The 52,521-nt window shown below is 71.0% G+C and carries 61 protein-coding genes and 3 pseudogenes (1 of these 64 only partly in view); 43 read left to right on the forward strand and 21 right to left on the reverse strand.

Translation table 11 applies throughout. The features are described 5' to 3' along the window. Position 1 precedes the first annotated feature (1 nt). Genes cobN through RBXJA2T_RS15645 form a run of 3 tightly spaced genes read left to right on the forward strand, consistent with a single transcriptional unit; the run spans position 2 to position 4,738 of the window. Positions 2–3,922: a cobaltochelatase subunit CobN gene (gene cobN / locus RBXJA2T_RS15635; RefSeq protein WP_009858380.1), complete on the forward strand. Its 3,921-nt coding sequence runs from the start codon at positions 2–4 to the stop codon at positions 3,920–3,922. A gap of 16 nt (positions 3,923–3,938) precedes the next feature. Then, on the forward strand, positions 3,939–4,424 hold the full coding sequence (locus RBXJA2T_RS15640) for a MotA/TolQ/ExbB proton channel family protein (protein ID WP_009858381.1): 486 nt from the start codon (positions 3,939–3,941) through the stop codon (positions 4,422–4,424). After that, positions 4,421–4,738, forward strand: a complete 318-nt coding sequence (locus RBXJA2T_RS15645) for a DUF2149 domain-containing protein (RefSeq protein WP_009858382.1) — start codon at positions 4,421–4,423, stop codon at positions 4,736–4,738. The genes RBXJA2T_RS15640 and RBXJA2T_RS15645 overlap by 4 nt, the downstream gene beginning before the upstream one ends. On the opposite strand, the gene RBXJA2T_RS15650 is transcribed toward RBXJA2T_RS15645, so the two are convergent. Then, on the reverse strand, positions 4,714–5,226 hold the full coding sequence (locus RBXJA2T_RS15650; RefSeq protein WP_009858383.1) for a hypothetical protein: 513 nt from the start codon (positions 5,224–5,226) through the stop codon (positions 4,714–4,716). The genes RBXJA2T_RS15645 and RBXJA2T_RS15650 overlap by 25 nt on opposite strands. A gap of 155 nt (positions 5,227–5,381) precedes the next feature. On the opposite strand from RBXJA2T_RS15650, the gene bfr reads away from it, so the two are divergent. Further along, positions 5,382–5,849 (forward strand): bacterioferritin, encoded by a 468-nt coding sequence (bfr, locus tag RBXJA2T_RS15655; protein WP_009858384.1) that lies wholly within the window; start codon positions 5,382–5,384, stop codon positions 5,847–5,849. A gap of 55 nt (positions 5,850–5,904) precedes the next feature. Continuing rightward, positions 5,905–6,390 carry a host attachment protein gene (locus RBXJA2T_RS15660; RefSeq protein WP_009858385.1) on the forward strand — a complete coding sequence of 162 codons (486 nt, stop codon included), beginning with the start codon at positions 5,905–5,907 and terminating at the stop codon, positions 6,388–6,390. Positions 6,391–6,400: 10 nt separating this feature from the next. On the opposite strand, the gene RBXJA2T_RS15665 is transcribed toward RBXJA2T_RS15660, so the two are convergent. Both RBXJA2T_RS15665 and RBXJA2T_RS15670 read right to left on the reverse strand, forming a co-directional pair. Then, positions 6,401–6,991, reverse strand: coding sequence for a DUF4276 family protein (locus tag RBXJA2T_RS15665; RefSeq protein ID WP_009858386.1), 591 nt, complete (start codon positions 6,989–6,991; stop codon positions 6,401–6,403). Then, positions 6,988–8,199 carry an AAA family ATPase gene (locus RBXJA2T_RS15670; RefSeq protein WP_009858387.1) on the reverse strand — a complete coding sequence of 404 codons (1,212 nt, stop codon included), beginning with the start codon at positions 8,197–8,199 and terminating at the stop codon, positions 6,988–6,990. Before RBXJA2T_RS15670 ends, RBXJA2T_RS15665 begins: the two co-directional genes overlap by 4 nt. A gap of 239 nt (positions 8,200–8,438) precedes the next feature. Between RBXJA2T_RS15670 and RBXJA2T_RS15675 the strand changes: the two genes are divergently transcribed. The 3 genes from RBXJA2T_RS15675 to RBXJA2T_RS15685 all read left to right on the forward strand — a co-directional run bounded on the left by RBXJA2T_RS15675 (position 8,439) and on the right by RBXJA2T_RS15685 (position 10,773). Further along, a complete protein-coding gene (locus RBXJA2T_RS15675; RefSeq protein ID WP_138938899.1) occupies positions 8,439–9,104 on the forward strand; it encodes a hypothetical protein in 666 nt (221 codons plus the stop codon). 83 nt (positions 9,105–9,187) lie between these two features. Next, positions 9,188–10,210, forward strand: a complete 1,023-nt coding sequence (locus RBXJA2T_RS15680) for a hypothetical protein (protein ID WP_009858389.1) — start codon at positions 9,188–9,190, stop codon at positions 10,208–10,210. Continuing rightward, complete coding sequence (locus RBXJA2T_RS15685; RefSeq protein WP_009858390.1) at positions 10,207–10,773, forward strand: LemA family protein; 567 nt, start codon at positions 10,207–10,209, stop codon at positions 10,771–10,773. The genes RBXJA2T_RS15680 and RBXJA2T_RS15685 overlap by 4 nt, the downstream gene beginning before the upstream one ends. A gap of 7 nt (positions 10,774–10,780) precedes the next feature. Here RBXJA2T_RS15685 and RBXJA2T_RS15690 read toward each other — a convergent pair whose 3' ends face one another. Beyond that, entirely contained in the window at positions 10,781–11,209 is a 429-nt protein-coding gene (locus RBXJA2T_RS15690; RefSeq protein WP_009858391.1) for a hypothetical protein, read from the reverse strand. Between the two features lie 92 nt (positions 11,210–11,301). On the opposite strand from RBXJA2T_RS15690, the gene RBXJA2T_RS15695 reads away from it, so the two are divergent. Next, positions 11,302–11,940 carry a class I SAM-dependent methyltransferase gene (locus tag RBXJA2T_RS15695; protein WP_009858392.1) on the forward strand — a complete coding sequence of 213 codons (639 nt, stop codon included), beginning with the start codon at positions 11,302–11,304 and terminating at the stop codon, positions 11,938–11,940. Here the strand turns inward: RBXJA2T_RS15695 and RBXJA2T_RS15700 are convergent, their stop codons facing one another. After that, the gene (locus RBXJA2T_RS15700) at positions 11,941–14,280 is read right to left on the reverse strand and encodes a heavy metal translocating P-type ATPase (protein ID WP_009858393.1); all 2,340 of its coding nucleotides are present in this window, start codon (positions 14,278–14,280) and stop codon (positions 11,941–11,943) included. It lies immediately after the preceding gene. 60 nt (positions 14,281–14,340) lie between these two features. Between RBXJA2T_RS15700 and cadR the strand changes: the two genes are divergently transcribed. Continuing rightward, entirely contained in the window at positions 14,341–14,805 is a 465-nt protein-coding gene (gene cadR / locus RBXJA2T_RS15705) for a Cd(II)/Pb(II)-responsive transcriptional regulator (protein ID WP_009858394.1), read from the forward strand. Positions 14,806–14,817: 12 nt separating this feature from the next. On the opposite strand, the gene RBXJA2T_RS15710 is transcribed toward cadR, so the two are convergent. From RBXJA2T_RS15710 to RBXJA2T_RS15735, 6 genes are read right to left on the reverse strand one after another with little or no spacing between them, the layout of a single operon-like run. Then, complete coding sequence (locus RBXJA2T_RS15710) at positions 14,818–15,207, reverse strand: hypothetical protein (RefSeq protein WP_009858395.1); 390 nt, start codon at positions 15,205–15,207, stop codon at positions 14,818–14,820. Positions 15,208–15,225: 18 nt separating this feature from the next. Continuing rightward, positions 15,226–16,083 (reverse strand): ModD protein, encoded by an 858-nt coding sequence (gene modD, locus RBXJA2T_RS15715; RefSeq protein ID WP_009858396.1) that lies wholly within the window; start codon positions 16,081–16,083, stop codon positions 15,226–15,228. 11 nt (positions 16,084–16,094) lie between these two features. Continuing rightward, positions 16,095–17,222 carry a molybdenum ABC transporter ATP-binding protein gene (gene modC, locus RBXJA2T_RS15720; RefSeq protein WP_009858397.1) on the reverse strand — a complete coding sequence of 376 codons (1,128 nt, stop codon included), beginning with the start codon at positions 17,220–17,222 and terminating at the stop codon, positions 16,095–16,097. Continuing rightward, complete coding sequence (modB, locus tag RBXJA2T_RS15725; protein WP_009858398.1) at positions 17,219–17,896, reverse strand: molybdate ABC transporter permease subunit; 678 nt, start codon at positions 17,894–17,896, stop codon at positions 17,219–17,221. The genes modC and modB overlap by 4 nt, the downstream gene beginning before the upstream one ends. 21 nt (positions 17,897–17,917) lie before the next feature. After that, a complete protein-coding gene (gene modA / locus RBXJA2T_RS15730; RefSeq protein ID WP_009858399.1) occupies positions 17,918–18,667 on the reverse strand; it encodes a molybdate ABC transporter substrate-binding protein in 750 nt (249 codons plus the stop codon). 44 nt (positions 18,668–18,711) lie between these two features. After that, complete coding sequence (locus RBXJA2T_RS15735; RefSeq protein WP_009858400.1) at positions 18,712–19,533, reverse strand: TOBE domain-containing protein; 822 nt, start codon at positions 19,531–19,533, stop codon at positions 18,712–18,714. Between the two features lie 227 nt (positions 19,534–19,760). Between RBXJA2T_RS15735 and RBXJA2T_RS15740 the strand changes: the two genes are divergently transcribed. From RBXJA2T_RS15740 to RBXJA2T_RS21040, 5 genes and pseudogenes are all read left to right on the forward strand, one after another. After that, the gene (locus tag RBXJA2T_RS15740) at positions 19,761–20,192 is read left to right on the forward strand and encodes a TOBE domain-containing protein (protein WP_009858401.1); all 432 of its coding nucleotides are present in this window, start codon (positions 19,761–19,763) and stop codon (positions 20,190–20,192) included. Positions 20,193–20,507: 315 nt separating this feature from the next. Beyond that, positions 20,508–21,602 (forward strand): 4-hydroxyphenylpyruvate dioxygenase, encoded by a 1,095-nt coding sequence (gene hppD / locus RBXJA2T_RS15745; RefSeq protein WP_009858403.1) that lies wholly within the window; start codon positions 20,508–20,510, stop codon positions 21,600–21,602. Positions 21,603–22,094: 492 nt separating this feature from the next. Then, positions 22,095–22,607: a hypothetical protein gene (locus tag RBXJA2T_RS20215; protein WP_138938901.1), complete on the forward strand. Its 513-nt coding sequence runs from the start codon at positions 22,095–22,097 to the stop codon at positions 22,605–22,607. A 279-nt stretch (positions 22,608–22,886) separates the two neighbouring features. Further along, positions 22,887–23,333: a hypothetical protein gene (locus RBXJA2T_RS20220; protein WP_138938902.1), complete on the forward strand. Its 447-nt coding sequence runs from the start codon at positions 22,887–22,889 to the stop codon at positions 23,331–23,333. Positions 23,334–23,508: 175 nt separating this feature from the next. Beyond that, a pseudogene (locus RBXJA2T_RS21040) lies at positions 23,509–23,802 on the forward strand (flavin reductase family protein); the annotation flags it as partial. Here RBXJA2T_RS21040 and RBXJA2T_RS20230 read toward each other — a convergent pair. Further along, positions 23,770–24,114, reverse strand: a pseudogene (locus tag RBXJA2T_RS20230) (IS110 family transposase); the annotation flags it as partial. The pseudogenes RBXJA2T_RS21040 and RBXJA2T_RS20230 sit on opposite strands and share 33 nt — an antisense overlap. A gap of 611 nt (positions 24,115–24,725) precedes the next feature. On the opposite strand from RBXJA2T_RS20230, the gene RBXJA2T_RS15760 reads away from it, so the two are divergent. The 6 genes from RBXJA2T_RS15760 (at position 24,726) to RBXJA2T_RS15780 (ending at position 28,674) form a co-directional block, all read left to right on the forward strand. Beyond that, positions 24,726–25,076 (forward strand): hypothetical protein, encoded by a 351-nt coding sequence (locus tag RBXJA2T_RS15760; RefSeq protein ID WP_009858408.1) that lies wholly within the window; start codon positions 24,726–24,728, stop codon positions 25,074–25,076. Positions 25,077–25,219: 143 nt separating this feature from the next. Next, the gene (locus RBXJA2T_RS20235) at positions 25,220–25,735 is read left to right on the forward strand and encodes a hypothetical protein (protein WP_138938904.1); all 516 of its coding nucleotides are present in this window, start codon (positions 25,220–25,222) and stop codon (positions 25,733–25,735) included. A gap of 50 nt (positions 25,736–25,785) precedes the next feature. Then, positions 25,786–26,496: a tetratricopeptide repeat protein gene (locus RBXJA2T_RS20240; RefSeq protein WP_138938905.1), complete on the forward strand. Its 711-nt coding sequence runs from the start codon at positions 25,786–25,788 to the stop codon at positions 26,494–26,496. A gap of 160 nt (positions 26,497–26,656) precedes the next feature. Next, a complete protein-coding gene (locus RBXJA2T_RS15770; RefSeq protein ID WP_157998583.1) occupies positions 26,657–27,517 on the forward strand; it encodes a DUF4261 domain-containing protein in 861 nt (286 codons plus the stop codon). A 41-nt stretch (positions 27,518–27,558) separates the two neighbouring features. Continuing rightward, complete coding sequence (locus RBXJA2T_RS15775; protein WP_009858411.1) at positions 27,559–28,164, forward strand: hypothetical protein; 606 nt, start codon at positions 27,559–27,561, stop codon at positions 28,162–28,164. Between the two features lie 3 nt (positions 28,165–28,167). Beyond that, positions 28,168–28,674 carry a hypothetical protein gene (locus RBXJA2T_RS15780; RefSeq protein WP_009858412.1) on the forward strand — a complete coding sequence of 169 codons (507 nt, stop codon included), beginning with the start codon at positions 28,168–28,170 and terminating at the stop codon, positions 28,672–28,674. 53 nt (positions 28,675–28,727) lie between these two features. On the opposite strand, the gene RBXJA2T_RS15785 is transcribed toward RBXJA2T_RS15780, so the two are convergent. Continuing rightward, a complete protein-coding gene (locus RBXJA2T_RS15785) occupies positions 28,728–29,492 on the reverse strand; it encodes an SDR family oxidoreductase (RefSeq protein ID WP_009858413.1) in 765 nt (254 codons plus the stop codon). 381 nt (positions 29,493–29,873) lie between these two features. Between RBXJA2T_RS15785 and RBXJA2T_RS15790 the strand changes: the two genes are divergently transcribed. From RBXJA2T_RS15790 to RBXJA2T_RS21050, 8 genes and pseudogenes are all read left to right on the forward strand, one after another. Next, on the forward strand, positions 29,874–30,494 hold the full coding sequence (locus RBXJA2T_RS15790) for a hypothetical protein (RefSeq protein ID WP_138938907.1): 621 nt from the start codon (positions 29,874–29,876) through the stop codon (positions 30,492–30,494). 115 nt (positions 30,495–30,609) lie between these two features. Next, positions 30,610–30,993: a hypothetical protein gene (locus RBXJA2T_RS15795; protein WP_029719058.1), complete on the forward strand. Its 384-nt coding sequence runs from the start codon at positions 30,610–30,612 to the stop codon at positions 30,991–30,993. After that, the gene (locus RBXJA2T_RS15800; protein ID WP_009858416.1) at positions 30,990–31,766 is read left to right on the forward strand and encodes a hypothetical protein; all 777 of its coding nucleotides are present in this window, start codon (positions 30,990–30,992) and stop codon (positions 31,764–31,766) included. Before RBXJA2T_RS15795 ends, RBXJA2T_RS15800 begins: the two co-directional genes overlap by 4 nt. An 88-nt stretch (positions 31,767–31,854) precedes the next feature. Further along, entirely contained in the window at positions 31,855–32,460 is a 606-nt protein-coding gene (locus tag RBXJA2T_RS15805; RefSeq protein ID WP_009858417.1) for a DJ-1/PfpI family protein, read from the forward strand. A 141-nt stretch (positions 32,461–32,601) separates the two neighbouring features. Beyond that, positions 32,602–32,922, forward strand: a complete 321-nt coding sequence (locus RBXJA2T_RS15810) for a heavy metal-binding domain-containing protein (RefSeq protein WP_009858418.1) — start codon at positions 32,602–32,604, stop codon at positions 32,920–32,922. 119 nt (positions 32,923–33,041) lie between these two features. Continuing rightward, positions 33,042–33,446 carry a hypothetical protein gene (locus RBXJA2T_RS15815; protein ID WP_009858419.1) on the forward strand — a complete coding sequence of 135 codons (405 nt, stop codon included), beginning with the start codon at positions 33,042–33,044 and terminating at the stop codon, positions 33,444–33,446. 37 nt (positions 33,447–33,483) lie between these two features. Further along, a pseudogene (gene aac(6'), locus RBXJA2T_RS21045) lies at positions 33,484–33,924 on the forward strand (aminoglycoside 6'-N-acetyltransferase); the annotation flags it as partial. Positions 33,925–34,050: 126 nt separating this feature from the next. Next, positions 34,051–34,476: an HAD family hydrolase gene (locus tag RBXJA2T_RS21050; RefSeq protein WP_375136175.1), complete on the forward strand. Its 426-nt coding sequence runs from the start codon at positions 34,051–34,053 to the stop codon at positions 34,474–34,476. Between the two features lie 11 nt (positions 34,477–34,487). On the opposite strand, the gene RBXJA2T_RS15825 is transcribed toward RBXJA2T_RS21050, so the two are convergent. Continuing rightward, positions 34,488–34,892, reverse strand: a complete 405-nt coding sequence (locus RBXJA2T_RS15825; protein WP_009858421.1) for a type II toxin-antitoxin system VapC family toxin — start codon at positions 34,890–34,892, stop codon at positions 34,488–34,490. Positions 34,893–34,897: 5 nt separating this feature from the next. Further along, positions 34,898–35,155: a type II toxin-antitoxin system Phd/YefM family antitoxin gene (locus tag RBXJA2T_RS15830; protein ID WP_009858422.1), complete on the reverse strand. Its 258-nt coding sequence runs from the start codon at positions 35,153–35,155 to the stop codon at positions 34,898–34,900. A gap of 124 nt (positions 35,156–35,279) precedes the next feature. On the opposite strand from RBXJA2T_RS15830, the gene RBXJA2T_RS15835 reads away from it, so the two are divergent. Then, positions 35,280–36,242: a GNAT family N-acetyltransferase gene (locus RBXJA2T_RS15835; RefSeq protein ID WP_009858423.1), complete on the forward strand. Its 963-nt coding sequence runs from the start codon at positions 35,280–35,282 to the stop codon at positions 36,240–36,242. A 79-nt stretch (positions 36,243–36,321) separates the two neighbouring features. Further along, positions 36,322–36,882 carry a GNAT family N-acetyltransferase gene (locus RBXJA2T_RS15840; protein WP_029719056.1) on the forward strand — a complete coding sequence of 187 codons (561 nt, stop codon included), beginning with the start codon at positions 36,322–36,324 and terminating at the stop codon, positions 36,880–36,882. Between the two features lie 7 nt (positions 36,883–36,889). Here RBXJA2T_RS15840 and RBXJA2T_RS15845 read toward each other — a convergent pair whose 3' ends face one another. Continuing rightward, on the reverse strand, positions 36,890–37,672 hold the full coding sequence (locus RBXJA2T_RS15845) for an enoyl-CoA hydratase/isomerase family protein (RefSeq protein ID WP_009858425.1): 783 nt from the start codon (positions 37,670–37,672) through the stop codon (positions 36,890–36,892). A gap of 133 nt (positions 37,673–37,805) precedes the next feature. Then, positions 37,806–38,444: an MBL fold metallo-hydrolase gene (locus RBXJA2T_RS15850; RefSeq protein WP_009858426.1), complete on the reverse strand. Its 639-nt coding sequence runs from the start codon at positions 38,442–38,444 to the stop codon at positions 37,806–37,808. A gap of 236 nt (positions 38,445–38,680) precedes the next feature. Between RBXJA2T_RS15850 and RBXJA2T_RS15855 the strand changes: the two genes are divergently transcribed. After that, a complete protein-coding gene (locus RBXJA2T_RS15855) occupies positions 38,681–39,061 on the forward strand; it encodes a rhodanese-like domain-containing protein (RefSeq protein WP_009858427.1) in 381 nt (126 codons plus the stop codon). Here RBXJA2T_RS15855 and RBXJA2T_RS15860 read toward each other — a convergent pair whose 3' ends face one another. Then, positions 39,062–40,093, reverse strand: a complete 1,032-nt coding sequence (locus tag RBXJA2T_RS15860; RefSeq protein ID WP_029719055.1) for a YeiH family protein — start codon at positions 40,091–40,093, stop codon at positions 39,062–39,064. Positions 40,094–40,167: 74 nt separating this feature from the next. Here RBXJA2T_RS15860 and RBXJA2T_RS15865 point away from each other — a divergent pair, with 74 nt between their 5' ends. Further along, positions 40,168–41,049, forward strand: coding sequence for a LysR substrate-binding domain-containing protein (locus RBXJA2T_RS15865; protein ID WP_009858429.1), 882 nt, complete (start codon positions 40,168–40,170; stop codon positions 41,047–41,049). On the opposite strand, the gene RBXJA2T_RS15870 is transcribed toward RBXJA2T_RS15865, so the two are convergent. From RBXJA2T_RS15870 to cobA, 3 genes are read right to left on the reverse strand one after another with little or no spacing between them, the layout of a single operon-like run. Beyond that, a complete protein-coding gene (locus RBXJA2T_RS15870) occupies positions 41,050–42,228 on the reverse strand; it encodes a DUF8744 domain-containing protein (RefSeq protein ID WP_009858430.1) in 1,179 nt (392 codons plus the stop codon). It abuts the gene before it with no gap. Between the two features lie 7 nt (positions 42,229–42,235). After that, on the reverse strand, positions 42,236–42,586 hold the full coding sequence (locus RBXJA2T_RS15875) for a metal-sulfur cluster assembly factor (RefSeq protein ID WP_009858431.1): 351 nt from the start codon (positions 42,584–42,586) through the stop codon (positions 42,236–42,238). Then, positions 42,583–43,401 carry a uroporphyrinogen-III C-methyltransferase gene (cobA, locus tag RBXJA2T_RS15880; RefSeq protein WP_009858432.1) on the reverse strand — a complete coding sequence of 273 codons (819 nt, stop codon included), beginning with the start codon at positions 43,399–43,401 and terminating at the stop codon, positions 42,583–42,585. The genes RBXJA2T_RS15875 and cobA overlap by 4 nt, the downstream gene beginning before the upstream one ends. A gap of 194 nt (positions 43,402–43,595) precedes the next feature. Between cobA and RBXJA2T_RS15885 the strand changes: the two genes are divergently transcribed. The 10 genes from RBXJA2T_RS15885 to RBXJA2T_RS15930 all read left to right on the forward strand — a co-directional run. Next, complete coding sequence (locus tag RBXJA2T_RS15885; protein WP_009858433.1) at positions 43,596–45,341, forward strand: nitrite reductase; 1,746 nt, start codon at positions 43,596–43,598, stop codon at positions 45,339–45,341. A gap of 60 nt (positions 45,342–45,401) precedes the next feature. Next, positions 45,402–45,713, forward strand: a complete 312-nt coding sequence (locus RBXJA2T_RS15890; protein WP_009858434.1) for a c-type cytochrome — start codon at positions 45,402–45,404, stop codon at positions 45,711–45,713. Between the two features lie 50 nt (positions 45,714–45,763). Then, positions 45,764–46,045, forward strand: coding sequence for a c-type cytochrome (locus RBXJA2T_RS15895; RefSeq protein WP_050801786.1), 282 nt, complete (start codon positions 45,764–45,766; stop codon positions 46,043–46,045). Continuing rightward, positions 46,045–47,232: a cytochrome D1 domain-containing protein gene (locus RBXJA2T_RS15900; RefSeq protein WP_029719054.1), complete on the forward strand. Its 1,188-nt coding sequence runs from the start codon at positions 46,045–46,047 to the stop codon at positions 47,230–47,232. The genes RBXJA2T_RS15895 and RBXJA2T_RS15900 overlap by 1 nt, the downstream gene beginning before the upstream one ends. Before the next feature lie 2 nt (positions 47,233–47,234). Further along, entirely contained in the window at positions 47,235–48,221 is a 987-nt protein-coding gene (gene ahbB, locus RBXJA2T_RS15905) for a siroheme decarboxylase subunit beta (protein WP_009858437.1), read from the forward strand. Further along, the gene (locus RBXJA2T_RS15910) at positions 48,208–48,702 is read left to right on the forward strand and encodes an Lrp/AsnC family transcriptional regulator (protein WP_009858438.1); all 495 of its coding nucleotides are present in this window, start codon (positions 48,208–48,210) and stop codon (positions 48,700–48,702) included. The genes ahbB (RBXJA2T_RS15905) and RBXJA2T_RS15910 overlap by 14 nt, the downstream gene beginning before the upstream one ends. Beyond that, positions 48,692–49,165: a siroheme decarboxylase subunit beta gene (gene ahbB / locus RBXJA2T_RS15915; RefSeq protein WP_009858439.1), complete on the forward strand. Its 474-nt coding sequence runs from the start codon at positions 48,692–48,694 to the stop codon at positions 49,163–49,165. The genes RBXJA2T_RS15910 and ahbB (RBXJA2T_RS15915) overlap by 11 nt, the downstream gene beginning before the upstream one ends. A gap of 143 nt (positions 49,166–49,308) precedes the next feature. Beyond that, positions 49,309–50,529 (forward strand): heme d1 biosynthesis radical SAM protein NirJ, encoded by a 1,221-nt coding sequence (gene nirJ, locus RBXJA2T_RS15920; RefSeq protein ID WP_009858440.1) that lies wholly within the window; start codon positions 49,309–49,311, stop codon positions 50,527–50,529. Further along, entirely contained in the window at positions 50,522–52,108 is a 1,587-nt protein-coding gene (locus tag RBXJA2T_RS15925) for a cytochrome D1 domain-containing protein (RefSeq protein ID WP_029719046.1), read from the forward strand. The genes nirJ and RBXJA2T_RS15925 overlap by 8 nt, the downstream gene beginning before the upstream one ends. Before the next feature lie 128 nt (positions 52,109–52,236). After that, positions 52,237–52,521 carry the 5' portion of a c-type cytochrome gene (locus RBXJA2T_RS15930; protein WP_009858442.1) on the forward strand. 24 nt of this gene lie beyond the right edge of the window, so 285 of the gene's 309 nt are visible here — the first part of the coding sequence; its start codon is at positions 52,237–52,239; its stop codon lies off the right edge, out of view.

Genomic DNA, 52,521 nt, shown 5'->3' on the forward strand with positions numbered 1-52,521 from the left:
CGTGCTCGCCGCCTTGCTGCTGCTGCTCGCGCTGCCGGCGCAGGCGGCGCGCGTGCTCGTCGTCACCACCTCGCCGGTGCCACCGGCCAAGCTCGCCGCGCTGGCACGCGCCGGCGGCCCGCTGGGGCTGGAGGTGCAGGCCCGCTACGTCGAGAAGCTGACGACGATCGACGCCACGCTCTGGGACGGCGCCGACCTCGTGCTGCTGGACGCACCACGCGCCCACATCGAGGCCTGGATGCGCGAAAAACTCGCGCCCGCGCTGCCGGCGCTGGAGCGCCGCCGCCACGTCTGGCTGTCCACCGCCGAGGCGCGCCCGCAGGGCGTGCCGGCCGATCTGGCCAAGCGCCTGCACGCCTATTACGTCAACGGCGCCGGGCCCAACCTGCGCCACTTCGTCCAGACGCTGGACGACTGGCTGGACGGCCGGCCCTGGGGCGCTCACCCGGATCCGGTCGTCTTCCCGGCGAGCGGGATCTACCACCCGAAGTTTCCGGGCCTCGTCACCGCGTCGACGCGCGACTACCTGGCCTGGAAGGGCGTGGCCGCCGACGGCCAGCGAGCGCCGGTCGTCGGCATCGTCTTCCACCCGCAGAGCGTGGCGGCCGAGGAGACCGAGCTGCTGGACGCGCTGATCTCGCGCCTGGAAGCGCAGGGCGCCGTGCCGCTGGCCTTCTACACGCCGGTGCTCGACGCCGACGCGGTGCGCCGTGTCGCGCTCGTCGACGGCCGGCCGGCGGTCGACGTGCTGATCAACACCCAGATCACGCTGAGCGCCGAGGCGCGCCGCACCGAGTTCGAGGCCCTGGGCGTGCCGGTGATCCAGGCGATGAACTACCGCCGCGGCGACACCGCCGCCTGGCGCGCCGACCCGCAGGGCGTGCGCATCGACGACGTGCCGTTCTACCTGTCGCAGGCCGAGACCGCCGGCATCACCGACATCCTGATCGCCTCGGCCAACGGCGGCGCCGACGAGCGCCTGGAGCCGATCGCGCCGCAGGTCGACGCCGTCGTCGCCAAGGCGATGAAGCTCGTCGCGCTGCAGCGCAAGGCGCCGGCCGACAAACACGTCGCGCTCTTCTTCTGGAACTACCCGCCGGGCGAGAAGAACCTGTCGGCCTCGTTCATGAACCTGCCGCGCAGCCTGGTGGCGACGCTGGCGGCGCTGCGCCAGGCCGGCTACACGACCGAGACCCAGGACGAGGCGGTGCTGACGGCCTCGCTGCAGCGATTGCTGGAGCCGGCCTACCGCCCGGCCGCCGACCGCGAGGTGCTCGAGCGGCTGCTGCGCGACGGCCTGGCCGACTGGCTGCCGGTCGCGCGCTACCGCGCCTGGCTGGCGGGCCTGCCGCCCGAGGTCGGCGCACGCATCGACGAACGCTGGGGCGCGCCCGAAACGTCGACCTGGATCGTGCGCCGCGGCGGCCAGGACGGTTTTGTCGTGCCGCGGCTGCACCTGGGCGGCATCAGCCTGCTGCCGCAGCCGCCACGCGGCGAACGCGGCGAAGACCGCGACAAGTCGATCTACCACTCGACCAGCGCCGTGCCCTCGCACCACTACTACGCCGTCTACCTCTGGGCGCGCGAGGCCTTCGCCGCCGACGCGCTGGTGCACTTCGGCACCCACGGCACGCAGGAATGGCTGCCGGGCAAGGAGCGCGGGCTTTCGGTGTTCGACGACGCGCTGCTCGCCGTCGGCGACGTGCCGGTGGTCTACCCGTACATCGTCGACAACATCGGCGAGGCGTTGCAGACCAAGCGCCGCGGGCGCGCCGTCGTCGTCTCGCACCAGACGCCGGCGCTGGCGCCGGCCGGGCTGCACGACGCGCTGACCGCGCTGCACGACGCGCTGCACCAATGGCTGGCGCAGGGCGAAGGCCAGGTGCGCGACGCGCTGCGGCGCCAGATCGCCGACGGCGTCAAACGCGAACGCATCGCCGCCGACATGGGCTGGAGCGAGGCGCGCATCGAGGCCGACTTCCCCGCTTTCATCACCGCGCTGCACGACCACCTGCACGAACTCGCGCTGACCGTGCAGCCGGTCGGCCTGCACAGCTTCGGCCGGCCGCCCGAGGAACGCTGGCGCCTGGCGACGGTGATGGAGATGCTGGGCCGCGAGACCATCGTCGCGCTGGCCGCGCCGGGCGAACAGGCCGACGAGGTGCTCGTCGGCGACTGGAAACAGCTCACCGAGACCGCCACTTATCGCCGCCTGCACGAGTTCATCGTCGAAGGCGCCGACACCGCGGCGCTGCCGCCCTCGCTGCGCGAAGCGATCGAACGCGGCCGGCGCTGGTATGCCGACCTGGGCGCCGAAGGCGAGTTCGCCGGGCTGCTGGACGCGCTGGCCGGGCGTTACCGGCCGACCAGCTACGGCGGCGACCCGATCAAGAACCCCGACTCGCTGCCGACCGGGCGCAACCTCTACGGCTTCGACCCGTCGCGGGTGCCGACCAAGGCCGCCTGGGAAGCCGGCAAGCAGGCGCTGGAGCAGCTGGCCGCCGCGCACCGCGCCAAGACCGGGCGCACGCCGGCCAAGCTGGCGTTCACGCTGTGGTCGGTGGAGACGATGCGCCACCAGGGCCTGCTCGAAGCGCAGGCGCTGTGGGCGCTGGGTGTCGAGCCGGTCTGGGACGCCGGCGGGCGGGTCGCCGACGTCAAGCTCGTGCCGCGCGCCGCGCTGGGCCGGCCGCGCATCGACGTCGTGCTCTCGGCCACCGGGCTGTACCGTGACCACTTCCCGAACGTGATGCGCCAGCTCGCCAAGGCGGCCCGGCTCGCGTCCCAGGCCGACGAAGCCGACAACCCGGTGGCGGCCAACGCACGCCGCATCGCCGCCGGGCTGCGTGCACGGGGACTGGACGCAGCGGCCGCCGAACGCGCCGGGCAGACGCGCATCTTCTCGTCCGAGTCGGGCCGTTACGGCAGCGGCCTGGACGATGCGGCACTGGCCACCGACACCTGGAAGACCCAGGCCGAAGGCGACCGCAAGCTGGCGACGCTGTACCTGTCGCGCATGCAGTACGCCTACGGCCCCGACGAAGGCGAGTGGGGCCAGGCCGGCGCCAAGGCGAATCTTTACGCCGAGCACCTGAAGGGCACCGAAGGCGCGGTGCTGGCGCGCAGCTCCAACCTCTACGGCATGCTGACCACCGACGACCCCTTCCAGTACCTGGGCGGGCTGTCGCTGGCCGTGCGCCACCTCGACGGCAAGGCGCCCGAGCTCTACATCAGCAACCTGCGCGGCCCGGGCGCAGGGCGCGTCGAAGGCGCCGCCGAGTTCCTCGCCAAGGAGCTGGCGACACGCAACTTCCACCCCGGCCACATCAGCGGCCTGATGGCCGAGGGCTACGCCGGCACGCTGCAGGTGCTGGACGGCATCAACAACTTCGCCGGCTGGCAGAGCGTGGCGCGCGAGATCGTTCGCGACGACCAGTGGCAGGAGTTCATGGACGTCTACGTCCGCGACAAGCACCAGCTCGGCATCCGCCGCTGGTTCGAGAGCCGCAACCCGCACGCGATGGCGCAGGTCATCGAACGAATGCTCGAAGCCGCGCGCCTGGGCCAGTGGAAGGCCGCGCCGGAGAGCGTCGCCGAGCTGAAACAGCGCTGGCGCGAGCTGGCGCAGCGCCACGACGTGCGCCCCGACAGCGCCGCGTTCGCGGCCTTCGTCGGCTACGGCCTCGCGCCGCAGCCGGCCGCGCTGGCGCCCACGCCGGCAAAGCCCGCCGAAGCGGCCCCCGTTCCCCCCGAGCCCGCCGCGGCAAGGCCCCCGGTCGAGGGCCTGCTGCTCGAACGTGTCGCCCCGCCGCCGGCCGAGGCCTCGCGTGCCGCAGTGGCGCTGGCCGCCATCGCGCTGGCGCTGGCCGGCGGCGCGCTGCGTGGCCGGCGCTCCCGTTCCTCTCTTTCGTTCGCCACCTGAAGGCAGCCCACACGCCATGAACCACGCACTCGAATCGACCATGTACGACGTCGCGCAGCTGTTCCTGCTGCCGACGCTGGCGCTGATCGCGCTGCTCTTCCTCTACGCCTTCTGGGCGCTGGGCGAGTTCCTGACGCTCGCCTGGCAGCGCCGGCGCGGCGGCGGCCGGCCGCTGCTGGCCGCCGACCGTGCCGCCGGCGGCCTGAGCGACGACGCGCTGGACCTGCACGCCCACCGGATGCTGGAGACGCAGCGCATCGCCAGCCGCGTGACGCCGATGCTGGGGCTCGTCGCGACGATGATCCCGATGGGCCCGGCGCTGAAGTCGCTGTCCGACGGCAACCTGGCGCAGGTGTCGCAGAACCTCACCGTCGCGTTCTCGGCGGTGATCCTGGCGCTGATCGCGGCGTCGATCACCTTCTGGGTCGTCAACGTGCGCCGACGCTGGCTGGCCGAGGAACTGGTCGAGATCGCCGCCGCCCGCGGCAAGGCGGTGGCATGAAGCTGCTGCACGAACCGCAGGACGACGACCCCATCCTCTCGGTCGTCAACCTGATCGACATCTTCCTCGTCGTCATCGCCGCGCTGCTGATCACGGTGGCGCAGAACCCGCTGATGAACCCGTTCTCCAAGCGCGACGTCACCGTCATCACCGACCCGGGCAAACCGAGCATGGAGATGGTCGTCAAGAAGGGCGAGAAGATCGAGCGTTACAAGGCCAGCGGCGCGATCGGCAGCGGCGACGGCGAGAAGGCCGGCGTCGCCTACCGGATGAAGGACGGTTCCATCGTCTACGTGCCCGAAGGCGGCTCCTGAGCGGCGCGGCGCCAGACGGCGGCCGCACCCGAACACAGCAGCAGCGCCAGCAGCAGCGCGAACACCAGCACCGCGCCGCCGCGCCCGGCCGGCGCGACGCAGCCGACCAGCTGCACCAGCCAGAAGACGAAGGCCGCCACGTAGGGCAGGAACAGCGTCCAGCGCGCCGCCGTCAGCGCGCCGGGTGCGCGGTGCGCGCGCACCAGGCGCCAGTGCGGCGCGGTGGCGAAATGCTGGTCCAGCGCACGCCACCAGGCGATCAGGTTGCGCGACAGCACGACCTCGATCGTGCCGGCGACGATGCTGAGCCCCAGCCCGGTGGCCGCCAGCAGCGTCGGCGACGGCGGCGGCTCGGCGTCGTAATAGACCTTGGCCAGCGCCGCGATCGCGCCCAGGAAGAAGGGCAGCGCGATGAAGCGGATCGAGCTGTGTGCGCGGATGAAGGCCAGCGTCTCGCGCACGGCGTCGTCGGCCGGATCGTGCGGCATCGGGACCTCGCGAAGGCGGCGGACGGCGGTCCGGGAGCCCAGTGTCGCGCGCCGGCGCGGCCTCCGCGTCGCGGCGAACCCGCAAACCTGTCACGAGCAAAGACCGCGTCGCCAGCGTACGATTTGCGCGTTTCGCCCCCCGCCAGGAGAAGCCGATGCAAGGCCACCCCGCCATCCTCGACGCGCTGAACGCGCTGCTGGTCGACGAGCTTGCCGCCCGCGACCAGTACTTCATCCATTCGCGCATGCTGTCGGAATGGGGCCTCACCAAGCTGGCCGACCGCATCGGCCACGAGATGGAAGACGAGACGGCGCACGCCGACGCGCTGATCCGCCGCATCCTGATGCTGGGCGGCACGCCGCGCATGACGCCCAGCGCACTGGACGTCGGCCACGACGTGCCGTCGATCCTGCAGAACGACCTGGCCGTCGAGCTGCGGGTCGTGCAGCACCTGCGCGAGGTGATGGCGCTGTGCGAGACCGAACGCGACTACGTCACGCGCGACATCCTGCTGCCGATGCTCGACGACACCGAGCAGGACCACGCCCACTGGCTGGAACAGCAGCTGCGCCTGATCGGCCTGGTGACGCTGCCGAACTACCTGCAGAGCCAGATGTCCTGAACGCCGCGGAACGCGGCTTGCCGGCCTTCGCGGCATCTGGACCGCAGGAGCCGGCATGGACGACAAGACGATCTGGGTGCTGGTGGCCGACGAGGCCATCGCACGTTTGCTGCGCCGCCCCGACGGCGGCGGCGCGCTCGAACCCGTCGAGGAATTGACCGACCCGGCCGCGCACGCCCGCGGCCGCGACCTGCGCGACGACGCGGTCGGCCGCCGCACCGGCGGCGTGCCCGCCGGTGCGCCCGAAAGCACGCGCGGCGGCACGGCCACCGCGTCGGCCGGCGAGGACGAACGCCACCACGAAGCCGAGAGCTTCGCGCGCCGCGTCGCCGCGCGGCTGCACGAGGCGGCGCTGGCGCACCGCTTCGACGAACTGCACCTGGCCGCCGCGCCGCGTTTCCTCGGCCTGCTGCGCAAGGCGTTCTCGCCGCAGGTGCAGCAGCGTCTGGGGCGGCAGTTCGACAAGGACCTGGTGCAGGTCGACAACGCCGAACTGGCCGAACGCTTCTTCCCGCGGCCGCGGCGGACCGGCCCTGGTTGAAGCCCAGGGCTCAGTTCGCTGAAGCAGCCGCTCGGTCCCACTCGGAACAGAGCTTGCGGAAAGAGCGGCTGTTCGTGAACGCCTGTTGGAGGTCCATCCTGGCCGAGAAGGCGGGCTGATCGGTCGTCTCGCCGTAGCTCGCACCACCCATCCTGAGCCGCATCCATCCTTTGGCGTCACGCGGCGACTCCGCCGCGACGGTTTCCTTCGGGTCGAAACGAAAGCCCCGATGCCCGTGCAGCGAGGCCGCGGCGGCAATGAACCATGCCTCGTACTCCCGGTTGGCAAGTACCACCGAGACGCGGCGGTGCGGAACGATTCGCACGGCGTCCGCCAGCACGGCGGCCGCCCTTTGTGCCGGGCAGTCATCGTCGGCGTCGAAGAGCACGAGGATCCAGTCGCCTTCGCCACACTTGGCGGCCGCGAGCTGCAGATGGCGCTCGAACTCCTGCGGGCGGTTCAGAAAGCGGTCCCGCTTGACGCGGATCGGCAGCGCGATCTCGGCGTGGAGCTCCGGCGAGCGCCATTGCGCGATCCGCCGCAGCAGCACGGGCAATGCTTTGACCTCGCCGTCGCCTTCGACGACCGCCACGACTTTCATCGTGCCAGGTTGCCGAAGAGTTCTGTCTGGCGCGCCTGCTGTTCCGCCAGCACCTGGCGGTCGGGTGCCAACTGGTTCAGCCTCAGCAGTTCACCCGGGGAGAACAGGTGCCGGCGCAGCACGTCTCTTGACGCTTCGTCCAGCGGTGCGATCCGCGTCTCGCCGCCTTCGGACGCGACGACGAGGAACGAGTCGGCGGGAATGTTCGGATCGTCCAGCAGGTCGGGGCTGTGGCTGGTGACGATGATCTGCGTGTTCTCAGAAGCCCGGGACAGCGCTTCGCGCAGCGCCGAACTGGCAGCCGGGTGCAGCGCGGTTTCGGGTTCTTCGATGCCGACGAGGCTGGGCGCGTAGTCGCGATTGGCCTGGAACAGCGCGACCAGCACGCCGAGCGCACGCAGAGTGCCGTCCGACATGTTCTGCGCGAGGAAGCGCCATGGGTGGTTCGCGCCCGCCATTTCCTGGCGGAACTCCAGCGTTTCCATCGGGCCGAACTGAACTCGTTGGACGCCCTGCACCGTCGGCACGACGGTTTGGAGGTAGTCCTGGATGATGGCCGTCTGCTCCGAGCCGACACGCTCCAGGTGGCCAAGGACGCTGGCGATGTTCTCCCCGGCGGGCTTGAGCAGCCGGCCCTCCTGAGGCTTCTGCAGCTCGCGCATCAGCTTCGGGTCCAGGTTGTAGAAACCCATCGACGACAAGGCGTCGAACACCGGGCGGAAGACCGCCAGGCCCGAAGCGGCGACCAGCGCCAGGCGATCCGAGGTGATGGCGGGGAAGCTGCTTTCGCTGCAGTCGTGCAGCTTGCCGCGTTCGATGCGGTAGAACGGCCCGCGGCCGATGCCGCCGACGATGCATTCTTCGGCAAAGACCTCGTAGCCGCGGTCCTTCAGCGCACCGATGTTGAACGCGTAGTGGCCGCATTGACCGCCCGCGAGTTCGAACTCGAGCCGGACGCCGAAATGGGTCGGATGCCCGCTCGAACGCCGCCGGACTTCGTTGAGGCCACCGCGTTCGTTGATCGCGTTGTCCAGCGATCCGTTCAGCGCGTCGCGCACCAGATGCAGGGCATCCACGAAATTGCTCTTGCCCGAGGCATTGGCGCCGACGAGATAGGTCTGCGCGCGCAAGGGCACATCGCAATGGCCGATGCTCTTGTAGTTGCGCAGGATGACGCGCTTCAGGAAGGTCCTGGGGGTCGGTGTCATGGTCGTCGTCGATGTGCCCGATGGACGGGAGAGCCGGTGGGCGAGCCGATCGTGCAGCGAGGGCCCTGGGGCCGGCCGTCCGGTGGGTGCATCTTAGGCGCAGCAAGCGCTGCGCCTGCCAACGATCTGCGGGTTCCGCCGGCGACTTCGACACGGCCCCGATGTAACGGTCTGCCGCAGCGCTCAACCGCCCCGCCTCCCGGCCGAAGAGCCGGGATCGGCGACGGCGGGAGACGCAGGTGCGGCAGACGATCGTTTTGGGCTTCATGCTCGCCGCGGCGCTGCCCGCGGCCGCCGGCGGGCTGACCGCCACCGAGACACGCTGGCTGCGTGGTGCCGCGCCGGTGCTGGCCGACGCCGAGGCGCGTGGCCTGCCGCTGGACATCGTCGTGCAGCCCCAGCCCACCACCGGCCTGGCGCTGCTGGCGCTGGGTTTCGTCGACGGGCGCTGCAAGTTCGTGCTGTCGATGCGCGCCAACCCCGAGGCCGAAGCGACGCTGGAGCGCCTGCCGCCTGGCCGCGAAGACGCGGCGCTGGAGCTGATGGCCGCGCACGAGGTCGCGCACTGTGAGCGCCACGTTCAAGGCGCCTGGCATGGCCGCCCGCCGGGTGCCGGCGCGGGCCCCGACCCCGAGCGTGGCGAAGAAGCCTGGGCCGACCTCGCCGGCCTGGCCTGGATCCAGGCCCGCCGCCCGGCCGACTACGCCGCGCTGCACGCCTGCTGGTGGCCGAACGCCAGCGCGACCGCCTGCCCGGCGGCGCGCACGACACGCTGGACTGGGTGGATGCCGCCGCCGGCGGGCTGGATGCGGCGGCACCGGCGGCCGCTGCGGCGGCGATCTGGGCGCGCGTCTCGGCCTCGGCGCGCTGAGGGCATTCAACGTCGGCGCCCGAGGCGCCGATAACGGGGCATGAACCCCCGCGACGGCCTGCGCGTGGCATGCTGCGGCGCGCCGATGCCGCCTCGAACCCGCCCCCGCCCCGGCCGATGATCCGCCACCTGATGCGCATGCGCCGCGCCGCGCGTATTGCCACCGCGCTGCCGTCCAAGGAGCTGCTGCTGGCCGAGATCGGCCGCCACGCCGGCCCTGACGGACGCATCGTGCGCGCCGACCCGCTGCCGGCGATCGTCGTCGCGGTGCTGGCGGTGCTCGTCGCGGCCTGGCGCCACCAGGCCGGCGAAGACGGCCAGGCGCTGGCCGCGCTGCTCGTCGCGCTGCTGGCCGGCGGCCTGCCGGTGGCCGCCTTCGCGGCGCGGCGGCGCTTCATCGACACCGTGCTCGGCCAGGCGGCGATGCTCGACCGCGGCCTGAGCGCGGTGCAGCGTGACGGCCGCGCGCTGTGGCGCGACTGGCGCGAGCGTTTCCCCGACTTCGAGCGCGGCGACGAAAGCCAGAGCATCGACCGCCTCGTCGAAGGCGAGTGGAGCGACGAAGCCGGCCGGCCGCACACGATGGCCTGCTACCGCTTCAGCTGGGTCGAGGTGCGGCACAGCACCCGCACCGACGCCGACGGCAAGCAGCACGACGAGACGCAGCGCACGACGCACTACCGCCACGGCGTCGTCGTCTCGCTGGCGCCGCCGCTGACGCTGGCGGTGTCCGAAGTGCGCAAGCCGAAGATGCCGGTGGCCTGGAGCACCGCGTCGATCGAGTTCGGCGAACGCTGGCGTGTCGGCGCGGCCAGCGAGATGCAGGCCGCGCGCCTGCTGACGCCGTCCGTCGTGCAGACCTTCGTCGAGACCGGGCGCCACTTCAAGGCGATGGATTTCCATTTCGCCGGCGAGCAGGGCTGCATCTCGTTCTCCGACGACGACCTGCTGGCGCGTGCCGACGCCGTGCGGCGCACCGACCGCGTCGACGAGCTGCGCTGGCGCGTGCGCTCGACTGCCACGATGCCCAAGCTCGAGGCGCTGACCGTGCTGCTGCGTGTGCTGGCCGACGCCGCCGCCGAGCTGCAGCCGCGGCCCGCCGCCGAGCCCCCGATCCCGTCCCGAAAGGCCTTCCCGTGAACACCACCCTGATCGTCGTGCTGGCCGCCATCGCCGTCGCTTGCGGCGTCGTCGTCATCCACAACGGCATCGTCTCGCGCCGCAACGCGGTGCGCCGCGCCTGGGCCGACGTGCTGGCCTACGAGCGCCAGAAGCAGCAGACGCTGCCGAAGCTGGAGGAGCTGGTCGGCTCCTACCAGGAGTACGAGCGTGGCCTGCTGACCAGCGTGACGCAGCTGCGCGAGAGCCTGGGCCGCCTGGGCAACCAGCCCGACGGCATCGCGCTGGCCCAGGCCGAACGCGCCAGCGCCGAGCTGCTGAAGGGGCTGCGCATCGCCGTCGAGGCCTACCCCGAGCTGCAGGCCGCCGGTGCGCTGCGCGAGCTGATGGCGCAGCTCGTGGACCTGCAGAAGGAAGTGACGGCGGCGCTGACGATCTTCAGCCGCAACGTCGAGCTCTACAACACCGGGCTGGAAGTGTTCCCGGCCTCGCTGGTCAACGCCGCCGTCACACGCGCGCAGCCGGTCGAGCCCTTCACCGACCCGCGCGCGGCCTCGGCTTTCGACTACCGCCCGCGGCTCTGAGTCGAACTCAGCGCGTGCGCCAGGCGTGGTGGCAGACGACGCAGGTCGTCGTCAGCTCGCCCAGGCGGCGCAGCGCCAGCGCCTGGTCGCCGGCTCTGGCGGCCTCGGCGAAGCGGTTCGCCGCCTGGTGGCCTTCGATGCCCATGCGGTGCATCGCCTGCGGCATCTGCGGCCCGGGGCGCGCGTCCATCGGCAGCGCGCGGTTGCGGCCCATCGCGCCGAAGCCGAGCTCGGTGTCGGCCACCACCGCGGCCTCGGCCAGCTTGCCGTCGGCCACCAGCGTGATCAGATCGTTGAGCGCACGCAGGTTGCCCAGCATCTCGTCGCGCAGCGTGGCCTGCGCGGCCGGCGTCAGCGGGGCGAAGGTGCGCCCGTCTTCGGCCGCGAAGACGGCGGGGGCGCAGACGAGGCAGGCGAGGGCGACGGCACGGCGCATGGGCAGGCTCCAGGCAGGCTGACGCCGCGATGCTACCCCCGGGGGTTCCGGGGCCGGCTGCGGGGCCTCCCGGGACGTGGCCCAATCGGCGCATGAGCCGAGACAACACCCCCGTCTTCGACGACCCCGCCGGCGGCTGGAACCAGCGTTACCGCGCCGAGGGTTACCTGTTCGGCACGGCGCCCAACGCCTACCTGGAGAGCCTGGCGGCGCGGCTGCCGGCCGGCGGGCGCGCGCTGTGTGTCGCCGACGGCGAAGGCCGCAACAGCGTCTGGCTGGCGCGGCGTGGTTTCGAGGTCGACGCGTTCGACATCGCCGAGGTCGCCGTCGCCAAGGCCCGGCGCCTGGCGGCCGAGGCCGGCGTCGCGGTGCACTACGAGGTCGCCGGCTGCGACGACTGGGCCTGGCCCGAAGCGGCCTACGACCTGGTCGCTGCGGTCTTCGTGCAGTTCGCCGACCCGCCGACGCGCGCTCGCCTGTTCGAGCGCATGGCGCGTGCGCTGCGCCCGGGCGGCTGCCTGGTGCTGCAGGGTTACACGCCGGCGCAGCTGGCCTACCGCAGCGGAGGGCCGGGGCGCCTGGACCACCTCTACACGCCCGAACTGCTGCGCGAGGCCTTCGCCGGGCTGGAGATCCTGGACCTCGCCGAGTACGAAGCCGAACTCGCCGAGGGCACGCAGCACGTCGGCCGGGCGGCGCTGATCGGCCTGCTGGCGCGCCGCCCCGGCTGATCAGCCTTTTGCGCGGCGCAGCAGCCGCAGGCCGTTGAAGACGACGATCAGGCTGGCGCCCATGTCGGCGAAGACGGCCATCCACATCGTCGCGTCGTCGAACACCGCCAGCGCCAGGAACACCGCCTTGATGCCCAGCGCGAGCACGATGTTCTGCACCAGCACCGCATGCGTCGCACGCGACAGGCGCACCGTCTCGGCGACGCGGCGCGGGTCGTCGTTCATCACGACGACGTCGGCGGCCTCGATCGCGACGTCGGTGCCGGCGGCGCCCATCGCGATGCCCAGGTCGCTGCGCGCCAGCGCCGGGGCGTCGTTCAGGCCGTCGCCGGCCATCGCCGTCGCGCCGTGGCGGCGCTGCAGCGCCTCGATCGCGGCCAGCTTGTCTTCGGGCAGCAGGTCGGCACGCACTTCGGCGATGCCGGCTTCGGCGGCCACCGCCTGCGCCGCGGCGCCGTGGTCGCCGCTCAGCATCACCGGCACGACGCCCAGCGCCTTCAGCGCCGAGACCGCGTCGCGTGCGCCGGGCTTCAGCGTGTCGGCGACGGCGAACAGCGCCAGCGCCTGCGCGCCGCGGCCCAGCAGCGTCAGGCCGCGGCCCTGGCGTTCGTGTTCGGCCAGCGCCGCTTCCAGTTCGGGCGTCAGCGCGCCGCGTTCGGCGGCCAGGCGGCGGCTGCCCAGCCAGACGGCGGCGCCGTCGGCTTCGGCGACGACACCACGCCCGTGCAGCGCCTGCACCGCGCTGACGGCCGCTGCTGGGGCCGGCGCCAGGCCGGCGGCGATGGCGCGCGACACCGGGTGGTCGGTCTGCGCCGCCAGCGCGGCGCCCAGCGCACGCGCCGCGGCCTCGTCGCCGGCCAGCGTCTGCCAGTGCACGAGACGCGGCCGGCCTTCGGTCAGCGTGCCGGTCTTGTCGAACGCGACGGCGCGGATGCGGCGTGCGGCTTCGAGGTGCGCGCCGCCCTTGAGCAGCACGCCGCGCCGCGCCGCCGCGGCCAGGCCGCTGGACAGCGCCACCGGCGTCGAGATCACCAGCGCGCAGGGGCAGGCGATGACCAGCAGCACCAGCGCCTTGTACAGCGCCGCGGTCCAGGCCCAGCCGGCGACGAACGGCCCGCCCAGCGCCACCGCCAGCGCGACGGCGAACACGGCCGGCGTGTAGACGGCGGCGAAGCGGTCGACGAAACGCTGCGTCGGTGCGCGCGAGGCCTGCGCGTGTTCGACCGCTTCGACGATGCGCGCCAGCGTCGAGCGCGAGGCCGGCGCGGTGATGCGCGCCTCGACCGCGCCCGACAGGTTCAGCGTGCCGGCGAACAGCGCGTCGCCGGGCTGCTTGTCCACCGGCAGGCTCTCGCCGGTGACGGCGGCCTGGTCGACGCTGGTCGTGCCGTCCGTCAGCACGGCGTCGACCGGGAAACGTTCGCCCGGGCGCACCCGCAGCGTCTCACCGACGGCGGCCTCGGCCACCGGCACCGTGACCCAGGCGCCGGCGCGGCGCAGCGTCGCGACCTCGGGCGCCATCGCCATCAGCGCGGCGATCGCGCCGCGTGCGCGGTCCACCGCGCGCGCCTCGATCAGCTCGGCGACGGTGTACAGCGCCATCACCATCGCCGCCTCGGGCCACTGGCCGATCGCGAAGGCGCCGACGACGGCCACCGACATCAGCGCGTTGATGTCCAGCCGGCGGCGCGCGAGCGCGGCGAAACCCTTCTTCAGCACGCCCAGGCCGGCGAGTGCGATGGCCGCGGCGGCGAGCGCCATGCCGGCCCATTCGGCGGTCTGGGAGGCCGGCAGCAGGGCGTGCAGCAACTCGGCCGCGGCGGCCAGCGCCAGCGCCGCGCCGAGGCGCGGCAGGCCGGCGGCGCGCCACCAGGGCAGCGGCGCGGCGTCGTCGGCCAGCGGCTCGGCGGCGAAGCCGGCGCGGCGGATCGCGGCCAGCGCGGCGTCGCGCGCCGCCGGTTCGGCGTCCAGGCGCAGCGTGCGTTCGGCGAGCGCGAAATGCAGCCTGCGGATGCCGGCGATGCCTTCGAGCGCGTGGCGGATCTGCGCCTCCTCGACGGCGCAGTCCATCGCCGGGATGCGCAGCTTCAGGCGGGGGCCGCCGGGGTCGGGCGTCGCGTCGACGGGTGTCGCGCAGGCGCCGCCGCAGCAGTCGTGTTCGTGCGCGTGTTCGTGGTCGTGCGCATGGTCGTGCCCATGCTCATGCCCGTGGTCGTGCGAATGTTCTTGGGCGGGTTCCGCCACCTTCCGCTGCCGCGTCGGCATCGGCAGAACCACGGCCACCGGCGTGCAGCCGCAGCCTTCGCCGCAGCCGTCGGAATCGGTTTTCTTCGTGTCCATGGCGCCATTGCAGACCCTGTAGCGGGTTTAGAGTCAAGCGTCGGACACGAAAGGATGGTGATGCGCATCGGCGAACTCGCGGCGGCCTGCGGCACGCCAGTCGAAACGATCCGCTACTACGAACGTGAAGGCCTGCTGCCGGCGGCTCCGCGTTCGGGCGGCAACTACCGCGTCTACGGCGAAGCCGAGCTGGAGCGCCTGGCCTTCATCCGCCAGTGCCGCGCGCTGGACATGTCGCTGGACGAGGTGCGCGCGCTGCTCGCCTTCCGCGACGCGCCGCCGGCCGACTGCAGCGGCGTCAATACGCTGCTGGACGAACACATCGGCCACGTCGTGCACCGCATCGAGGAACTGCGTGCGCTGGAGACCTCGCTGCGCACGCTGCGTGCGCGCTGCGGCACGCCGGGCGACGGCGCCGCCTGCGGCATCCTCGCCGGCCTGGGCCAGGGCGCGCTGCCCGAAGCCGCGCTGCACACCGGCGGCGTGCACGAACACGCGGCGACGCACGCGCCGCGGCGGCGCTGAAGGCGCGCGGGCTCAGCGCGGCATCGTCTCCGACAGGTAGAAGCGGGCGCTCTCCTCGGGCGGGCAGCGGCCGTAGTGCAGCACCGACTCGTGCACCAGCCAGCGCCCGTCGCGCAGCCGCCAGGCGGTGGTGCATTCGGTGACCGAGGTCGTTTCGACGAACTCCTCGTCGTCGTCGGACGCCGGTGCGGCCAGGCGGTGGCGGCTGGCGCAGAAGCTGGGCGAACCGTCGGCGGCGTAGCCCAGCGTGCGTTCGGCCGGCAGCTCGTCGTCGGCGTGGTGCTCGCAGCGTTGCGGCGGCACGACCAGCGGGCGCAGCGTGTCGGGCAGCAGCAGGCTCCAGTCCTGCGGCGGCTGCGGGGCGCAGCAGGGCGGCGGCGGGGCGGCGAGCGGGCGGGCCATCGGCATGCTCCTTCGGAGTCAGGCGACGTCGGCGTCGCCGGGATGGAACTCGACACGCACGTCGCAAGGCGGCGCGCTGTAGGGGGCGGAGCTGACCAGCAGGTCGGCCCCGGCGGCGGCGTAGGCCGCGGCGTTGCCGGCGTTGACGCCGCCGGCCGCCGCCAGCCGCGGGCGCCGTGGCAGCGACTGCAGGCGTGCGTGACTCTCGGCGACCTGCGCCGGGCTGAACTTCTCCAGCTGCAGCACGTCGGCGCCGGCTTCGGCCCAGGCCAGCGCCTCGTCGACGCTGCGCACCTCGACGACCACCGTCTTCTCGGGCTCGGCGGCGCGCAGCCGCGCCACCGTGGCCGCCGGCGCCTCGCGCAGGTAGAGCCGGTGTTCGGGGAAGACGAGCAGCGTCTCCGACAGCCCCAGCCGGTGCATCGTCGCGCCGCCGGCGCGCACCGCCTTGGCCGACAGCCACTTGGTGCCGGGCACGTTCTTGCGTGTGCAGGCCACCGGCACCTGGCGGCCGCCTTCGTGCGCCGCGGACACCAGCGCGGCGCTGGCGCTGGCGATGCCTGAGGCCCATTCGACCAGCGTCTGCGCCGTCTTCCAGGCGGCGTGAAGCGCCGGCACCGGGCCTTGCGCGGCGAGCAGGCGTTCACCCGCCGCAACCGCACGGCCGCTGGGCACCAGGCGGCGCGCCGTGGCGCCGGCGAGCTGGAACAGGCGCTCGGCCTCCTCGGTGGCGCAGACCGTCATCGCGCCGCGTGCGCGGAACTCCAGCCGCGCCGGTGCCGCCGCGGCCAGGCCCAGCGCCGCGGTCGTCAGGTCGCCGCAGGGAACGTCGTCGTGCAGCAGGGCCAGCAGTTCGGGGTCGGGCAGGGTGTTCATCGCGGCGGTCCTCAGGCGAGCAGCGCGACGGCCTTGATCTGCGCCCACACCGGGCGCCCCGGCACCAGCCCGAGCTGGTCGCGCGACAGCCGGGTGATGCGCGCCACCAGCGGCGTGCCGCCGGCGTCCAGGCGCAGCAGCAGGTGCGCCGGTGTGTCGGCCGGCGCCTCGGCGACGACGGTGGCGGCGACGCGGTTGAGGATCGAGCTGTCGCCCGAGGCCGACAGCGCGACGCTGACGTCGCGTGCGTGCACCTGCAGCCGCAGCCGCCGGCCGACGGGCTCGGGCCCGTGCGCGACCTGCACACGCCCGCCGGGGAAGGCGATCGTCACCAGGCCGTAGTGCAGGTCGTGCTCGACGACGCGGCCGTCGATGACGACGCCGGCGTCCTCGCCCTGCGCGGTGGGCAGGTCCAGCCGCGCCATCAGCTCGGCCAGCGGGCCGTGCGCGACGACGCGGCCGGTGTCCAGCAGCACCAGGTGGTCGGCCAGCCGCGCCACCTCGTCGGGCGCGTGGCTGACGTAGAGGATGGGCAGGTCGAGCTCGGCGTGCAGCTTCTCGAGGAAGGGCAGGATCTCGCGTTTGCGCGCCTGGTCCAGCGCGGCCAGCGGCTCGTCCATCAACAGCAGGCGCGGGCTGGTCAGCAAGGCGCGCGCGACGGCGACACGCTGGCGCTCGCCGCCGGACAGATGCGCCGGCTTGCGCTCCAGCAGGTGGGCGATGCCCATCAGCTCGACGGCGGCGTCGAAGTCGACACGGCGATCGGCCGCCGTGATGCGCTTGCGGCCGAAGTCGAGGTTGGCGCGCACCGTCAGGTGCTCGAACAGGCTGGCGTCCTGGAAGACGACGCCGACCGGGCGCTTGTGCGTCGGCACGAAGAGGCCGCGTGCGTCGTCCTGCCAGCACTCGCCGCCGACGACGAGCCGGCCGCGGTGGCGTTCCAGCCCGGCGATGGCACGCAGCAGCGTCGTCTTGCCCGAGCCCGACGGCCCGAACAGCGCGGTGACGCCGCGGCCCGGCAGCTGCAGGTCGGCCTGCAGCCGGAAGCCGGGGTAATCGACGTCGAAACGCGCTTCGATCGGCGCACGCGGCTCGGCCGCACGTTCGACCGCCTGCGCTTCGGGCCGGCCGGCGTTCATGCCCGCCTCCGCGACGGGTTCAGCGTGTACAGCCCGAGCAGCACGACGAAGCTGAAGATCACCATGCCGGCGGCCAGCACGTGGGCCTGGGCGTACTCCATCGCCTCGACGTGGTCGTAGATCTGCACCGAGACGACACGCGTCTGCTCGGGGATGTTGCCGCCGATCATCAGCACGACGCCGAACTCGCCGACGGTGTGCGCGAAGCCGAGGATGGAGGCGGTGAGGAAACCCGGCCGCGCCAGCGGCACGACGACGCTGAAGAAGGTGTCCAGCGGCCCGGCGCGCAGCGTCGCCGCGGCTTCCAGCGGCCGGTCGCCGAGCGCCTCGAAGGCGTTCTGCAGCGGCTGCACGACGAAGGGCATCGAATAGAACACCGAGGCCACCACCAGCCCGGCGAAGGTGAAGGGCAGGCGGCCGATGCCGAGCCACTCGGTGAACGCGCCGACGGGGCCGTGCGGCCCCATCGCCAGCAGCAGGTAGAAGCCCAGCACCGTCGGCGGCAGCACCAGCGGCAGCGCGACGACGGCGCCGACCGGGCCCTTCCACCACGAGCGCGTGCGTGCCAGCCACCACGCGATCGGCGTGCCGATGACGAGCAGCAGCGCGGTGACCACCGTCGCCAGCTCCAGCGTCAGCCGGATCGCGCCCCAGTCTTCGCTGCTGAACGGCATCGGCGGGCTCCGTGCGTCGCGTTACGGTGCGACCTGGTAGCCGTAGGCGCGGATGATGGTCAGCGCCTTTTCGCTCTTGAGGTACGCGAGCCAAGCCTTGGCCGCCGGGTTGGCGGCGCCCTTGGCCAGCACGACCGCGTCCTGGCGGATCGGCTGGTGCAGCCTGGCCGGCACGATCCAGGCCGAACCGCTCTTCAGCGCGCCGTCCTCGAACACCTGCGACAGCGCGACGAAGCCGATCGGCGCGTTGCCGGTGGCGACGAACTGGTAGGCCTGGGCGATGTTCTCGCCCTGCACCAGCTTGGGCGTCACGGCGTCGAAGAGACCCAGCGCCTTCATCGTCTCGACGGCGGCGGCGCCGTAGGGTGCGGTCTTCGGGTTGGCGATGGCCACGCGCTCGAAGTGGCCGCTCTTGAGAACCGCGCCCTGGGCGTCAACGACACCCGGCTGCGCGCTCCACAGCACCAGCGTGCCGATCGCGTAGGTGAAACGGGTGCCCGGCGCGGCCTGGCCTTCCTTCTCCAGCTTGGCCGGCGTCTCGTCGTCGGCCGCGAGCAGCACCTCGAACGGCGCGCCGTTGGTGATCTGCGCGTAGAACTTGCCGGTGGCGCCGAAGCTCAGCTTGGCGACGTGGCCGGTGTCCTTCTCGAACTGGGCGGCGATCTTCTGCGCCGGCGCGGTGAAGTTGGCGGCCACGGCCACCTGCACCTCGTCGGCATGGGCCAGGCTGGCGGTGAAGAGCAGGGCGGCGAGGGCGATCGGGTTCTTCATGCGGGAAAGCTCCGTGTGACGGGGGACGGGGAACGGGACAGGCGTCAGTCGTAGGTGGCCAGGATCACCGCCGAGGACTTGAACAGCGCACCGGCGGCCATGCCGGGCACCAGGCCCAGCGCCTCGACGCTGCCGTGCGTGACGACGGCCGCGACGCTGCGGCCGCCGGGCAGGGCGATGACGACCTCGTCGTTGACGGCGCCCGGGTGCACCGCCGAGACCTCGCCCCAGAGCTGGTTGCGCGCGGTGACGCGCATGGCGCGGTCGGTGGCGACGAGCACCGAGCTCGACTTCACCAGCGCCAGCACCTCCTGGCCGATGGCCAGGCCCAGGTTCTCGGCGCTGGCACGCGTGATGACGGCGACGATCTCGGTGGCGTCGTCGAGTGCCAGGCGCACCTCGTAGTCGACGCGGCCGTCGCGCAGGCCGACGATGCGGCCGTGGAACTGGTTGCGTGCGCTGCTGCGCATCGACGCGCGGCGCATCAGCTGGCGGAAGGCGCGCACGTCGGACGCGCCGGCGTCGGGCAGATGCGCGGCGACGCGGTCGAGCACCGTCTGGTACTCGGTCTCCAGCGCGCGGTACATCGCGACGACCCGCCGGCCGTAGTCGGTGAGGCGCGTGCCGCCGCCCTGGCGGCCGCCGGTGACACGTTCGACCACCGGCTGCGGCGCCAGGTTGTTCAGCGTGTCGATCGCGTCCCAGGCGGCCTTGTACGACAGCGGCACGGCCTTGGCGGCTTGGTTGATCGAGCCGTGGCGGTCGATGGCCTCCAGCAGGCGCACACGGGTCTCGCCCAGCGAGGCGCCGCCGTCGGTGTCCAGCGTCATGCGGGCGGCGAAGCGGGGGGCGGCGTCGGAGTCCATCGTGTCGGTTGGTTTTATGTACTGCGGTAGATAGCGAAAGCCGTGCCACCACGGCCGTCCTGCGCCCGCCGGATGCGGGCGTGGTGCGATGCCGTCGTTATGGTGGCATCGACATAGGCGTGGCCCTTAGAGTGGCTTGCATCGGGCCGACGCTGTCGGGTGCCCGACATTCTATGTAGGCAACACTACAAAAAACCCGTCAGAGCCTGCAACACAAGGGAAGCACGATGAAGATCAGCGCACGCAACGTTCTCCGCGGCACCGTCTCGGCGGTCAAGGCCGGTGCCGTCAATGCCGAGGTCCATGTCGATCTGGGTGCGGGCGACCAGCTGACGGCCATCGTCACGCTGGCCAGCTGCACCGACCTGGAGCTGGCCCCGGGCCAGCCGGTGGTGGCGCTGGTCAAGGCGCCCTGGGTCATCGTGATGACCGGCGACAGCGAGCTGAAGCTGTCGGCGCGCAACCAGCTGGCTGGTACCGTCAGCGCCGTCGAGACCGGCGCCGTGAACGCCGAGGTCGTCATCACGCTGCCGGGCGGCGCGCAGATCGCCGCCATCGTCACCAAGGAAGCCGTGAAGGAGCTGGGTCTGGCGCCGGGCGTGGCGGCCACGGCCGTCATCAAGGCTTCGCACGTGGTCCTCGGCGTTCCGAAGGCCTGAGCGCCGCCCCGGCGTTTATCCCGAGGCCGGCGCCCCCGGCCCGGGCTTAGGCTGGCATCCGGCAGGCAAGGCGGCGCGCCGGTGGCGCGCGCCGCGGTTCCCCTGCCACCGCACGATGCCCGCCACCCGCTCCCCCGCCTGTCTCCGTCGCTGCGCGCCCCTGGCGCGCCGGGGTGGCCGTGTGCACGAGCGGGCCGCCGCGCTGGCGATGACCTTCGGCGGCCATCTGGCCGTCTCCGTGCGCGGGATCGCGTGCGCGCCGCCGGGCTGCTGAGCCCCGCCGCACGCTTTCAACCGTTCCCCACGGAGACATCCATGCCCGACCTGTTCCCCAACCCGATGGGGCTGCAGGGCTTCGAGTTCGTCGAGTTCGCCTCGCCGACGCCGAACGTCCTGGAGCCGCTGTTCGAGAAGATGGGCTTCGCGCTCGTCGCCCGCCACCGCAGCAAGGACGTCGTCCTGTACCGCCAGGGCGACATCAACTTCATCGTCAACCGCGAGCCCAGGAGCCTGGCCGGCTACTTCGCCGCCGAGCACGGGCCCTGCGCCTGCGCGCTGGCCTTCCGCGTGCGCGACTCGCACCACGCCTACGCGCGTGCGCTGGAGCTGGGCGCGCAACCCATCGACGTGCCCACCGGGCCGATGGAGCTGCGCCTGCCGGCCATCCGCGGCATCGGCGGCGCGGCGCTGTACCTGATCGACCGCTTCGAGGACGGCAAGAGCATCTACGACATCGACTTCGAGTTCCTGCCCGGTTATGCCGACCCGGCGGCGCGCCACCCGCAGGGCCACGGCCTGCGCGTCATCGACCACCTGACGCACAACGTCTACCGCGGGCGCATGGCGTTCTGGGGCGGCTTCTACGAGCGACTGTTCAACTTCCGCGAGATCCGCTACTTCGACATCCAGGGCGAGTACACGGGCCTCACGAGCCGCGCGATGACCGCACCCGACGGGCTGATCCGCATCCCGCTGAACGAGGAGTCGGGCAAGGGCGGCAGCGGCCAGATCGAAGAGTTCTTGATGAAGTTCAGCGGCGAGGGCATCCAGCACATCGCGCTGCTGACCGACGACCTGGTGGCCACCGTCGACGCGCTGCAGATGGCCGGCGTGCCACTGATGACGGCGCCCAACGACATCTACTACCAGATGCTCGACGAACGCCTGCCCGGCCACGGCCTGCCGGTGCCCCAACTGCAGGCGCGCGGCATCCTGGTCGACGGCTCGACGAAAGACGGCGACAAGCGGCTGCTGCTGCAGATCTTCTCCGAGACGCTGCTCGGGCCGGTGTTCTTCGAGTTCATCGAGCGCCGGCGCGAGGAGGGTTTCGGCGAAGGCAACTTCAAGGCGCTGTTCGAGAGCCTGGAGCGGGATCAGATTCGGCGGGGGGCGTTGAAGGTGGGGGTGTAGGGGCTTCTGCGCTGGTTTCTCGCGTTTGTGGGGCGGCGCTGTTCTGGCGCTGCCTGATTGCCGTCCATCTCTTCGCGTCGGTTCCGGGTTTGGTCCTGGTTGCTCGTCCGCGAGCGACTGCGGCGTGCCACGGCCACCGGGTGGCCGGTTCCGTTCATGTCCCCCGGCCCGGCTGCGCCGGGCCTCCTCCTTTACTTCACTCCACCGGCCACCCGGCGTCCGCGGCAGGGCGGGGTGGGGGTTGTTCGCTCGGGGTGGCGGACCTCCCCCCGAAGGCGGGCGGAGGGCTTGGCGGGGGACGTGGGGCGGCTCAGAATCATCTGTAACCGACGCCGCCTTTGGCGTCATTTTTACGCCTGTGGAACAGGTGGCTCGGCGACGAGAAACTCAAAAGGAAAAGTAGGCCTGAGTCGCGGGTTGGGCTGTTACGCGAGCGTTCAGTGTGATGGGCGGCGTTGGTGTGCCGCATACGTTGGGTTGCAAAAGTAAAACATGAATCGTCTCCGAAAAGTAATTGCCGCCGTGGCGCTGGCAGCATTTTCACTGATATGCGCTGCGGAGGGAGTTCAGCTTGGTTCGCTCAAACTGGATCTGCCTGAAGGCTTCAGCGTACGCAGCGCCAAGCCGCCATTCGAGCTCGCTGGGCCAACGGGAGAGAAGGTTCTCGTCACGGTCATGCGATCAAAGGCAGATACATCTGGGGAGCCCAATCCTGATGAGCAAGCCAAGATGGTCTCGTTTGGCCGTGGCTTTCTGCGCAAGCAGGCAGAGCGAGCCGGAAATCTCGTCGTGCCCTCTGCGAACGAGACCTTGAGTGACGGGAGCATCCTTGTCTATATCGGCTCCGAAACTTCAGGTCTCTTCTCGTCCGGCTACTTCCTGCAGTACATGCTTGTATCCCCAAGCGGCCGGCTTGCCTTCATCACCGTCGAGGGCAAAGGCAATATTGGTGACGATCATGCCCGGTATCTTGCGGTCGTGGGCAAGGCAACTTGGCTGCCGTAGTTGGAATGCGGTCTGACCGGCTGTTGAGGAACTGATTGCGGGCACGTTCCAGCCGACAAGAGGCGGCACCTCGAAGTCATACATCATTCTGCTGCGGGTGCGCCGGCGACAGAACAGGCAGGGCTATGTGGCTCGATATGCGCGCATAGGGCGGTCGGCCAAAATCTCGTGCGGGCGGATGCTGTTTCGTGGTGAGCCTCAACTCATCGGGTCTCGATAAAAATGCAGTTGCGTCGCTACAAGTGTCCTCATTGCGGCTCGGCGCTGGAGAGAACGGTCGTGCATCCCGCCTGGCTCAGCCTTGAGGAGAAGGGCCCAGAGTTTCAGATGCCATTGTTCCCGGTGATTGGGGCAATCGTTGTTCTTGGGCTTGGCTTCGCGTTTATCCACCCCGCACTGTCCTTGCTTGTCATCTACGTATTCGTCCATTGGCTGTACTGGCGCTATTACAGCTTCCTTCAGTGCAGTTCATGCGGGCGCTTCTACTTTGGCGGGCAGCTTTCCGGAAAGCCGCATGAGACGCTTCCGTGGACCGGAGCTGCGATTCGTCGACTTGCCATCAAAGTCGGCATCGCAGGCAGCATCATCGGCGTCATCTTTACTCCACTCCATATTCTTGAACTCCGATCCATGGGCAACTGCAAGAAGGAGTGTGCTCTCGGGGGTGGTGAAGCAGCTTTGCGAGGGTTTCGGTGCGAGTGCATCCAAGTTCCGGGTCCTCGGTGAGGTCTCGTATCTTTCCAAGGGCCGAGGTGAGCAGCGATGAGATGCGCGGTGGATACGCCGTGCTATATAGGGATTTAACCGCGCGGCTTGCGCGTTTGCCCAAGGCCAACGAAGTCGGCTCCGATATCGGGCCGCAGGGCTACGGCCCCGGCGCTCGTCTGCAAGGAAGGGATGAATGAACGACTTTCCGCTCGCCAAGGCCTTCACGCTGCTGGAGCCGGGGCCGGTCGTTCTGGTCAGCATCAGCGACGGCCGTCGGCACAACGTCTTGACGATCACGTGGACGATGGTGCTGGACTTCACGCCCCGATTCGCCATCACCTCCGGCCCCTGGAATCACTCGTATGCCGCGCTCGAGAAGTCGAGGGAATGTGTGATCGCGGTTCCCACGGTCGACCTGATCGACACGGTTCTGGCCGTCGGAACCTGCTCCGGTTTGGACGTGGACAAGTCGCATCGCCGGGCGCTGCAGCGCTTCGCAGATTGCAGCCGCGTCGGCCGCGTCGTTCTTGCCGCGGCGCCCGCTCATGCGGTAGGGCACGACGAACTTGGGTGCCATCAGTCGCACCGTGTGGCCGAACTCCTGGAAGCGGCGCGCCCAGTGGTGCGCACCCGAACAGGCTTCCATGCCGATGGTGCATGGCGGCAACTTGGCCACCGCTTCGAGCAATTGGTCGCGGCGCACCGCCGGGCGCACCAGCGCAGGCCTGCCGCGCTCGTCGACACCGTGCAGGGCAAACACGTTCTTGGCCAGATCGATGCCGAGAAACAGAATCGTCATGGACATCTCCTTGCGTCAGCCGGGTGGAGGATGAGATTTCGCAACCCCATCGTCGTATCGGGCGGCCGTCCTTGCCTGAGGGATAACCTCGGGCGGGTGGGACGCTATGGGGGTGTCCCTTTCATTCGTTAGGCCTCATGCCAACACACCCGCGCTTGCTACCCATCGCCCCTGTCCGCACCTATGTCTAGGCGCTCGCGCTGGGAACCGAAGCCGCTCTTGGATGAGAACCCCTGGTCCTTGGTGCCAAGCGTTGGGCTCAGCGCAATGGCGGGCTGGCTTATGCAAGTCGGTCTTGTCACAGTAGCCATTCTCGTCCACGTCAGCGTGGAGAGGACTCTGGGGCAATTGGCCTTTGCTTGGTTCTGCTCCGCATGGTCGTTGCGGTACCTGACGCAACGGCTCGGTGGACGGGAGGCGCAATTTGGTGTGTCACGCGTCTCGTCCGAGTCTTCTTTTCAGGAGCGGCTACTTATGGACACCGCCGTGTTGGCGGCGTTTACCATATCCGCCCTGGCTCTGTTCTTCGGCGTCGACGGTTGGCGCATGTTCCTTGCTGCCCTATGAGGCTTAATAAATCCATCGCGGCTCACGTCGAAATTTAGGCGCCAATGACACGCGACGAGGCAATGCAGGCAATTCGAGCATCGGTGGCGCTTGGTGGCGTCACGCCACTATTCGAGCTCGATAGAGACGCTGAGATTGAGCGCCTCACGGCTGACTTGGTTGCGTCTGCCATTGAGCCCGCTGCCGCCACAATTTTGGGCGTCGCACAAAATGATTCCGGCCTTAAGCAGCTCGTCGCACAAGACCCTCCGCTTGTCATCGCGCGCTCCGGCGACAACTGGTTGGGCTATCTCCCTGGTGTCAAGGAGTTCTTCCTGGCCTACGGGCCGCACCCGGGGCGGCTCAATGCGCTTGGTTTCCACTCTTCCGATGCGCTGGCGGAGTGGCGGGGCTAGTGGCAACCTTGGCGTCTAGCGTTTCGCTCAAGTGGGCCACATCAATCGCGAAGCGATTGATGTGGCCGTTTATCTCCAGTGTTAGGATTCGCATGCGACCAATAACCTATTGCACCGCCACCGCAGCACTGCTGTGTGGATGCATGTCGACGAAGCCGATTGATGACCTCGGCTTCGAACGCGTCGCATCGTTGGAGTCGCTCGCCGGTTGCTACGAAAACCGAGCGCATGTCGGAAAGGGCGTCGGCCTCATGTTCTTGAGCTCCATCATTTGGCCCGACTCCAAGCTTCCACACGGTGACATCACGGCGGTGGAGGTGCGGTCGCTCATGGATGACAAGGTTTCTGTCTCGGCACATACCTCAAATGGAGTCATCAAGGAGCAAGTCTTCGCATCGGGCCGAGACTTCACCTTTGAGTCCGGTCAAGTGAGGCTGACTCGTCCATTTGGCTCCGCTGCCAGTGAGTCTGGTAATGTTTTCATAGGCGTCGGAACTCAGACGAAGAAACTGGGGATTGATTCGGATGGGAATGGACGTGCAGTGAGTTCCGCGTCCTTTGCTGGGACAGCCTTTCTGGTCATCCCGATTGCCGGTGGCGTTAGTGATGTGGGCCGCTTCACTCGGAATCGAGCTCTTTGTGTCCAGCACGGGCAGTGACCGAGGCCGTACAAGTCCGCTCCCATGGGAGACCTGACTCCAGGATCGTGATGGACATCTGCTTGCGTCAGCTTTCACATATCAACCCTTGGTCCGCCATGCGTCGCTCACTATTCGCGCTCGTCCTCTTCTCTGTCGGTGTCGCAAGTGCGCAGCCCGCTGACTGCCGGCACGGGTTGGAGGCCCTTCAAGCGAACCGGCCAGCGGAGGCAATTGATCCGCTCTCGCAATGCCTAAAGCAACAGTTGCCCGCTCGGGCGAGAGCCTTCGTGCTGCAGGCTCGAGCGAATGCGTATGCGGACATGAAAGAGTGGGCCCTTGCCGCTGAGGATCAGCGCCAATCCACCTTCGAAGAGAAACCCAAGGATGCGTGGCCGCACATCATGCTTGGGGCATACCTCAGGGAGGCCGGGAGGCTCGACGAGTCGCTCGAGGCGCTGCGAGCGGCGATGCAGTTCGACGAGGATGGTCCAGGATCCGGGCCCGGGATGGCGGTGCACTATCACACCGCCAGGACCCTGCATGAGATGGGGCGATACAGCGACGCGATTGAGGCCATGACCAGCGGGATACCAAAGCAGCCCGACTACGGCTACGCCCTATACCAGCGTGCGCTGTCGTATGAGGCTCTCGGCGACAGAGTCCAAGCAAAACGCGATTTCTTTCGTGCGGCGGAGTTGGTGCCCAAAGAAGGCTATGAACCAAAAGTTGCTGCCAAGCTAATTGAGTATGGATTCCCTGTGAAGGTCAACCCCGAGTGACGTCGCGTGCCTTTCAAAAATGGCGTGGTCCGCAGTGATGTGCGAAATGGATTCCGGCTTTTGCGCCAAGCTCGATGATGGTCCATCGAGGTCCCGGGGAGCCGGGGCCAGTGCGCACTGTCTGCGGGAACAATCGAACGTCGCGAAACAGCATCAGTCGTTGAGCCACACCCTCATGCCCATCCGCACCCTCGCCCTGCTGCTCTGCCTCCTGTTCTCGCTCCTCCCGGCCCGCGCGGCGGAGACCAGCAAGGCCGACGTGCTGTCCTTCGTGCTGCTGTCGGAACCCAGGCTGCCCGAGGCGAAGGCGTTCCGCGTCCAGGTCGAGAAGCGTCTGGCCGGGCGTCTGGCGATCACCGGCATGGAGGCCGATGGGCGCGACGTCATCCTGCTGCGTGTGGCCGGCGGCACCGTCATGGTCGGGCTGATCGACGCGCCGCTGCCCAAGGGCCAGATTGACGATCTGTGTGCTGCCGCCTGGTACTGGCGCCAGGCGTGCCAGGCCACGGCTGGTCACCGGGCTCACGTGGCCGTCAGCGTTCTCGGCACGGGCCTCGACAAGCTCGACGCGTCGCTGCTGCTCACCGACGTGGTCGCCTCGCTGATGGACGGCAACGCGATCGCGAGCTACTGGGGCGCGAGCCTCCAGTCCCGCGAGGCCTTCCTGCGTCAGAGCACCGCCATCAACCGCGACCAGCCGCCGGCATGGCTGTGGATCAACTTCCGGGTCAGCCGTGATGCCGAGCGCGGGCTCTCGGTGTCGACCCAGGGCATGGAGCAGTTCGACCTGCGCGAGATCGAGGCCAAGGACGTCAACCGCCCCGGCCTGGAAGTGTTCGTGCTCCTGCATGGCATGGCGCAGTACTTGATCTCCAAGGGCCCCGTCATCCAGGACGGCGAAACCATCGGCGACTCGCCCGCCCTCGGCATCCGCGTTCACCAAGGCCCGTCCTATTGGCGTGACGGCGTGACCGTCTACCGGGTGACCTGGCCCCAGGCGTCTGGTGCCGGGGCGCGGTGAGAGTCCATCCCGCCTGTTCCTCATCCCACCACCGCCCCGCTATGACCCGCCTGCTCCTCGCACTCGTCGTTCTCATCGCCGGCTGCCAGACCGCGCCTCCGCGACCCCGCCTGGTCGCGCCACCGGAGGCGACGGCGCTGTCGTTCGCTTTCGTCGATGCTCGCAGCCAACTGCGGCTGGTCACGACGCAAGAGCAGGACTCGCTCGGCACCACGGTCTTCTTCGGCGACGACGCCTTCACGCGGCCGCCGTCGGTACTGGTCGGCAGTTGGCTGCAGGACCGTGCCGGCACCGCGCTGGCCGGCAAGAGGGTCGAACTGAAGGAGCTCAAGGTCCAGGTGTTCCAGCCAGCGGCGGGCAACAGCAGTCTCGCCTCGGGCCCGGCGCCGCTGCCGATGGCGGTGGACGCCGCCGGCTCCGGCAAGTCGGCCGTCGTCGGCAGCCTGCTGGCGCCGGTCGTCATCGACTACATCGCGCGGCGCTCGCGTTCCTCGCTCGTCTCGGCCAGGATCGAAGCGACGGTCGACGGCGTGCCGGTCGTCGGGCTGTCCCGTCAAAGCCTCACCGGCCACATCGCCGGAGACGACATCCACCAGGTGCTCTTCGAGGCCCTCGACGACTTGTCGCGTGACGCCGGGCGTCTTTGAGGCATGACGCAACGCCCGCTCTCGCGCCGCCATTGGCTGCTGCTCTGTTCCGCCGCACTGGCGTCCTGCGCCACCGAGTTCAAGCCCTACGTGCCGCCGGTCGACCTGCCGCTGCAGGACGCGCCGCCGGGGCAGGCCCTCGTCTACCTGCTGCGTGCGCCGCACGACTCGAAGCTCGTCCGGGTGGTCGAGGGCGATCGCCATCTGGCGACGCTGGACTCGGGTACCTACACGGTGATCCGCCTGCCGCCCGGCCGCCATCTGTTGCGCACCGTCGCCGGCCTGCCGGTGTTCGGGGAGATGGCCCCGCCGCTGGCCGTCGAGCTGGCGCCAGGCTCGCGCCGGTTCTTCGCCCTGTCCGGTGCGTCGACCCGCTTCGTCCACGGCTTGCCGCTGCCGGAACTGGAGACGGCGCCGGGTAGCCGCCGCTGGACGGAGGTCACCGAACTCGACGCGCAGGGCCTGATGTCGATCGGCCGGCTGGTGATGCCCGAGGCCGGCGCGCTGTGAGCTCCCGCACGTCGGATCGTGGGCGTTGAACCGACAGGAAGCTCCGGCTGCACCTACGTCCGGTTGATCGAAACCCCGCCGTCCACCAGCATCGCCGCCCCGGTCATGAACGACGACGCTTCGGAGGCCAGGAAAAGCGCGCTCTGCGCCAGTTCCTCCGGGCTGGCCAGTCGTTTCAGCGCATGGAGGTCGGCGACCCAGCGCAGTTGCTCGGGTGTCGAACTCATCTGGCGCCCCATCGCGGTGTCGGTGCCGCCCGGGAGCAGCGCGTTGACGCGGATGCCGACCGGGCCGAGTTCTGCGGCCAGCGCCTGGGTCAGCCCGACGATGCCCGCCTTGCTGGCGGCATAAGCGGCAACGCCCGGGAAGCCGACGGTGTGGCCGACGAAGGTCGACGTGAAGACGATGCTGCCGGCGCCACGTTGCTTCATCGCGCGGATCTGGTGCTTGGCGCCGAAGAACGCGCCCGTCAGGTTGGTCTCCAGGGTCTGGCGCCAGCCCTCTGCCGAGACGATGTCGCTCGGCCCCATCTCGCCCAGCGTGCCGGCGTTGTTGAAGGCGATGTCCAGACCGCCGAAACGCTCCTCCGCCAGGGCGACCAGGCTTTCCGCGAAGCCTTCGTCACTCGCGTCGCCGGCGAGATACTCGGCGCGTCCGCCGCGGCTGCTGATTTCCTTCGACACCCAGTCCAATTCGTGGCGGCGCCGTGCCCCCAGGACGACGGCCGCCCCGCAGGATGCGAACAACAACGCCGTCGCGCGCCCGATCCCGGAACTGGCGCCCACGACGATCGCCACCTTGCCGTTCAAGTCATGCATCGGTCTGCTCCTGCAAAAAGTGGCTTGCAGTCTGGTCGTGGCTCGACGCGGCGTCGCGCCGGAATCGGACATGCAATTCGGTGAGCTGTCCGTGATGCTCGGACGGGAGCAGGTCGGCGGCGCTGCACCGGAATAGCCGATCTACTGGTCGTCGGCGCGGCGGCAACGGTTATTCCGCCGGAGTTCGTGAACATGACGGACGCGCTTGCCGCTGCGGTGCCGCCTCGATAGGCTGCTGGGACATTTGACGCCGAGGGCGGCGCGTCAGGTTGCAAGCCACTGCACAGTGGCGGTCTTCTGCGCTTCGTGGCGCCGCGCACTTTTCAACTGCTTCCTCGGTCGCCTGACATTCCCCATCATCAGAGCAAGGCTGGCCGTTTCATGATCAATCGTCGTTGCTTCCTGGGTGCTTCGCTGGGTGTTTCCGCATTGGCGGCGGGGTGCGACTCGCTGCCCCTGCAAGGCGAGAAGGAGGCGGTCATCACGCCCGGCAAGGGTTGGCTGTTCTTTTCCCTCACGGCTTCCGAAGGCAAGCCCACGATCAGTACGTGGTTCTATTTCCGCAAGAAGGGCGATGAAGCGTCGCAGCGCTTGAAGTCGAACGATGTCGCGTTTTTCGTCAGGGACGATGACTTTCCCGAGCTTCCGGATCGACTCGGGCGCGCGCAGGCGTTGATGCTCGAGCCGGGGGAGTACGAGATGTTCACCTGGACGATCTATATTCCAGCGGTGGGAGGCTATGGCTATATTTCGCCGCGAGAAAAACTGCCAGTCTTGACCTTCACCGTCGAAGCGGACAGGGCGACGTACATCGGTGCGCTGCATATCGAGACGCTGATGGGGAAGAATATTTTTGGCTTGGCGATCCCCGGTGGCGGGCTGCCGGAATGCTCGGACCAGTTCGAGCGTGACCTCGGAATCATTCGCCGGAAGAATCCTGGCCTGGCTGCGCTGCCGGTGGACAAGCAGGTGCTGAATATCGGCGCCTGGACCAGGAACTGACCTGCAACGACATTTCCGCGCTCTCGGTGGTCGAGGCAATCTTGATCGTTCGCTGTCGTGCGAACCGTCGCCAGTGCCCGGGGGCCCCTGGGCTGGCGCCAGCGACACCTGCACGATGACCGCGCGCACCCCGGCCCGTGGCTCCCTCCGCCAGCAGGCTCGCACCGTCGCCTTGCTGCTCCTGGCGGTGTTGGCCGTTGCCGGCTGTGTCACCGACCCGTCTCGCCGGCCGGTGCCCGAGACGGTGACTGTCGACCCGGACAACCCGAAGCGGGTGCGGTTCGTGGTGCATGGCGACCCTGGCTTGAAGAAGTACCCCGCGATCCAGGCGCTGCCTCTTGCGGCCAGCGAGCGAATCCGCGAAGGCATGCGCCGCCATGCGGCGGATCTTCTGGCGGAGCGCGGTTGGTGCCCGCACGGTTTCACGGGCCCCGACATCGTCCGGGCCTACGAGTACGCACGGCTGACCAGCCATTTCTTCGTGGAGTGCACGGAATGAACCGCGAGGGCTCCCCGCAGCCGCACCCTGCCGGCGCCACGCACTCGCGAGGGCGGCCGTGGCCTTGCGGCGCGCTGCTGCTTGCTGTGCTGTTGCAAGGCTGCGCCAACTGCCACGACGCGCGCGTGCTGCGCGTGGAACCGGTCGGCACGGTGTCGCCTGCCGTGACGGCCCTGCAGCCGCAGCCCTACTTCCTGAACCTGCAACTCGAGCCCGAAGCGGAGATCCATCTCTCCCGGTGCCCTGGAGAGCCCTTCGGAACCCTTTGCATGACCGTTCTGGCGCCCGAGGGGCGGCGGCTGCAGCTGCAGCGCGCCGAGCTGCCCTATGTCTCCGAGGCCGCGCCCGGTCAGGCTGGAACGCTGGCGTTGTCGGAGGCCTCGTACCAGGTCTTCTGCCTCGACAAGGCCAACGGCGAGCGCCGCTGCAGCTCGTCCGAAGACATGCCGACGGCGGGGGCTTCCCGGGTCCGGCTGTACGGCATGGCCTACATCGGCGGCGAGCACTTTGAGGTCTTCAAGTACTCCTTCGCGCCCACGTCACCGTTCGTGGGTGCGGCCGACAGGAGCGGGCCTGACTTCCTGCGCCTGTTCGTCAAGACCGAGAACTGGCGGCAGTACGTCTTCGTCATCGTCGGCGAGCCGTTCGCCGTGGCCGATCCCCTCGTGCTCTCGCTTCCCGGCCTCCGCATCGACGACCGCCTGATCCCGTTGCCGCGTGTGCGCGCCGCCGCCGCGACCGAGCAGGTCTGCAGCGTGCGCCAACTGATGTGATCGCCCGGTCATCCGCCGATCGGCCCGCCGGTGATGCCCGAGCCCGGCGCGCCGTGAGCCCCGGCTCCTCAACCCTGGAGTCCTGACGATGCACGTCGCCGTCCTGCTCTACCCCGGCTGCATCTTCTTCGAGATCGCCCTGGCCGCCGAGACGCTGGCCGGGCGCTGCACGCTGAGCTACTACACGCCTGACGGCGAGCCGCACCGCGCGTCGAACGGCGCCACGCTCGTGCCGGCGGGTGACCTGTCGGCCTTGAAGTCGGCCGCGCTGCAGGCCGTGCTGGTGCCGGGCGGCGACCCGCGCTCGCTGATGCTGCCGGTGCCGCGCGCCAGCGAGGCCTTGCGTGCGCAGGCCGCCACCGGTGCGCTCGTCGCCGGCATCTGCGCCGGCAACCTGGTGATGGCCGGCGCCGGGCTGCTGGTCGGGCGCCGCGGCACGCACAACTACACCGCCGAACACGCGCCGCCCGCGAAGGTCGCCGCGACGCGCCACTTCTGGGACGGCATGCAGTTCGTGCGTGCCGACCTCGTGCAGGACGGCCGGCTGATCACCGCCCAGCCCTGGGCCTACCGCCAATACGCGGCCGCGGTGGCGCGCACGCTGGGCGTGCTGGACGAGCGGGAGGCCCGGGACCTGGAGACCTACGTCACGCGCCGCTCCTGCGGCGACGGCCCCGGCCCGGCCGAGGCTTGAGGCCGACGCGCCTGCCGCCAGGCCCCGCGATGCTCGGCCGCCCGGATGAACCCGTGCGGCCAGGGCGCTTGGACGCCCGGGCCGCGCCGTCTTAGCCTCCGGGCGCCGGCCGCTTCTCCGGCCGGCCCCTCAGGAGCCCGCATGATCGTCACCACCACCCCCAGCGTCGAAGGCCGCAAGATCAGCCGCTACTGCGGCATCGTCACCGGCGAAGCCATCCTCGGCGCCAACGTCTTCAAGGACTTGTTCGCCGGCATCCGCGACATCGTCGGCGGGCGCTCGGCCACCTACGAGCGCGAGCTGCAGCGCGCCCGCGACATCGCGCTGGCCGAGCTGGAGGAGCGCGCCCGCGCCGCCGGCGCCAACGCCGTCGTCGGCATCGACCTCGACTACGAGGTGCTCGGCCAGGGCAACGGCATGCTGATGGTCTCGGCCAGCGGCACGGCGGTGGTGCTGGAGTAGCCGCAGCCACGTCCGCGGGCTGCCTGCCGTGCCGGCGGCGCGGCGTCAGCGGCCCCGGCGCGGCAGGCCGCGGCGACAATGAAGCGCCACTCCCCGCCCTGACCGCCGGAGGCCCCCCGATGCAGCGCTACGACCCCGACTTCGCCCCCGACCCCGCGCATTGGCTCGAACTGGACGAAGGCGCGCGCATCGAGCTGGCCGAGCAGCACCACCGCAAGGCCGGCATCCCGCTGCCCAACGTGCGCGCGCACGCGGTGTTCCACGCGATCGTCGAGAACCAGGTGGCGCTCGGCGTGCCCGCGGTCGTCGACGCCGTCTCGCGGCTGGTGGGGCAGGGTTTGGGCCGCCACGAGGCGGTGCACGCCGTCTGTTCGGCGCTGGCCGAGCACTTCTTCGAGCTGATGCAAAGCCGCGGCGGCCAGCTCGCCGCCGCGTCGCAGGCGCGTTATGACGCCGCGCTGGCGCGTCTGGACGCCGACGAATGGCGCCAGCGCCAGGGTCTGCCGGGCTCGCCCGCCCGCTGACAGCCGTCCGGCGCGCCGCCGCCCACATCCATCGCCGATGAAGATCGACCCCGTCACCACCTTGCCTGCTCCCGCCTGGCTGCAGCTGCGCCAGGCCCTGTGGCCCGACGCCGACGCAGCCGGGCACCTGCACGAGATGCAGTCGCAGCTCGCCGAGCCCGGGCGCTACTCGCAGTTCCTGGCCCGTGACGACGACGGCGCCGCGCTCGGCCTGGCCGAGGCCTCGATCCGGCGCGACTACGTCAACGGCACCGACACGAGCCCGGTCGGCTTCCTCGAGGGCCTGTACGTCGTGCCCCAGGCGCGCCGGCAGGGCGTGTCGCGCGCGCTGGTCGGCGCCGTCGCCGCCTGGGCGCGCGGCCGCGGCTGCGCCGAGCTGGCGTCGGACACGGCGCTCGACAACCTCGCCGGCCAGGCGCTGCACGAGCGCCTGGGTTTCGAGGAGACCGAGCGTGTGGTCTTCTACCGCCGCTCGCTGGCCGGGCTGCCGGCGGTGGCGGCCGTCGCCGGCGAAGACGCGCCCAACCCGCTGCACGAGGTGCAGGCCGTGTGTTTCGACTGGGGCGGCACGCTGATGTCGGAGCAGGGCCCCGAAGACACGCCGATGGGGCTGTGGCCGCAGGTGCAGGCGCTGCCCGGCGCCGCCGAGGCGCTGGCGCTGCTGGCCGGGCGGCTGCCGCTGGCCATCGCCACCAACGCCACCGTGTCGCGCCGGCCGATGATCGAGCTGGCGCTGCGCCGCGTCGGCCTCGGACGCCACTTCGCCGACGTCTTCTGCTTCACCGAACTCGGCCACCGCAAGAACGAACCCGAGTTCTGGGACGCCGTCGAGCGCCGCCTGGGCGTGCCGCGCTCGCGCATCGCGATGGTCGGCGACTCGCTGGAGCACGACGTGCGGGCGCCGCGGCGCTTCGGCGTGCAGACGGTGTGGCTGAACCCGGCCGGCGCCGCGCCGTCCGACGGCGACGACGACGTGCCGGTCGTCGCCGACCTGCCGGCGTTCGCGCGCTGGGTGATCCGGGCGTCCTGAGCTGCGGCGGGCTAGCCTGCGAACGGGTTGAACACCGGCACGCCCAGCGCGTCGAAGTCGGCGACGTTGCGTGTCGCCACCGTCAGGCCGTGCACCTGGGCGGTCGACGCGATCATCGCGTCTTCGTACAGCGTGTTCGAGCGCCGGTGCATCAGCCGCGCCCAGGCGCGGAAGGTCCTGGCGTCCATCGGCAGCACCTGGAACGAGGCCGCGATCATCTCCAGCCAGGCCTCGATCTCCGCGGCCTTGGCGGCGTCCTGCTCGCGCGTCAGCTCGATGCCGGCCTGGATCTCGCCGATCGTCACCGCCGACAGATGCACCTGGGCTTCGTCCAGCCCGCGCAGCCAGGCCAGCACGGCGCCGTGCGGCCTGGGCTTGCGCAACTCCGAGACGACGTTGGTGTCGAGCAGGTACATCGCCGTCAGCGCGCGGCGCTCGGCGTGCGGCGGCGGGCCGCGCCGCGGCTGGGCAGCAGCAGATCGCCGCGAGCCTCGTCGCACAGCAGCAGCTCCTTCAAGGACGGGCGTGCGCCCGCCTGCAGCCGCCGCCATTCCTGCACCGGCACCAGCACCGCCGCTTCGGCACCGCGTTTGGTCACCATCTGCGGGCCTTCGGCCAGGCAGGTTTCGAGGAACTCGCTGAAGCGTGCCTTGGCGTCCTGGACCGGCCAGTGCTTCATGGTCGACTCCTTCAAACCAGTGTGCTGACCAGTTTAGCGGCTGTGGCAAGCTTCAATGACTCACCTGTCGCCGCCCCTGCACCGCTCGATTTCTCCCCGCCCCATCGCGGGCAAGACCGGGTTGATGACGCTGCTCGAACAACTGGCCTCCGGCGCGATCACGCTGCGCCCCGCCGTGCTCGCCGACGCGCCGGCCGTCTACGACGCCCACCGCGACTCGGTGCTGCATCTCTGTGCCGAGGCCTACACGCCGGCGCAGATGGCGGCCTGGTTCGAGGGCCGCAGCGCCGCCATCCACCACCCGGGCATCGAGGCCGGCCAGATGACGCTGGCCGAGCGCGACGGCCGCGTGCTCGGTTTCTGCGCCGCCGTGCCGGGCGAGGTGACGCTGCTCTTCGTGCGCCCCGAGGCCGCCGGCAGCGGCCTGGGCGGGCATCTGCTGCACGTCGCGGTGCTGCGCGCCCGGCAGGGCCACGACGGGCCGGTGACGGTGGTGGCGACACGCAACTCGCGCCGCTTCTACGAGCACCACGGCTTCGCCGCCGTCGAGGACGGCTTCTTCGTGCGCGGCGCGGCCGAGACGCGTTTCGAGGTCGTCGTCATGCGCGGCGGCCCGGCCGTGCCGCAGATCGTGCCGCTGGCCGAACGGCCCGACCTGATGCCGCTGATCCGCCGCCGCTTCGAGGCCGAGTGGCCGGCCTGGTACGGCCCCGGCGGGCCGGGCGACGCGCTGCACGATCTGCAGCACTACGCCCGCCACGACGCGCTGCCGCTGGGCCTGGTGGCCCGGCTCGACGGCCATCCCTGCGGCTTCATGGCGCTCAAGCGTGAAGGGCTGGCTTCGCTGCCGGAACTCGGGCCGTGGGTCGGCGCGGCGGTCGTGCACCCGGGCCTGCGCCGTCTGGGCATCGGCCGCGCGCTGTTGCTCGAGCTGCAGCGTCGCGCCGCGGCACTGGGCGAGACGCGGCTGTACTGCGCCACCGCGTCGGCCGCCTCGCTGCTGCAGCGCTGCGGCTGGCGCCGGCTGCGGTGCGTCGAGCACGGCGGCGAGACGCTGGAGCTGTACGACAAGCCGCTCGGCGGCTGATCCCCGGGTCGTGCGCCCCGCGCTTTCGCGTGGCCGGTCCTGCGGCTAGGCTGCGGGCCGACTCCGCCGGAGTGTCCCGATGCCATCCAACCAGTTGCCCGAACAGCTCGAGACCGAGCGCCTGCTGATCCGCGTGCCGCGTCCGGGCGATGGGCCGGTGTTCAACGAAGCCGTGCTGCAGTCGCTGCCGCAGCTCGCGCCCTGGCTGGGCTGGGTGACGCCGCCGCCGACGCCGGCGCAGTCCGAGGCCAGCTGCCGCCGCTTCCACGCCCGCTGGCTGCTCAACGAGAGCCTGGTGGTGTTCTTCTTCCTGAAGTCCTCGGGCCGCCTCGTCGGCGGCAGCGGCCTGCACGACGCCGACTGGACGCTGCGCCGCTTCGAGATCGGCTACTGGTGCCGCGCCGGCCACGAAGGCCAGGGCCTGATGACCGAAGGCGTGCGCGCGCTGGCCGAGCACGCCCTGGGCGAACTGGCCGCCAACCGCGTCTTCATCACCTGCGACGAACGCAACGTGCGCAGCTGGAAGCTGGCCGAACGCGCCGGCTTCCGCCACGAAGGCACGCTGGTCAACGAACGGCTGGACCTGCAGGGGCGCCTGCGCACGACGCGCGTCTACGCGCGCACGCCGCCGCCGCCCTGATCAGCCCTCAGGCGCCGCGCTTGCGCGCCTTGAAGCGTTCCACCGCCGCCCAGTGGTCCTCGTGCACCCAGGCCTGCACGAAGTGGCGCTGCTCGATCTCGCGCCGTTCGCGGTAGGGCTCGCCGCGGCGCAGTGCACGCGTCTGCTCGACGGCGCCGGTCAGCGCGGCGCGCGTCTGGCGCAGGATCGGGGCGATGAACTCGTCCACCGCCGCCGGCATCGCCGCGGCGTCGGGCACGACGAGGTCGGCCAGGCCCCAGGCCAGCGCGGTCTGTGCCGGCACCAGCTCGCAGCGCGACATCATGCGCAGCGCGCGTGCAGGGCCCACCAGCGAGGCCAGGTCCGGCCCGCCGCCCCAGGCCGAGGTGATGGCCAGCCGGCCGTGGATGAAGCCGATGTGCGTGCCTTCGCGCATCAGGCGGAAGTCGCAGGCCACGGCCAGTTCGCTGCCGCCGCCGATGGCGTCGCCGTTGAGCACCGCGACCACCGGCACCGGGCAGTCGCGCACGGTGTCCAGCACGGTGCGGCCGCGGTCGGACATCAGCCGCGCGTCGTCTTCGCTGCGCACGGCCTCCAGTTCCAGCACGTCGCCGCCGGCGGCGAAGTAGCGCTCGCCGGCGCCGGTGACGATCACGCAGCGCAGCGCGGGGTCGTGCGCGTGCTGCAGCAGCGCCTCGCGCAGCGCGGTCAGCACCGCCATCGACAGCGGGTTGTGGCGCTCCGGCCGGTCGACGGTCAGGCGCAGGATCGCGCCGTCGCGCTCGACCCGCAGCGGGTTGGGTTCGGCCATCGTCAGGGTTCTCCGGGTGACGGCCGTCCGCACGACGGCCGGGAGCGCCGGATTGTCCCCCCGCGGCCGGCCCGTGCCGGGCGCCCGGCGCGAGCCCTGCAACCGGCCGGGCGGGCCCCGGCGGTGCGGCGGCTCAGGTGCCGCGCACGTAGGGGTTGTGGCGCCGTTCGTCGCCGAACGTGCTCTCCGGCCCGTGGCCGGGCACGAAGACGGTGTCGTCGCCCATCGGCCACAGGCGCTGCACGATGCTGTCGATCAGCGTCGCGTGGTCGCCGCCGGGGAAGTCGGTGCGGCCGATGCTGCCGGCGAACAGCACGTCGCCGACGAAGGCACGTTTCGCCTCGGCGCTGTGGAAGACGACGTGGCCCGGCGTGTGCCCGGGGCAGTGGCGCACGGCCAGCGCCGAGCGGCCGACGGCGACGGTGTCGCCGTCCTTCAGCCAGCGTGCCGGCACGAAGGGCTCGGCGGCCGGGAAACCGAACATCGCCGCCTGCTGTGCGAGGCCGTCGATCCAGAAGCGGTCGCCCTCGTGCGGGCCGACGATCGGCAGCGACAGCTCGCGCGCCAGACGGCCGGCGCCGCCGGCGTGGTCGATGTGGGCGTGCGTCAGCAGGATCAGCCGCGGCACGACGTCCAGACGCTGCAGCGCCGCCAGGATCGCCGGCACGTCCCCGCCCGGGTCCAGCACCGCGGCTTCGCGCGTCTCGTCGCACCAGAGGATGCTGCAGTTCTGCTGGAAAGGGGTGACGGGGACGGTGCGGTACTGGAGCATCGGGCGGGCCGTGGGGCGGGTTTCCTGGCCGCGATTTTGTCCGCTGTCGCCGGCGGCACGCGCGGCCGCAGCGCACCGCGGCCGGGCAGTCGTGCTGCATTTCGCCGATCTGGCAGGGGCGGGCCCGGCGTTCCCGCGTGCCGCTGCAGGCCGGCCCGGGCCGGGCCGGCGCAAGGCGTCGCATACCGCGGCCGGTATAGTCGTCGTCCTTCCCACCCGTCGCCCGAGGACTCCCGATGAAGACCGCCCACGACCTCGTCGTCGCCGCCAAGGCGCGCATCCGCGAACTGCCGCCGGACCAGGCCGAGGCCGCCGTCGCGCAGGCCGACGTGCTGCTCGACGTGCGCGAGGCCGACGAGTACGCCGCCGGCCATCTGCCCGGGGCGCTGCACGTCTCGCGCGGCATGCTGGAGTTCAAGCTGAGCGCCACGCCGGCGCTGGCCGAGCGCGGCCAGAAGGTCGTGCTGTACTGCAAGAGCAGCGGCCGCGCGGCGCTGGCCGCGGTGGCGCTGCAGGAGATGGGCTACACCGACGTCGTGTCGATCGCCGGCGGTTACGACGCCTGGGTCGCGGCCGGCAAGCCGGTCGTGCGGCCCGAGGCGCCGGCCTTCGACTGATCAGCCGGCCAGCGCCGGCACGGCGAGGTTGATCGCCAGCCCGCCGACGGCCAGCCAGACCAGCAGCAGCGCCGCCAGCGCCAGCGGCCGCGTGCCGGCGCGGCGCAGCGCCGAGACGTGCGTCGTCAGCCCCAGCGCGGCCATCGCCGTGGCCAGCAGCGCGGCGTCGATCACGAGCAGCGTGTCCACCAGCGCCGGCGGCAGCGCCAGCAGCGGGTGCAGCAGCACGACGGCGACGAAGCCGAGCGCGAACCAGGGCACGGTGATGCGCCCCGTGCCGCCATCGCCGCGGCGCGTGTCCCAGGCCGACAGCAGCAGCAGGAAGGGCGCGAGCAGCATCACCCGCGCCAGCTTGGCCACCACTGCGGCGTCGGCCGCGCTCTCGCCCGCCGGCCGCGCCGCGGCGACGACCTGCGCCACCTCGTGCAGCGTCGAGCCGACGTAGAGCCCGAAGCCCGCCGCGTCCAGCCCCAGCAGCGGGTAGGCCAGCGGGTAGGCGAACATCGCCAGCGTGCCGAAGACGACCACGGTGGACACCGCCACCGCCACCTCGTCGGCGCGGCCGCGCAACACCGGCGCGCAGGCCATCACCGCGGCGGCGCCGCAGATCGAGCTGCCGGCGCCGATCAGCACCGTCGTGCGGTGGTCCAGGCCGAAGACGCGCCGCCCGAGCGTGTAGGCCAGCACGAAGGTCGTGCCGACCATCAGCAGGTCGATCACCAGCCCGCTGGCGCCCAGCGCGCCCAGGTCGGCCAGCCCCAGCCGCAGCCCGTAGAGCACGATGCCCCAGCGCAGCAGGCGCTGCTTCGCGAACTCGATGCCCGGCCCGGTGGCCGCATGCCGTGCCGCCGGCATGTGACCGACGGCGATGCCGAGCACGATGGCCAGCGTCAGCGCACCCAGGCCGTGGGCCGCGAAGCCCGGCGCGGCGGTCAGCGCCGTGGCCGCGGCGGCGATGGCGCCGGCCAGCGCCAGCCCGGGCAGCCGCGCGCGCATCGAAGAGGAGGGGAGGGCGAACGACAAGGCGCGCATCGTGCGTCCCGTCGCGTGATTAGAAAAACGAGTTGTTTGCGTATATTCGAGCGACTCAGCAACTCGATCGAACGATGCGTTTCACGCTGCGCCAACTGGAGGTGCTGCTCGCGGTGGCCGACTGCGGCAGCACCGCGGCGGCCGGCGAACGGGTGGCGCTGTCGCAGTCGGCGACCAGCGCCGCGCTCGGCGAGCTGGAGTCGCTGCTCGGCACGCGGCTCTTCGACCGTGTCGGCCGCCGGCTGCTGCTCAACGAACGCGGCCGCGCCGTGCTGCCCGAGCTGCGCGAGGCGCTGGACCGTCTGCGCCGGCTGGAGCACCAGTTCAGCGGCGGCGAAGCCGGGCCGCCGCTGGCGCTGCGCCTGGGCGCCAGCCGCACCGTCGGCAACTACCTCGTGCCGCCGCTGCTGGCGCGGCTGCTGCGCCAGCGGCCCGACGCGCAGGTCACGCTGCAGATCGACAACACCCGCGCCATCGCCGCCGCCGCGGCGCGGCTGGAGCTCGACGTCGCGCTGGTCGAAGGCCATTGCAGCGAACCCGAGCTCAACGTCGAACGCTGGTCCGAAGACCGGCTGCTGCTCGTCGCCGCCGCCGACGACCCGCTGGCCGCGCCTGGCCGGCGGCTGGACTGTGCCGAGCTGCGCGACGCACGCTGGCTGTTGCGCGAGCCGGGCTCGGGCACGCGTGAAGCCGTCGAGCAGGCACTGCTGCCGCGGCTGGACCACTTCTCGCGCACGCTGCAGTTCGACAGCAACGAAGCGCTGCTGCAGGGCGTGGCCGCCGGTCTCGGCGTCAGCTGCCTGAGTTCCTGGGTCGTCGCCGACGCGCTGGCGCTGGGCCGCATCCGGCTGCTGGACGGCGGGCTGCCGGCCATCGTGCGGCCGCTGTACCTGGTGCACCACCGGGCGCGCACGCCGTCGCCGGCGCTGCGCGAGTGGCTCGCGCCGCCGGACTGATCAGTGCGGCGCGTCGCCGCGGCGTGCGCGGGCGGCGGCCAGCGCCGCGGCCAGGCGCGCCTCGGCGTCGGCCGCGTCCACCGGCTTCGGCGGCGGCGCCTGTCGTGCCGCACGGCGGGCGGCGACGATGGCGCTGACGACGATCGCTGCGAACAGCGCCACCGAGGCCGCGTTCAGCGCCGAGCCCAGCGCCTTCAGGCCGGCGTCTTCGGCGCCGCCGAACAGCCGCAGCGCCAGCGACGCCTGCAGCGCCACCACCGGCACGTAGAAACGCGCGCCGAAGCGCAGCTTGACCTTGGCGACTGCCGGCAGGATCACCGGCGCGTGGCCCATCACCATGCTGAAGACGAAGCCCAGGCCCAGCGCGTGCAGCGCCATGTCGCGCCCGGGGCAGCCCAGCGCGGTGCCCATCCAGGCCAGCCCGCCGACCACCAGCCAGGCGTAGCCCGACAGCAGGCACAGCGCCATGTAGCGTGGCAGCCCGGGCGCGCGCACCGTGCGCCGCGCGACGTCGTAGAGCGCGAACCAGACGCCCAGCGCCATCAGCGCCAGGCCGTAGACCACGCCGCCGGCCGCCGGCCGCCAGGCCGACAGCAGCGCGCCCGCCAGCAGTGCCGCGACGATGCCCAGCAGCGCCGGTTCGGCCGCCGGCTTGCGCGGCGCGAAACGCGTCATCTCCAGCCGCTCGGCGCCCACCGTCAGCACGAGGAAGACGAACCACCAGACCGGTGCGTCGGCGCCGCGGCCGGTGGCGAACAAGGCGTTGCCGGCCAGCCAGGCCCCCGCGGCCAGCGCCAGCAGCCGGGTGTGCGTCATCGCCTGGCGCTTGAGCAGCAGCGCGTGCACCGCGACGAACACCGCCGCGCCGGCCAGCGACAGCGCTGCCGCGAGCCCGGTCGCGCCGGCCAGCAGCGCCAGCGCCCCGGCGCCCGACAGCGCCGGCGCCGCGAAGGCCCAGCGCACCCGCGCGGCGACCGCCCGTTCGACGGCGATCACGGTGCCGAAGAAACCCGACAGCATCAGCGCCGCGTGGAACACCGCCGCGCGGCCGAAGACCTGCGCACCGGCATCCGTGGCCAGCAGCGTCTGGCCGACACCCACGCGCAGCAGCCCGCCGATCACCGCCGAGACGAGCACGGTGACGACGGCGGTGGCGACCAGCGGGCGCAGGTACTTCATCGCGGCCTCACCAACCCATGAACTGGCGGGCCGCAGGGCTCATGCGCTCCGGCGTCCACTCCGGCGTCCAGGTCAGCTCCAGGTCCACCGCCCAGCCGGCCGGCAGCACCTGCATCAGCTCGCTCTCCACGTCGTCGGCGATCGAGTCGGCCAGCGGGCAGGCGGCCGAGGTCGTGGTCAGCAGGATCGAGGCGATGCGGTCTTGCAGCCGCACGCCGTAGACCAGGCCGACGTCGACGATGGTCAGCGCGATCTCCGGGTCGACGACCCGCGCCAGCGCCTCGAGCACCGGCTCGCGCCACTCGGGCGGGCCTTCGTACGGAATGCGGGCGAAGGCCGCGGCACGGCTCTCGTTCATGCGCAGGCCTCCAGTTCGGTGATCTCGCGCCGGCGCTGCGCCAGCAGCGGGCGCAGGCCGACGACGCTGCCGATGACGATCAGCGCCGGCGTGCGCACCTTCTGCCGTGCCGCCAGCACCGGCAGCGTCGTCACGGTGCCGGTGAGGCAGCGTTCGTCGGGCAGCGTCGCGCGTTCGACGATCGCCGCCGGCGTGTCGGCCGCCAGCCCGTGCGCGACGAGTTCGCGGCAGATGATCGGCAGCGTGCCGACACCCATGTAGATCACCAGCGTCTGCCGCGGCCGCGCCAGCGCTTGCCAGTCCAGGTCGACGGCGTTGCGGTCGGCGCGCAGATGGCCGGTGGCGAAGACCAGCGCGCCGGCGTGGTCGCGGTGCGTCAGCGGGATGCCGGCACTGGCGCCGGCGCCCTGCGCGGCGCTCAGCCCCGGGATGACGCTGAACGGCACGCCGGCTTCGGCCAGCGCGATCGCCTCCTCGCCGCCGCGGCCGAAGATGTAGCCGTCGCCGCCCTTCAGGCGCACCAGCGAGCGCCCGCTGCGCGCCAGGCGCAGCATCAGCTCGATGATCTGCTCCTGCGGCAGCGCGTGCCGCGAAGCCTGCTTGCCGACGTACAGCCGTTCGGCCGTGGGCGGCGCCAGCGCCAGGATCTCCTCGCTGACCAGCGCGTCGTAGAGCAGCAGCGACGCGCGCTGCAGCGCCTTCGCGCCCTTGAGGGTCAGCAGCTCCGGGTCGCCCGGGCCGGCGCCCAGCAGCGTCACGTGCCCGTAGCGCGACGGGTCTGCCAGCAGGTACGGCGCCTCAGGGAATGCAGTCATGCCGAGCTCCTTGCCGGTGTGTCGCGATGTGGGGCCATTGTCGAAATGCGGTGGCGGGAGCGTCCTTGAACCAGTTTAAGGACGCCCTGGCGGCCGCTGCGGACCATGCGTTCCACGGAAGCGGCACGGCCGCGCCCGCGTCACGCCGCCGGTCTTCCTGCCGGTCGCGACCTGCTGAGAAAGAAGGAGAGAACATGATCCGCAAGACCTCGGTCGCAGGCGCCGCCGCGCTGGCGGCCCTGCTGGCGTCCGCCGGCGCGATGGCCCAGGGCGCGGCGTCCGCCGCTGCCGACACCCACGGCACCATGCCGCCGGCGCAGCAGAGCTACCAGGGCGCCCCGTCGCCGCTGGCCCACGAGCCGATGCACCAGAGCACGAACCCCAAGGCCCCGGCGATGACCGAGGCCGAGTTCGAGCTCGGCCGCAAGACGTACTTCGAGCGCTGCGCCGGCTGCCACGGCGTGCTGCGCAAGGGTGCCACCGGCAAGCCGCTGACGCCGGACATCACGCTGGCCAAGGGCACCGACTACCTGAAGGTCTTCATCTCCTACGGCAGCCCCGCCGGCATGCCGAACTGGCTGACCTCGGGCGAGCTCGACGAGAAGACCGTCGACATCATGGCCCGCTACATCCAGCAGGAGCCGCCGCAGCCGCCCGAGTTCGGCCTCGCGCAGATGAAGCAGACCTGGAAGGTGCTCGTCCCGCCCGAGAAGCGGCCGACGCGCAAGATGAACAAGTTCAACATCGACAACATCTTCTCGACGACGCTGCGCGACGCCGGCGAGATCGCGCTGATCGACGGCGACAGCAAGCAGATCATCAGCGTCATCAAGACCGGCTACGCGGTGCACATCTCGCGCACCTCGGCCTCGGGCCGCTACCTGTTCGTCATCGGCCGCGACGCCAAGATCAACATGATCGACATGTGGATGGAGCAGCCGGAGACGGTGGCCGAGATCCGCGTCGGCCTGGAGGCGCGTTCGGTCGAGACCTCCAAGTACAAGGGCTACGAGGACAAGCTGGCCGTGGCCGGCACCTACTGGCCGCCGCAGTTCACGATCATGGACGGCGACACGCTGGAGCCGAAGAAGATCGTCGCCACGCGCGGCATGGTCGTCGGCACGCAGGAGTACCACCCGGAGCCGCGTGTCGCGTCGATCGTCGCGTCGCACTACAAGCCGGAGTTCATCGTCAACGTCAAGGAGACGGGCAAGACCTTGATGGTCGACTACTCCAACCTCGACGCGCTGAAGATGACCGAGATCGGCTCGGCGCCCTTCCTGCACGACGGCGGCTGGGACGCCAGCAAACGCTACTTCATGGTGGCGGCCAACCAGAGCAACAAGATCACCGTCATCGACGCCAAGCAAGGCAAGCTGGCGGCCATCGTCGACGTCGGCAAGATCCCGCACCCGGGCCGCGGCGCCAACTTCGTGCACCCGACCTTCGGCCCCGTCTGGGCCACCGGCCACCTGGGCGACGAGACGATCTCGCTGATCGGCACCGACCCGGTCAAGCACAAGCCCTACGCCTTCAAGGAAGTCGCCAAGCTCACCGGCCAGGGCGGCGGCTCGCTGTTCCTGAAGAGCCATCCGAAGTCGCAGCACCTGTACGTCGACACGCCGCTGAACCCCGACCCGGCGCTGTCGCAGTCGGTCGCGGTCTACGACGTGAAGAACCTCGACAAGGGCTTCACCGTGCTGCCGATCGCGCAGTGGGCGGGCCTGGGCGACGACGGCGCCAAGCGGGTCGTGCAGCCGGAGTTCAACAAGGCCGGCGACGAGGTCTGGTTCTCGGTCTGGTCGGCCAAGAACAAGCAGAGCGCGCTGGTCGTCGTCGACGACAAGACGCTCAAGCTGAAGGCCGTCATCAAGGACCCGCGGCTGATCACGCCCACGGGCCACTTCAACATCTTCAACACGCAACACGACATCTACTGATGTCGCGCACCGGGGCGGCCGCGGCGCCGCCCCGGGTTCCCGCCCCGAAAGGACTGTTTCATGAACAAGACCCTGCTGGTCGCGCTCGGCCTCGCGTTCGTCTCCGCCGGTGCGCTGGCCGCACCCGAGGACGCGCTCACCAAGGCCGCGTGCATGGCCTGCCACACCAAGGACAAGAAGCTCGTCGGTCCGTCGTTCAAGGACATCGCGACCAAGTACAAGGGCCAGGACGTCAGTGCCAAGCTCTTCGACAAGGTGCGCAAGGGCGGCTCGGGCAGCTTCGGCCCGATCCCGATGTCGCCCAACCCGCCCGAGAAGATCTCCGACGCCGACCTCAAGGAGGTCATCGCGTGGATCCTCAAGCAAGGCTGAGGCTCGGCCGGTGGGCGGCCGTCGTGCTGACGACGGCGGCCACCACCGCCATGGCCGCCGACCCCGCACCCGAGCGCCAGCAGCAGCTGGTGCGGGTGGTGCGGCAGGACTGCGGCTCGTGCCACGGCATGCGGCTCGGCGGCGGCCTCGGCCCCGCGCTGACGCCGCAGGCCCTGGCCGACAAACCCGTCGACGGCCTGGCCGCGACGATCTTCCACGGACGCCCCGGCACGCCGATGCCGCCCTGGCGCGCGATGCTCGACGAGGGCGAGGCGCGCTGGATCGCCGAACGGCTGCTCACAGGCTTCCCCGAACTGCCCGCCTCCCGATGATGAAACGCCGCGACCTGCTCGCCGCGCTCGCGCTGCCGCCGCTGGCCGCGCTGGTGCCCGGCTGCGCCCAGACGCCCGCCCTGCGCGGCACCGGTGACCTCGGCCTCGTCGTCGAACGTGCCGCCGGTTCCGTCGTCGTCGTCGACACCAGCGCGCGCGCCGTGCTCGGCCGCGTCGGCGGGCTCGGCGACCTGTCGCACGCCTCGGCGGTGTTCTCGCGCGACGGCCGCTACGCCTACGTCTTCGGCCGCGACGGCGGCCTCAGCAAGGTCGACCTGCTGGAGCGCCGCATCGCCGGCCGTGTGATGCAGGCCGGCAACTCGATCGGCGGCGCGATCAGCGCCGACGGCACGCTGGTCGCGGCGCAGAACTACACGCCCGGCGGCATCAAGGTCTTCGACGCCGCGACGCTGGCGCTGGTCGCCGACGTGCCGGCGGAATACGCGCCCGGCCAGCGCTCGCGCGTCGTCGGCCTCGTCGACCTGCCGGGCCGGCGTTTCGCCTACAGCTTGTTCGACGCCGACGCGATCTGGATCACCGACTGCTCCGACGCCGCGGCGCCGAAGACGACCCAGCTCGCCGGCATCGGCCGCCAGCCCTACGACGCGCTGGTCACGCCCGACGGCCGCCACTACGTCGCCGGCCTGTTCGGCGAGGACGGCCTGGCGCTCGTCGACCTCTGGGCCGAGCCGCTGCGCGCACGCAAGGTGCTGTCGGGCTACGGCCGCGGCCAGGCGCCGCTGCCGGTCTACAAGATGCCGCACCTGCGCGGCTGGGCCGTCGCCGGGCGCCGCGCCTACCTGCCGGCCATCGGCCGCCACGAGGTGCTGGTCGTCGACACCGAGAGCTGGCAGGAAGTCGGCCGCATCGCGGTCGCCGGCCAGCCGGTGTTCGTGATGGCGCGGCCCGACGGCCGCCAGGTCTGGGTCAACTTCGCCGTGCCCGACTACGACCGCGTGCAGGTCATCGACACGCTGACGCAGCAGGTCGTGCAAACCTTCTCGCCCGGCAAGGCGGTGCTGCACCTGGAGTTCACGCCGCGTGGCGACGCGGTCTGGATCAGCAGCCGAGACGACCACCGCGTCAGCATCGTCGACACCACGCGTTTCACGACGCTGGCGACGCTGGCCGTCGACTCGCCCAGCGGCATCTTCTTCACCTCGCGCGCCCACCGGGTCGGGTTCTAGGCATGGACGGCACCGACCTGCTCAACCGCTGGCAGCAGCGTTTCCCGCTCGAGCGCACGCCGTTCGCGGCGATCGCCGCGGCCACCGGCCGCCCGGCGCCCGAGGTGCTGGCGGCGTTCCGCGACGCGTTGCGCCGCGGCGCGCTGTCGCGCATCGGCGGCGTCTTCGGCCCCGGTGCCGGCGGTGCCGGGCTGCTGGTCGCGATGGCCGTGCCGCCGGCGCGGCTGGACGCGGTGGCGGCGCTCGTCTCGGCCGAGCCGCAGGTCAACCACAACTACGAGCGCGAGCACACGCTGAACCTGTGGTTCGTCGTCAACGCCGCCGACGCCGGCGCGGTCGAGGCCGTCGTCGCGCGGCTGGAAGATGCCACCGGCCTGGCCGCCGTGCGCCTGCCGCTGGTGCGGCCCTACCGCATCGACCTCGGTTTCGACCTGCGTGCACGCACCGCGCCCGAGGCGATGGCGCCGCAGCGCCGCGCGCCGGCGGTGCCGGCCGCCGACCGGCCGCTGGCCGCGCTGGTCGAACAAGGCCTGCCGCTGGTGGCGCGGCCTTACGACCTCTGGGCGCGTGAACTCGGCTGCGAGCCCGAAGCCGTGCTCGCGACGCTGGGCGGCTGGCTGATCGACGGCACCCTGAAACGTTTCGGCGCCATCGTGCGCCACCACGAGCTCGGTTTCGCCGCCAATGCGATGGCCGTGTTCGACGTGCCCGACGGCGAGGTCGACACGCGCGGCGAAGCGCTGGCGCAGGTGCCCGGCGTCACGCTGGCCTACCGCCGCGCGCGTGGCGAAGGCTGGCCCTTCAACCTGTACGGCATGGTGCACGGCCGCGACCGCGAGGCGGTGCACGCCGTGCTCGAGCGCGCTGCCGTGGCCGCCGGGCTGCAGCACGTCCCGCGTTCGGTGCTGTTCTCGTGCCGGCGTTTCAAGCAGACCGGTGCCTCGCGTTTCGGCGCCCCCGTCATGGAGTCCGCCCATGCTCACGCCTGAGGACCTGCGGCTGATCGACCGCCTGCACGGCGGCCTGCCGCTCAGCGACCGGCCGTTCGCCGAGCTCGCCGCCGAACTCGGCTGCAGCGAGTACACGCTGATCGAACGTGTGCACGGCTGGCTGACGGCCGGCGTGCTGACGCGTTTCGGCCCGCTGTTCCAGATCGAACGTGCCGGCGGGCGTTTCGTGCTCGCCGCGATCGCCGTGCCCGAGGAGCGTTTCGACGCCGTCGCCGCGATCGTCAACGCACGGCCCGAGGTGGCGCACAACTACCGCCGCGAGCATGCGCTGAACATGTGGTTCGTCGTCGCCGCCGAATCGCCGGCCGCGGCCGACGCCGCGCTCGCGTGCATCGAAGCCGAGACCGGCCTGCCGGTGCTCGCCTTCCCGAAGGAGCGCGAGTTCTTCGTCGAGCTGCGCCTGCCGCTGGTGGATGCCGCCGCGGCGCTGGAGACCGAGGAGGCCGACGATGCCGCTTGACGCCTTCGACCGTGAACTGATCGCCGCCACGCAAGGCGGGCTGCCGCTGGTGCCGCGGCCTTACGAGGCCGTCGGCGCGATGCTCGGCGTGCCGGGCGAACGTGTGCGCGAGCGCCTGGCGCAGATGCTCGAGCAAGGCCTGGTGCGCCGCATCGGCGCCGTGCCCAACCACTACCGGCTCGGCTTCACCGCCAACGGCATGAGCGTCTGGGACGTCGCCGACGAGCAGGTCGACACGCTCGGTGAGCGCATCGGCGCGCTGGCCGGCGTCAGCCACTGCTACCGCCGCCCGCGCCACCTGCCGGCCTGGCCCTACAACCTGTTCGCGATGCTGCATGGCCGCAGCCGCGCCGAGGTCGAGGCCCAGGCCCGCGAGGTCGAAACGCTGCTCGGCAGCGCCTGCCGCGGCCACGACATCCTTTACTCCACCGCGATCCTCAAGAAGACCGGGTTGCGGATATGAGCTCCGACGCCTCGCGCCGCTCTGCCTTGCCCCCTCTCCCGCGCGCGGGAGAGGGCCGGGGTGAGGGTGTTGGTGCGCCGCGAGCCCTCACCCCACCCTCTCCCGCAGGCGGGAGAGGGAGCAATCGAGAAGGCCCTAACACCATGTTCCGCCTCAGCCAGTACCTGCGAGAACTCGATGCCGCGATCCGCACCGGCGCCTGGCCGGCGGTGCGCACGCCGCGCCCCTCGGGGCCGGTCGTCATCTGGAACCTGATCCGGCGCTGCAACCTGACCTGCAAACACTGCTACGCGCTGTCGGCCGACCACGACTACGCCGGCGAGCTGAGCAAGGCCGAGGTCGGCACGGTGATGGACGACCTGAAGGCTTATCAGGTGCCGGTGCTGATCCTCTCCGGCGGCGAACCGCTGATGCGCCCGGACCTGTTCGAGATCGCCGAGCGCGCCAAGGCCATGCGCTTCTACACCGGCCTGTCGACCAACGGCACGCTGATCGACTTGCCTACAGCCGACCGCATCGCCGCCACCGGCTTCGACTACGTCGGCATCAGCCTGGACGGGCTCAAAGCCACGCACGACAAGTTCCGCCGCCTGGACGGCGCCTTCGACCGCAGCCTGGCCGCGGTGCGCCTGCTGCGTGCACGCGGCGTCAAGGTCGGCCTGCGCTTCACGATGACGGCGCTGAACCAGCAGGACCTGCCGGCGCTGCTGGCGCTGATGCGCGAGGAGCAGGTCGACAAGTTCTATTTCTCGCACCTGAACTACGCCGGCCGCGGCAACATCCACCGCGGCAAGGACTCGCAGTTCGCCGCCACGCGCCAGGCGATGGCGCTGCTGTTCGAACGCGCCTGGCAGAGCGTGCAGGAAGGCCGCGACGAGGACTACGTCACCGGCAACAACGACGCCGACGGCCCGTTCCTGCTGCAGTGGGTGGCCGCGCGCTGGCCCGAGTGGGCCGAGGCGCTGCGCGAGCGCCTCATCGCCTGGGGCGGCAACGCCAGCGGCGTCAACGTCGCCAACATCGACAACCTCGGCAACGTGCACCCCGACACGATGTGGTGGCACCACTCGCTGGGCAACGTGCGCGAGCGGCCGTTCTCGGCGATCTGGAGCGACACCAGCGACCCGCTGATGGCCGGCCTGAAGGCGCACCCGCGCCCGGTCGGCGGCCGCTGCGCCGGCTGCCGCCACTTCGCGATCTGCGGCGGCAACACGCGCGTGCGCGCCCAGCAGCTCACCGGCGACGCCTGGGCCGAAGACCCGGGCTGCTACCTCGACGACGAGGAGATCGGCCTGGCCGCCGGCGCCGATGCGGCGCGCATCGCGCTGGCGCCTTTCGGCCGCCGGGAGGCCCAACATGCGTAACCGTGCCGTCAAGCTGCTGCTGGCCGCGGCCGTCGTCTGGGCCGGCTGGGACGTCGCGCTGGCACAGCCGGTGGCCGAACCGGCCGCCCCGGCGCTGTACACGACGCACTGCGCCGCCTGCCACGGCGCGCAGCGCACCGGCGGCATGGGCCCGGCGCTGCTGCCCGAGAGCCTGGAGCGCCTGCGCCCGGCCGAGGCGCGCAAGGTCATCGCCCAGGGCCGCCCGGCGACGCAGATGGCGGGTTTTGCCGCCACGCTGAGCGCCGCCGAGATCGACGCGCTGGCCGCCTGGGTCTACCAGCCGGTGAACCCGGCGCCGGCCTGGAGCGAGGCCGACATCCGCGCCTCGCGCGAAGAGACGCCGGGTGCCGCCAGGCTGCCGGCCAAGCCGGTGTGGCGTGCCGACCCGATGAACCTCTTCGTCGTCGTCGAAGGCGGCGACCACCACGTCTCGCTGGTCGACGGCGACCGTTTCGAGCTCATCCACCGTTTCGCCAGCCGCTACGCGCTGCACGGCGGGCCGAAGTTCACGCCCGACGGGCGCTACGTCTATTTCGGCAGCCGCGACGGCTGGATCACCAAGTACGACCTCTGGAACCTGACGGTGGTCGCCGAGGTGCGTGCCGGGCTCAACATGCGCAACATCGCCGTCAGCGGCGACGGCCGCTGGGTGATGGCGGCCAACTACCTGCCCAAGACGGTGGCGCTGTTCGACGCCGACCTGAAGCTCGTGAAGACGATCGCCGCGCAGACGCTGGACGGCAAGCAGGCGTCACGGGTCTCGGCCGTGTACGACGCCGCGCCGCGCAAGAGCTTCGTCGTCGCGATGAAGGACATCCCCGAGGTCTGGGAGATCAGCTACGACCCGAAGGCCGAGCCCATCCACGACGGCCTGGTGCACGACTACAAGATGGGCGAGGCGATCGCCACGCCGGGCTTCCAGAACCCGCGCCGCACCGTGCTCGACGAGCCGCTGGACGACTTCTTCTTCGACCAGGGCTACCGCCACGTGCTCGGCGCGACGCGGCCCAAGGCCGACGGGCAGGGCGCCAGCGCGCAGGTCGTCAACCTCGACATCCGGCGCAAGGTGGCCGACCTGCCGATCGCCGGCATGCCGCACCTGGGCTCGGGCATCACCTTCGCGTGGAACGGCACGACGGTGCTCGCCAGCCCCAACCTCAAGGGCGGCGCGATCGACGTCATCGACATGAAGACCTGGAAGCCGGTGAAGACCATCCCCACGCCGGGCCCGGGCTTCTTCATGCGCAGCCACGAGGCCACGCCCTATGCCTGGGCCGACTCGATGATGAGCCCGACGGCCAAGGACACGCTGACGCTGATCGACAAGGCGACGCTGACCCCGGTGGCGACGATCCGCGAGCCCGGCAGGACACTGGCGCACATCGAGTTCACCAAGGACGGCCGCTACGCGCTGGCCAGCGTCTGGGAGCTGGACGGCGCGCTCGTCGTCTACGACGCGAAGACGCTGAAGGAAGTGAAGCGCCTGCCGATGAGCAAGCCGGTCGGCAAGTACAACGTCTGGAACAAGATCACGCGCTCGGAGGGCACTTCGCACTGAGCCGGCTGCGCAGGCCGGCCTGTTCTTGATCAAAGCCAAGCCGCCTAGACTGAATACGATAAGCGTTCCCATTTGCATCGAGCCCGTCGGGCGAGCAGACGCCGCGGGCCGGAACAGGAACCTTCCAGATGATCAAGCCCCTGCTGGCCGCAATCGGCCTCGCCCTCCTGTCCGCCGGCGCCCAGGCCGCGCCCGAGGACATCGTCAAGAAGTCCGGCTGCCTGATGTGCCACCAGGTCGACAAGAAGGTCGTCGGCCCGTCCTACAAGGAGATCGCGGCCAAGTACAAGGGCAAGAAGGTCGAGGCCCAGCTCTTCGACAAGGTGCGCAAGGGCGGCGGCGGCGTCTGGGGGCCGGTGCCGATGATTCCGCACACGCCGCAGCAGATTTCCGACGCCGACTTGAAGACCGTC

The organism is Rubrivivax benzoatilyticus JA2 = ATCC BAA-35, from assembly GCF_000190375.1.
GTDB lineage: Bacteria > Pseudomonadota > Gammaproteobacteria > Burkholderiales > Burkholderiaceae_C > Rubrivivax > Rubrivivax benzoatilyticus.

Coding starts and splice junctions, on each gene's coding strand:
- RBXJA2T_RS15640 (WP_009858381.1), top strand. CDS start 3,939: ATGAACCACGCACTCGAATCGACCATGTACGACGTCGCGCAGCTGTTC.
- RBXJA2T_RS15645 (WP_009858382.1), top strand. CDS start 4,421: ATGAAGCTGCTGCACGAACCGCAGGACGACGACCCCATCCTCTCGGTC.
- RBXJA2T_RS15650 (WP_009858383.1), bottom strand. CDS start 5,226: ATGCCGCACGATCCGGCCGACGACGCCGTGCGCGAGACGCTGGCCTTC.
- bfr (WP_009858384.1), top strand. CDS start 5,382: ATGCAAGGCCACCCCGCCATCCTCGACGCGCTGAACGCGCTGCTGGTC.
- RBXJA2T_RS15660 (WP_009858385.1), top strand. CDS start 5,905: ATGGACGACAAGACGATCTGGGTGCTGGTGGCCGACGAGGCCATCGCA.
- RBXJA2T_RS15665 (WP_009858386.1), bottom strand. CDS start 6,991: ATGAAAGTCGTGGCGGTCGTCGAAGGCGACGGCGAGGTCAAAGCATTG.
- RBXJA2T_RS15670 (WP_009858387.1), bottom strand. CDS start 8,199: ATGACACCGACCCCCAGGACCTTCCTGAAGCGCGTCATCCTGCGCAAC.
- RBXJA2T_RS15680 (WP_009858389.1), top strand. CDS start 9,188: ATGATCCGCCACCTGATGCGCATGCGCCGCGCCGCGCGTATTGCCACC.
- RBXJA2T_RS15690 (WP_009858391.1), bottom strand. CDS start 11,209: ATGCGCCGTGCCGTCGCCCTCGCCTGCCTCGTCTGCGCCCCCGCCGTC.
- RBXJA2T_RS15695 (WP_009858392.1), top strand. CDS start 11,302: ATGAGCCGAGACAACACCCCCGTCTTCGACGACCCCGCCGGCGGCTGG.
- RBXJA2T_RS15700 (WP_009858393.1), bottom strand. CDS start 14,280: ATGGACACGAAGAAAACCGATTCCGACGGCTGCGGCGAAGGCTGCGGC.
- cadR (WP_009858394.1), top strand. CDS start 14,341: ATGCGCATCGGCGAACTCGCGGCGGCCTGCGGCACGCCAGTCGAAACG.
- RBXJA2T_RS15710 (WP_009858395.1), bottom strand. CDS start 15,207: ATGGCCCGCCCGCTCGCCGCCCCGCCGCCGCCCTGCTGCGCCCCGCAG.
- modD (WP_009858396.1), bottom strand. CDS start 16,083: ATGAACACCCTGCCCGACCCCGAACTGCTGGCCCTGCTGCACGACGAC.
- modC (WP_009858397.1), bottom strand. CDS start 17,222: ATGAACGCCGGCCGGCCCGAAGCGCAGGCGGTCGAACGTGCGGCCGAG.
- modB (WP_009858398.1), bottom strand. CDS start 17,896: ATGCCGTTCAGCAGCGAAGACTGGGGCGCGATCCGGCTGACGCTGGAG.
- modA (WP_009858399.1), bottom strand. CDS start 18,667: ATGAAGAACCCGATCGCCCTCGCCGCCCTGCTCTTCACCGCCAGCCTG.
- RBXJA2T_RS15735 (WP_009858400.1), bottom strand. CDS start 19,533: ATGGACTCCGACGCCGCCCCCCGCTTCGCCGCCCGCATGACGCTGGAC.
- RBXJA2T_RS15740 (WP_009858401.1), top strand. CDS start 19,761: ATGAAGATCAGCGCACGCAACGTTCTCCGCGGCACCGTCTCGGCGGTC.
- hppD (WP_009858403.1), top strand. CDS start 20,508: ATGCCCGACCTGTTCCCCAACCCGATGGGGCTGCAGGGCTTCGAGTTC.
- RBXJA2T_RS20215 (WP_138938901.1), top strand. CDS start 22,095: ATGAATCGTCTCCGAAAAGTAATTGCCGCCGTGGCGCTGGCAGCATTT.
- RBXJA2T_RS15760 (WP_009858408.1), top strand. CDS start 24,726: ATGACACGCGACGAGGCAATGCAGGCAATTCGAGCATCGGTGGCGCTT.
- RBXJA2T_RS20235 (WP_138938904.1), top strand. CDS start 25,220: ATGTCGACGAAGCCGATTGATGACCTCGGCTTCGAACGCGTCGCATCG.
- RBXJA2T_RS20240 (WP_138938905.1), top strand. CDS start 25,786: ATGGACATCTGCTTGCGTCAGCTTTCACATATCAACCCTTGGTCCGCC.
- RBXJA2T_RS15775 (WP_009858411.1), top strand. CDS start 27,559: ATGACCCGCCTGCTCCTCGCACTCGTCGTTCTCATCGCCGGCTGCCAG.
- RBXJA2T_RS15780 (WP_009858412.1), top strand. CDS start 28,168: ATGACGCAACGCCCGCTCTCGCGCCGCCATTGGCTGCTGCTCTGTTCC.
- RBXJA2T_RS15785 (WP_009858413.1), bottom strand. CDS start 29,492: ATGCATGACTTGAACGGCAAGGTGGCGATCGTCGTGGGCGCCAGTTCC.
- RBXJA2T_RS15790 (WP_138938907.1), top strand. CDS start 29,874: ATGATCAATCGTCGTTGCTTCCTGGGTGCTTCGCTGGGTGTTTCCGCA.
- RBXJA2T_RS15795 (WP_029719058.1), top strand. CDS start 30,610: ATGACCGCGCGCACCCCGGCCCGTGGCTCCCTCCGCCAGCAGGCTCGC.
- RBXJA2T_RS15800 (WP_009858416.1), top strand. CDS start 30,990: ATGAACCGCGAGGGCTCCCCGCAGCCGCACCCTGCCGGCGCCACGCAC.
- RBXJA2T_RS15805 (WP_009858417.1), top strand. CDS start 31,855: ATGCACGTCGCCGTCCTGCTCTACCCCGGCTGCATCTTCTTCGAGATC.
- RBXJA2T_RS15810 (WP_009858418.1), top strand. CDS start 32,602: ATGATCGTCACCACCACCCCCAGCGTCGAAGGCCGCAAGATCAGCCGC.
- RBXJA2T_RS15815 (WP_009858419.1), top strand. CDS start 33,042: ATGCAGCGCTACGACCCCGACTTCGCCCCCGACCCCGCGCATTGGCTC.
- RBXJA2T_RS21050 (WP_375136175.1), top strand. CDS start 34,051: ATGGGGCTGTGGCCGCAGGTGCAGGCGCTGCCCGGCGCCGCCGAGGCG.
- RBXJA2T_RS15825 (WP_009858421.1), bottom strand. CDS start 34,892: ATGTACCTGCTCGACACCAACGTCGTCTCGGAGTTGCGCAAGCCCAGG.
- RBXJA2T_RS15830 (WP_009858422.1), bottom strand. CDS start 35,155: ATGAAGCACTGGCCGGTCCAGGACGCCAAGGCACGCTTCAGCGAGTTC.
- RBXJA2T_RS15835 (WP_009858423.1), top strand. CDS start 35,280: ATGACGCTGCTCGAACAACTGGCCTCCGGCGCGATCACGCTGCGCCCC.
- RBXJA2T_RS15840 (WP_029719056.1), top strand. CDS start 36,322: ATGCCATCCAACCAGTTGCCCGAACAGCTCGAGACCGAGCGCCTGCTG.
- RBXJA2T_RS15845 (WP_009858425.1), bottom strand. CDS start 37,672: ATGGCCGAACCCAACCCGCTGCGGGTCGAGCGCGACGGCGCGATCCTG.
- RBXJA2T_RS15850 (WP_009858426.1), bottom strand. CDS start 38,444: ATGCTCCAGTACCGCACCGTCCCCGTCACCCCTTTCCAGCAGAACTGC.
- RBXJA2T_RS15855 (WP_009858427.1), top strand. CDS start 38,681: ATGAAGACCGCCCACGACCTCGTCGTCGCCGCCAAGGCGCGCATCCGC.
- RBXJA2T_RS15860 (WP_029719055.1), bottom strand. CDS start 40,093: ATGCGCGCCTTGTCGTTCGCCCTCCCCTCCTCTTCGATGCGCGCGCGG.
- RBXJA2T_RS15865 (WP_009858429.1), top strand. CDS start 40,168: ATGCGTTTCACGCTGCGCCAACTGGAGGTGCTGCTCGCGGTGGCCGAC.
- RBXJA2T_RS15870 (WP_009858430.1), bottom strand. CDS start 42,228: ATGAAGTACCTGCGCCCGCTGGTCGCCACCGCCGTCGTCACCGTGCTC.
- RBXJA2T_RS15875 (WP_009858431.1), bottom strand. CDS start 42,586: ATGAACGAGAGCCGTGCCGCGGCCTTCGCCCGCATTCCGTACGAAGGC.
- cobA (WP_009858432.1), bottom strand. CDS start 43,401: ATGACTGCATTCCCTGAGGCGCCGTACCTGCTGGCAGACCCGTCGCGC.
- RBXJA2T_RS15885 (WP_009858433.1), top strand. CDS start 43,596: ATGATCCGCAAGACCTCGGTCGCAGGCGCCGCCGCGCTGGCGGCCCTG.
- RBXJA2T_RS15890 (WP_009858434.1), top strand. CDS start 45,402: ATGAACAAGACCCTGCTGGTCGCGCTCGGCCTCGCGTTCGTCTCCGCC.
- RBXJA2T_RS15895 (WP_050801786.1), top strand. CDS start 45,764: ATGGCCGCCGACCCCGCACCCGAGCGCCAGCAGCAGCTGGTGCGGGTG.
- RBXJA2T_RS15900 (WP_029719054.1), top strand. CDS start 46,045: ATGAAACGCCGCGACCTGCTCGCCGCGCTCGCGCTGCCGCCGCTGGCC.
- ahbB (WP_009858437.1), top strand. CDS start 47,235: ATGGACGGCACCGACCTGCTCAACCGCTGGCAGCAGCGTTTCCCGCTC.
- RBXJA2T_RS15910 (WP_009858438.1), top strand. CDS start 48,208: ATGCTCACGCCTGAGGACCTGCGGCTGATCGACCGCCTGCACGGCGGC.
- ahbB (WP_009858439.1), top strand. CDS start 48,692: ATGCCGCTTGACGCCTTCGACCGTGAACTGATCGCCGCCACGCAAGGC.
- nirJ (WP_009858440.1), top strand. CDS start 49,309: ATGTTCCGCCTCAGCCAGTACCTGCGAGAACTCGATGCCGCGATCCGC.
- RBXJA2T_RS15925 (WP_029719046.1), top strand. CDS start 50,522: ATGCGTAACCGTGCCGTCAAGCTGCTGCTGGCCGCGGCCGTCGTCTGG.